Origin of the sequence: Pseudomonas putida (assembly GCF_028682175.1) — a bacterium.
GTDB lineage: Bacteria > Pseudomonadota > Gammaproteobacteria > Pseudomonadales > Pseudomonadaceae > Aquipseudomonas > Aquipseudomonas putida_AD.
On sequence record NZ_JANHKS010000003.1, the window covers coordinates 1 to 56572 of the forward strand.

Sequence of the window (56572 nt, forward strand, 5' to 3'; positions counted from 1 at the left end):
GATCTTGAGACCGCCCCCGCCGGCAAGCCCGGCTGCTACGGGTCCTGTGTGAACGCCAATTTCACGCCAACCTCGATCCCCCGTAGGAGCGCGCTTGCCCGCGACAGCGTCAGGTCAGACACCACGATGCCGAATGACCCACCGCGGTCGCGGGCAAGCGCGCTCCTACGGCCTTTGGCCAGAATCACACCGCAAACCCCGTAGCGGCCTGGCTTGCCGGAGATGGGGTCTAGAAGTAATACCCCACGTTCACGTACACCTGGTTTTCCCACTGGTTGCTGCCGCCGGCGCCCAGGCTCTGGGCGTAGTCGCTGCCGCCGATGTAGGGATCGTTCTTGCCGATCAGCCATTCGGTGGCAACCCACAGTTTGCTCACCGAGAACGAGCTGCCGAGGATGACCCGCTGGGAATCCTCGAAACCTGAAGCGGACTTCTGATAGGCGCTGTAGTTGGCGTACAGCTTGACCCCACTGATCTGGTCGAACAGGTACTTGCCACTCACGTCATAGCTCAGGTCGGCGACGTACAGGTTGGCGCGGCTGGCGACGTTGTAGGTGCCGTCGTAGCCGCCAAACGTCACCACCTGGTCAGTGCCGGGGTTGCGCGGCGACATCTGCTGGCGCGCCGCCTGCAATTGCACGCCCCACGGGCCGTTCTTGCCGATGTAGTGCACGGCCACCGCGTTGCGTCGGCCGTCGCGGTCGGTGTCGTTGTTTTCCAGTGTCGAGGTCAGGCCCGACACGCCGACTTCAGAGGTCCAGGGCCCGACATCCAGCGCCTTGGCCACCCGCAGCACGACGGTATTGCGTTCCTGGTTGTCGCTGCCATCCGCCACATAACTGTCGGCCTGGGAAACGACGCTGGAGTAAGTGCGGCCATGGCTGGTGCCCTTGCCTTGCCACGCGGGACGTACGTAGTAGCCGGCCTGAATGTTCCAGTCGCCGTGCTGCTGGATGTACTTGGCCCCCATTTCCTCGACGTCTTCCAGGCCCACCACGTTGCCGAGGGTCTCGAAAAACGTGCTGCCAAAATACGGCTGCAAGCCGAACGGTACCTGATTGAGCCCCACCTGAATCTGCTGCTCGGGGTTGAACTTGTAGCCTACCCAGGCGTATTCCGGGAACGACACATCGCCCACGTGCTTGGTGTATTTGTACGGATAGGAGTGACCATAGAAACGGTACTTGGCCGCACCGATCCAGCTGTCGGAGGTGTACTTGGCGGTGAGGAAGACCGTGTCGAAGTTGAACTTCTGGATGTCGCGGTCCGGGTCGTAATCCCAGCGCGCACGGATGGCGCCGCCAAGGTCCAGATGGTCGGTGACCTGCACGGCCATCGCCGGCGAACAGCAGACACACAGAAGGGTGAAGCACGAAGCAGACAGCCGCAGGGAAGTGCAGGAAGGCATGGAACGCTCTCGCTTGTTTTTATTAGATGGCGCGCAGTCTTGTGATCCTGCCTGCAATCGACAAACGATAAATTGTCCGGGCAAACCTTCATCAAATGCATGTTACTGGGCGGAAAGTGGCGCAGGGCTCTGGCGGAGCCGGGTGGCGCCGTGGGATATTCGCCGCGTTTTCTGCCCGACCGAGAGCGACACATGAAGCGCAAAATGCCCGGCCTCAACGCCCTGAAGGCTTTTGAAGTGGCCGGCAGCACCGGCAGTTTTACCCGCGCCGCCGAGCTGTTGAACGTGACCCAGAGCGCGGTCAGCCGGCAGGTTCGCCAACTGGAAGAGCAGTTGGGCGAAACCCTGCTGGAGCGCCGACACCATCATCTGGACCTGACCAGCGCCGGTCGGGTGCTGTTGCGTGCCTTGCACCAGTCCTTCGACAAGATCGAGATGACCGTGCGCAGCCTGCAACAGAAATCCCACTCCAATCGCCTGCGCATCAACGCGCCGCCCACCTTCACCAGCCGCTGGCTGATGCCGCGCCTGGGCCGCTTGCGCGAGCAGCACCCGGAGCTGGAACTGAGCATCAGCACCCGCTTGCAGGACAGCCTGGCGGAAACCAGCGTGCTCGACTGCGCGATCCGTTTCGGCAATGGCGAGTGGGACGGGCTGGACAGCTCGCTGCTGTTTCAGGAGCGGCATGTGGCGGTCTGCGCGCCGTCATTACTCGCTCGTGAATCCAGCGAGGAGGGTGTGGATTTCAACCGCATGACCTTGCTCCACGTACTGGCCAGCGAGGACCAGCGCTACCTGACCTGGAAACACTGGCTCGATGCCGCGCGCATCCACGGCGTCGATACCCAGGGCGGCTACGAGTTCGACCTGCTGGACCTGGCGATCCGCGCGGCCACCGAGGGACTGGGCATTACTATCGCCGACTGGCACATGGTGGTGCCGGAACTGGCCGCCGGCGAGTTGACCCAGGTGCTCAACGTGCATGTCGAGGGGCATCAGTCGTACTGGCTGGTGACCCGCCCCGAGCAGGATCTGCCGCAATTGCAGGCGTTCGGGCAGTGGCTGCAGGAAGAAATCTGGCTCAGCCAGCGCCAGCTCGAACCGTCTACGGCGGCCCTTACATCGATTCCGTGACCGAACGGGGAGGGTGTCGGGCAGTAACCTGCGTTTTATGAATGTTTGCCGGTGTAATAAATCGTTTGTGGCCGCCGTTGCGGATGACAAGACTGATCGTCATTCGGATAAAAACAACGGTGGACGCCCCACATGCGACTCGAACGAAATTTCATCAACGGCCAGTTTGTCGAGCCTGCCGACAGCGCGCAGATCGCCGTGTACAACCCGGCCACCGAAGCGCTGGTCGGTCACGTCCCGGCGGCCACCTCCGGGCAGGCACTGGCTGCGGTGGATGCCGCTGCCGCTGCGCAGAAAACCTGGGGCGGCCTGACCAGCATCGAGCGCGGTGAACACCTGCGTGCCCTGGCCGATGCCCTGGATGCCTGCGCAGAAAACATTGGTGCAGCGCTGGCCGCCGAATCCGGCAAGAGCGTCGCCGACGCCAGTAACGAAGCGCGCTATGCCGCGCAGATCACCCGCTACCACGCCGAATGGGCACGCCGCATCGAAGGCGAGATCATTCCCAGCGACACCCCCAACGAGAACCTGCTCCTGCAACGCCAGCCCATTGGCGTGGTGGCGGCGCTGATTCCGTTCAACTACCCGGTCTACACCCTGCTGCGCAAGATCGCCCCGGCGCTGATCGCAGGCAACACCGTGGTGGTGCGCCCGAGCAACAACACGCCGATTTCGGCCTTTGAAATCGCCAGGGCCGTCGAGCAATCGGGCATCCCGGCTGGCGTCATCAACATCCTGACCATGGACCACGCCACTGCGGCCAGCCTTTGCACACACAAGGCCGTGGGCATGATTACCCTGACCGGCAGCGTCAAGGCCGGGCGCATCGTGCTCGACTACTGCAAGGAAAACATCGCCAAGCCGTCGCTGGAACTGGGCGGCAAGACCCCGGCGATCATCGAGCCGGACGCTGATCTGGAAAAGGCCGCCAGCGACATCATCGCCTCCAAGACCACCCACTGCGGCCAGTTGTGCACAGCGGTGGAGCGTGTCTACGTTCATGAAAGCGTGCACGACCAATTCCTCGCCCTGCTCAAGGCCAAAATCTCTGCCGTCGCCTACGGTGACCGCGCCGAGGATGCCTCGCGCATGGGCCCGCTGGTCAGTGCCAGCGCGCAACAGAACATTCACGCCATGGTCGAGCGTGCCATCGGCGAAGGCGCGGTGCTGGAGGCGGGCGGCGTGCTACCGGTCGGCAAGGGCCATTTCTATCCGCCGACGCTGCTGAGCAACTGCCGCCAGGACATGGAAATCGTCCAGGAAGAAATCTTTGGCCCGGTGCTGCCGGTGCTCAAGTACCGCGACATCGACCAGGCGCTGGCGTTTGCCAACGATCATCAGTTCGGCCTGTCGTCGGTGCTCTATACCGAGAATTACCGCACGGCGATGAAAGTCGGCAATGCCATCGAAGCCGGCGAGCTGTACGTCAATCGCACGCCGGCCGATCCGTACCAGGGCTTTCACGCCGGCTGGAAACGCTCGGGTCTGGGTGGCGATGACGGCAAGCACGGCATGCTCGAATTCACCCAGACCCGCCTGGTGGTCATGAAGTACTAGACGCGAGCCGCAAGCCTCAAGCTTCAAGCTGCAAGAAAAAGCGCATCGCGTTTAAGCAGCGGTAAGTGACAACCTGCAAAGTACAAGGCAAAAGCACACCACAGACTGCTTTAACTTGTAGCTTGCCGCTTGAAGCTTGCCGCAGCACCCCATAACAAAAACTAAAATTGCCCCTCGTACGCCGAGGGGTGCTGAGGTTCTTCAAATGTCCAAGCCTGCTTCTGTCGCGGCCGCTGTTCAGAATCCTGCCGCCTCTGTCGCCAAGAGCGACAAAGCCACCCGTTACCTGCAACTGATGCTGCTGGTGCTGGCCGCCGGAGCGATCTATCCGATCCTCTACCTGCGCCAGGTCTACCAGACCACCATGCTCGAAGTGTTCCAGATCAACCACAGCGAGCTGGGTTACCTGTACTCGATGCTGGGCACGATTTTCCTCATCAGCTACCTGCCAAGCGGTTGGCTGGCTGACCGCATCGCGCCACGTTTCCTGATTTTCTTCTCGCTGGTGGCCACCGGCGCCCTGGGCCTGTGGTACTCCACCGTGCCGTCGATGACGGGCCTGATGATTATCTTCGGCTGCTGGGGCCTGACCACCGGCCTGACCTTCTGGGCCTCGGTGCTCAAGCGGGTGAAGATGATCGCGCAGCATTCCGAGCAGGGTCGTTTCTTTGGCATTCTCGATGGCGGTCGCGGTCTGGTGGAAGCCTTGCTGGCGACCGTCGCGCTGGGCCTCTTCGCCTACGCCATCGGCACCGGCGGTCAGACGGCAGCCGAAGGTTTCCGCCATGTCGTGTACCTGTATTCGTTCATCTGCATCGGCCTGGGTTGCCTGCTGGTGCTGGTCAAGGACCCGAAATCAGTCGCCGCCGAAGCCTCGGCCACCGATGAAAAGCACAACCTGTTCAAGGATCTCGCCACTCTGGTGAAGATCCCTGAATTGTGGCTGGTCACGGCCATCGTGTTCTGCGGTTACCACATCTTCTGGGCCACCTACAGCTTCTCAGACTACCTGCAAGGCAGCGGCATGACCGCAGTCATGGCCGGCACCATCACCACCATCAAATTGTGGATGCGCCCGGTGGGCGGCATCGGCGGCGGCTGGCTGGGCGACAAGTATTCGAATATCTCGGTGCTGATCGTCGCGCTGGCCCTGGCCACCCTGGCGATGGCGGGCCTTGTGCTGTTCCCGGCCTTCAACAACCTGGGCCTTTTGGTGGTGACGGTGATTTTCATCGGCCTTATGACCTACGCCATCCGCGGCCTGTACTGGGCGATTCTCGACACCTGCAACATTCCGCTGCGTATCACGGGCCTGGCCATCGGCATCGTCTCGGTGGTCGGTTACCTGCCTGACACCTTCATTCCGCTGATCAACGGCTACCTCACCGAGCACTACCCGGGAGCCGCCGGTTACCAGCTGTATTTCAGCTACATCGCTTTCGTCGGCCTGATCGGCACCCTGGCAGCGCTGACGCTGCGGGCGCGGATCCGTCGCTCTTCCCTATCCAAGCTTTCCAACGTCTAAGGTGCCCGAGATGAAAGTCATCGCCCTGGAAACCCATATCGTCGCCGTTCCACCCCCGCACATCGGTGGCATGTACTGGATCTTCGTCAAACTCAAGACCGACTGCGGCATTGAAGGCGTCGGTGAGATCTACGCCGCCACCTTCGGCCCCAAGGCCATGCTGCCGATCATCGAGGACGTGTTCGAGCGCCACCTGCTCAACCACGACCCGCATCACATCGAGCGCTTCTTCCGCCAGGCCTATTCGAGCGGCTTCACCCAGCGCCCGGACCTGACCATGATGGGCGTGGTCAGCGGCCTGGAAATGGCCTGCTGGGACATTATCGGCAAGGCGGCGAACAAGCCGGTCTATGAACTGCTGGGCGGCAAGGTGCATGAGCGCCTGCGTTCGTATACCTACCTGTACCCGGTCAACAGCCAGGGCGAGTACGACTACGACGACCCGGACCTGGCTGCCGAGTGCGCCATCGAAAACATGAACAAGGGCTTCACCGCGGTGAAGTTCGACCCGGCAGGCCCGTACACCGCGTACTCCGGCCATCAGATCTCGCTGGAAGTGCTGGAACGTTGCGAAACCTTCTGCCGCAAGATCCGCGAAGCGGTCGGCAACAAGTGCGACCTGCTGTTCGGCACTCACGGGCAGATGGTGCCGTCTTCGGCGATTCGCCTGGCCAAGCGTCTGGAGAAATACGACCCGCTGTGGTTTGAAGAGCCGGTGCCGCCTGGGCAGGAAGAAGCCATGGCGCAAGTGGCGGGCAAGACCAGCATCCCGATTGCAACCGGCGAGCGCCTGACCACCAAGTACGAGTTCCACAAGTTGCTGCAGGCCGGCGGCGCGTCGATCCTGCAAATGAACGTGGCCCGCTGTGGCGGCCTGCTCGAAGGCAAAAAGATCGCCAGCATGGCCGAGGCGCACTACGCGCAGATCGCTCCGCACCTGTACAACGGCCCGATTGGCGCTGCGGCCAGTTTCCAGCTGGCAGCCTGCACGCCCAACTTCCTGATCCAGGAAAGCATCGAGACCTGGGGTGGTTTCCACGCCGAGGTCCTGACCAAACCGCTGCAGTGGGAAGACGGCTACATCATCCCGTCCAGCGAGCCTGGCCTGGGTGTCGAGCTGAACATGGAGGTGGTGCGCGCGCACACGCCGTATACCGGGTCGCGCTTGCATTTGCAGATGGCTGCGACCCCGGCAGATGTGAAGGATTTTTCACCGGCCAAGGGCTAACCCCGAACCTGTAGGAGTGAGCTTGCTCGCGATAAGGGTCTTGCACACAACATCAAAGTTGAATGACACGACGCAATCGCGAGCAAGCTCACTCCTACAGGGGCGGTGTCAAGCCAACCCGGCAGTGGCGGGTGGTGGGCAAAGAGCTTTTTATGAATAACGACTTACGCGGTAACCGTGCATGACATACGACTACATCATCGCTGGCGCTGGCGCCGCAGGTTGCGTTCTGGCCAACCGGCTCTCGGCATCGGGCCAATACACCGTGCTGCTGCTCGAAGCGGGCGGCAAGGACAGCTCGCTGTGGTTCAAGATCCCGGTGGGCTTCGCCAAAATGTATTACAACCCCACCTTCAACTGGATGTACTACAGCCAGCCACAGAAGCAGCTGGGCAATCGCGCCATCTACGCCCCGCGCGGCAAGGTGCAGGGTGGTTCCGGCTCGATCAACGCGATGATCTACGTGCGCGGCCAGGCCCATGACTTCGACGACTGGGCCGCCAACGGCAACGACGGTTGGGGCTTCAAGGACGTACTGCCGTACTTCCGCAAGCTGGAAAACCACCCGCTCGGCGACACCGAGTACCACGGCGCCAGCGGGCCGATCAGCATCACCCCGATGAAGGGCCAGACGCACCCGATCTGCGACGTGTTCCTCGAAGGTTGCGAGCAACTGGGCTACTCGCGCAGCGATGACTTCAACGGCCCGAAATTCGAAGGCGCCGGGCTGTATGACGTCAACACCCGCAATGGCGAGCGCTGCTCCAGCAGCTTCGCTCACCTGCACCCGGCGCTGGGGCGCAAGAACCTGACGCTCGAGCATTACGCGCTGGTGGACAAGGTGTTGTTCGATGACCAGGGCAAGCGGGCAGTGGGTGTCGAGATCAGCCAGAACGGGGTCAAGCGCACCTTTGCCGCGCGCAAGGAAGTGATTCTCTGCGCAGGCGCCGTCGACACGCCAAAGATTCTGCAACTGTCCGGCGTCGCGGATAAAGCGCTGCTGGCCAAGCATGGCATCAAGCCGGTCAAGCACCTGCCAGCGGTGGGGCAGAACCTGCAGGATCACCTGTGCGTCAGCTACTACTACAAGGCCAATATCCCGACCCTGAACGATCAGCTCAGCTCGCTGTTCGGCCAGGCGCTGCTGGGCCTCAAGTACCTGTTCACCCGCAAGGGCGCGCTGGCGATGAGCGTCAATCAGGCCGGTGGTTTCTTCCGGGGCAACGACGAGCAGAGCCACCCGAACCTGCAGCTGTATTTCAACCCGCTGTCCTACCAGATTCCGAAGAACAACAAGGCCAGCCTCAAGCCCGAGCCGTATTCCGGTTTCCTGCTGTGCTTCAACCCGTGCCGTCCCACCAGTCGCGGGCACATCGAAATCGCTTCGAGCAACCCCCGTGATGCGGCGTTGATCGACCCCAATTACCTGAGCACCCAGAAGGACATCGACGAGGTGATCCAGGGCAGTCGCCTGATGCGCAAGATCATGTCGGCGCCTGCGCTCAAGGACATTACGGTGGACGAAGTGCTGCCTGGGCCGGTGGTCGAGACCGACGAGCAGATGCTGGAATACTTCCGCCACAACTCAGGTTCGATTTATCACCTGTGCGGCTCATGCGCCATGGGTGCCGACGAGCAGACCTCGGTGGTGGACAAGCGCTTGAAAGTGCATGGCATCGATGGGCTGCGCATCGTCGATGCGTCGATCTTCCCCAACGTGACCTCGGGTAACACCCACGCGGCGGTGCTGATGGTGGCGGAGAAGGGCGCGGATCTGATTCTGCAGGACGCCGTGGCTGTGTCGGCAAGCGCCGTGCAGGCCTCGCCTCACGCAGCCTAACGCCGCAGGTAGGCTGCGAAATCGATATCCCCGGCGCTGAGGATCGCCTGCACCCGATTGTGCACGTTGAGCTTGCGCAGGATCGCCGAGACATGGGCCTTGACCGTGGTTTCGGCGATCGCCAGGCTGAAGGCGATCTGCTTGTTGGAGTCGCCCTTGGTCATGCGTTCCAGCACCAGCAGTTGTTTGCGCGTCAAGGCCTGCAGCAATTCAGGCGGGAAGTGCGGCGCTTCGCTGGCGCTGCGGCGGGAAGCGGGTTTCTGGCTGCGGATGATGTCCGATGGCAGGTAGACGTTGCCGTCGAGGATCTGCTCGATGGCATCGGTCATCTGCTTGCGCGGCGAGGATTTGGTGATGAAGCCCACCGCGCCGTAGGTAATCGCTTGCAGCACCACCTGTTTGTCCTGCTCGGCGGACACGATCACCACCGGAATCGTCGGCGCCTCGTTGCGCAGGTTGATCAGGCCATTGAGCCCGTGCATGCCCGGCATGTTCAGGTCCAGCAGGATCAGGTCCAGGTCGTCGTGGTCGCGGGTCAGGGCCAGGGCGCTGTCCAGGTCCTGGGTTTCCATCACTTCGCTGCCGGGAAAGCCGTCGCTGATGACGTTGGCAATGGCCTCGCGAAACAGCGGGTGGTCATCGGCGATCAGGATCTTGTACATGGTTTTCCACCTTTATTATTGTCGCAACGCTTCAGCGCAAGGGTTCGGGTTGAGCCGGTTCGACCGCAAGCCCGGCGGCCAGCCAGGCGTCCAGGCCATCGCGGTACCAATACAGATGACTGTAGCCCAGACCGCTTGCCCGTTTGATAGCGTTCCAGCTCAGCCAGCAGTCTGAGCGGCAGTAGAACACAAGCGGCCGGTCCTGCCGACCGTCGCTCAACCGGCGCAGGTTGAGGGTGAAGTACTCCATCCACACCGGCGATAACTCGCCATCCCCGGGATTGGCCAGCCAGTGGCTGCCCGGCAGGTTGGCGTGGGGTTCGTCTTCGATGAACCGACCTTGCAGCCATTGGCGGCGGTAGACGTCGATCAGCAGCGGTTTGTCGGATTGCTTGAGCAGGGTTTGCAATTGCCCGGTGTCGATGACCTGCGCGCCAGGGATCTGGTCCGGGGTGGGGCTGCGGTAGAGGGAAATGCGATAGCCGTGGGCGTTGAACAGCGCCGCGTCCTGGGCCTGGCACAAGGCGTTCGTACCCAGAAGGATCAGCAGACAGGCAGACAACAGCGCACGGGGCATGGCAGGTTTTTCCTTTTTCTTGTGCCTGCATTACAAGCCAGTCCCGGTGCTTTGTGAATGCGACCAATAGCGTGGAAAACCAGTACTAAAGTCGTAATCTTGCGCTCACGATCACTCAATTCTGTGGGAGCGGGCTTGCCCGCGAAAGCGGTGTTGCTGACCCTGGATGTGTGGCGTCTGGTCCGTCGTCTTCGTGGGCAAGCCCACTCCCACAGGTTGTAAGGCGCGAGTGAAACCGGGGAAACGTCATGACGCTTTGCGCACCGCTGCATGCTGGGGGTTGAAGGTCAGTACCGCGAGGCTGGCGAAGACTGCCGTGAGAGTCGCACAGACGGCGAGGGCCAGGGGGTTGAAGCGTTCATGCAAGGCAAATCGCACCAACTCCACCGCATGGCTGAACGGGTTGAACGCGCACAGCCAGTACAGCCACTCGCTGGCCTCGCGCATTTTCCACAGCGGGTACAGCGCCGACGACATGAAGAACAACGGGAAGATCACGAAATTCATCACCCCGGCGAAGTTTTCCAGTTGGCGAATGGCGTTGGACAGCAGCAACCCCAGGGCACTCAACATCAGCGCCACCAGCAGCAGTGCAGGCAGGGCCAGGAGCAGGCCCCCGGCGGGCGGTTGCACGCCATACACCCAGGCCACGCCGAGAAAGGCATACACCTGCAACAGCGAAATCAGCGAGGTTGCCAGCAGCTTGCACAGCAAGAGGAAGGTGCGCGGCAAGGGGCTGGTGAGCAGCACGCGCATGCTGCCCATCTCGCGGTCATAGACCATCGACAGCGAGCCCTGCATGCCGTTGAACAGCAGGATCATGCACGCCAGCCCCGGAATGATGTACACCTCGTAGGGGATGTAGGTGTCATAGGGCTGGATGATCGCAATGCCCAGCGCCGCACGAAATCCCGCTGCGAACACCAGCAGCCACAGCAGCGGGCGGACCAAGGCGCTGAGAAACCGCGTGCGCTGCATCACGAACCGCAGCCACTCGCGCAACACGATGCCGCTCAGGCACTGCCAGTAGGCGTTCATCGCGATACTCCGCTGGTGGTGAGCTGCCTGAAGGCGGCGTCCAGCCCTCCGCCGTGTTCGGCGCTGACATCGCCTGCCTGACCGCTGGCTACAAGACGGCCCTGATGCAGGATCAGCAGATCGTCGTCGGGATGCACTTCGTCGAGCAGGTGAGTGGTCCACAGCACGCTGATCCCCTGGTCGTGGCACAGGCTGCGCACATGGGCGTTGAGCGCCAGGCGGCTGGCAGGGTCGAGGCCGACGCTGGCCTCGTCCAGCAACAACAGGCGCGGCTGGTGCAGCAGGGCGCGGGCGATTTCCACCCGCCGCCGATGGCCCCCGTTGAGGGCGCGCACCCGCTCGCGGCGGCGCTCGGTGAGCCCTTGGCGATCCAGTTCCAGCGCGACCCGTTCGCTCACGTCACGCCGCGCCAGCCCGTGCAACGCCGCGTGATAACGCAGGTTCTGCTCCACGCTCAGGTCAAGGTCCAGGGTGCTCTGCTGGAACACCACACCCATCTGGCGCAGGGCAGGTCGGGGCGACTGGCGCAACGAATGCTCACCCATGCGCACCTCGCCTTTCTGCAGATCGTAGAGCCGGGTGAGCAGCGCGATCAGCGTGGATTTACCCGCGCCGTTGGGGCCCAGCAGCGCGGCAAAGCGCCCCGGCGCGAGGTTGAATGACACCCCGCGCAGTGCCTCGCGTTCGCCGTAGGCAAAGCTCAGCTCGCTGACCTGCAGCGCGCTCATGGCGCCACCGCCACGCCCCACGGGTAGCGCCCGACCTTGACCGACTTGAGCACCTTGCGGCTGGCAACGTCGATCACCGAGACATCGCCACTCACCCCGTTGGTGGCCAGCAGGCGGGTCTGGTCCGGGGTGAACGCCAGTTGCCAGACGCGCCGGCCCACCAGCAGGTAGTCGATCACTTCCAGGGTCTTCACGTCGATCACCGCCACGTGGTTGGCCGGTCCCAGGGCAACGAAGCCGTATTTGCCGTCATCGGTGATGCGGATGCCCACCGGTTGCACCTTGTCGGGGTGTACGCCCTTGATCTCGAATTTCAGGGTCTTGAGAATCTTGCGGCTGGCCACGTCTAGTACGGTCAGGGTTCCGCCGATTTCAGCCGAGGCCCACAGCTGGCTGCCGTCCTTGCTGAACTCGACGAAACGCGGGCGCTGATCCACCAGGGTGTTGTCCACCAGCTTCTGGGTCGAGGTGTCGATCCAGTGCAGCATGTTGGTGGTTTCACTGGTGTTGATCGCCCACTTGCCGTCGGGGCTGACCGCCATGCCCTCGGGCTCCACGCCGACGTCGACCTGGGCCAGCACCTTGGAGGTCTGGGTGTCGATCACCGTGACCAGCGAATCGTCCTCGTTGGAGACGTACAGCCAGCGGTCGTTGGGGTGAAGGGCGAATTGTTCGGGGTCTTTGCCGGAGGGCAGTTCCTTGATGATCTTCAGAGTCGCCACGTCCATCACCTGCACCCGATCCGAGTCGCTGGCGCAGATGTACAGCAGCTTGCTGTCGTGGGACAGCAGCAGGCCGCGCGGACGCATGCCCACCGGCAGGGTCTTGGTCACTTGCAGCGTGTCCATGTCGATCAGGCTCAGGCTGTTGTCCTTCTCGTTGGAGACGAACGCGGTGGCGGCAAACGCAGGCGCGGCGGCAAGCAGCAGGGCAGCGCAGAGAAGTGTATGGCGCATGTTGGAGTCCTTGTTATGGGTATTGTCGGGGGCGTGCGCGGGTCAATAGGTGCAACTGACCTCCGGCTTGTCGTAGCCCAGGCTGTCGAGTTCGGTGCCGGGGTGCAGAAAGCCTTCCTGGGGTGAAGTGGTGACCAGAGCCTGGGGTTGAACCACTGGAATGGGCTGGCGCAGCTCGCCGTTCCAGGGCCGGTAGCTGAGCTTGCTGCCCTTGAAACCGTCCAGCGGCAGGGTTTCGCTCAGCTCCAGCTCACGAATCTGCATGGGGTCGGTGCCGCGCAGCCGGGTGACGGCGCTGGCGACGCTGCGCACGGCCATCCAGGCGGCGAAGTCGCGGTCGTTCATCCAGCGCCCGGCGAGCGCCTCGAAGCGCTTTTGCAATTGCGCGGCGCCGTAGGTTTCAACGGTGCGGTGCCAGCCGGTGGGCGTCAGGCCCTGGGTGCCGGCCACCGGGCGCGGGTACCAGGTCTGATAGGGCACGTATTCGCCAAAGTCGCCGCGCTCGTCGGCCACCAGCACCACGTCGTATTCGGCGGTCTGGGTGAACAGCGGCATATCGGCCTGGGCGCTGCGGCGCTGGTCGTTGTCGAAACTCCAGGCTTTCTCGGCGACGATCTTGTGCCCGAAGCGCTTGGCGGCGCGGCGCAGGGCGGCGGCGTAGGCCTGGTCATCGGGTGTCTGGCCGACGATCAACAACCAGCGCTGCCAGCGCCGTACGGTGAGGAACTGCGCCAGCGCGTCGGCCAGCATCGCCCGGCTCGGCAAGGTGTGCAGCACGTTGTGCAGGCAACTGGTGCTGCGCAAGCTGTCGTCGGCGCTGCCGGCGTTGAACAGCAGGCTGTCCGGCAGCGCGGCGCTGAGCTGGCGCAGGGTTTCGGCCGGGGCGTTGACCACGAACAGGCGCAGGCCCTGATCGTGTTGCGCGCGGGCCTGCTCAAGCAGCGCCTCGGGGCTCTCGGCGCTGGCGCTGCTCAGGCTGTAGCTGTGCTTGAGAAAACGCCCGGTGCTGTTGCTGTCGACAATCGCCAGCTCAGCCCCGCGCAGCCCGGCATCCTTGGGTTCAGGGGTGACGTTGGAGAGGATCGGGCCGGTGTCGGGAATGTACGAAAGGTAGCCGATGCGCACGGCAAGCGGCTGGTCATCGGCCATGGCCGAGAACGACAGGGCGGCAAGCGCCAGGCACAGCAGGCGAGGGTACGGCAGCCATAGGGATAGAGACAGGCGCATAGGGCACTCCATACAGGTGGTGCCAGCATAGGAACGCGCGCCTCGGCGGCAAATATGCAGATGGTACGAGTCTGCCAGTACCAAGGTAGTAGGGCGCGGCCACCAAAGCAGCATTCGGTGCGGTGGCAGCGGTTCTTAAGATGGACGCATGGCTTTTGCGTGCACCTTGAGGACATAACAATGACAACAATTTCCGTGAACCTGCCTGATGTCGCTTCCCGTTCCAGCAAACGCAGGTTGCTGTTGGGGGCCGTGGTCATTGGCGGGCTGCTGCTGAGTAATCTCGTCCAGGCCCACGGCGACGTCGTCCCCCACGCCGTGGCCACCGACGGCCTGGAACAACTGGGGCAGGACTGGCGGGCAGAGAACCCCTACCGCGACTCGAAAGACCACGACAAGGCGCTGGAAATCGGCAAGTCCGCCTACACCCAGAACTGCGCGGCGTGTCATGGCCTGGATGCGATTTCCGGCGGCATCGCCCCGGACCTGCGGCATCTGGACGTCGGCGCCAGCGGTGACGAGTGGTTCGTCGAGCGGGTGCGCAACGGCGCCGTGCGGGACGGCCGGGTGTACATGCCGAAAATGGCCGATTACCTGAGTCAGGAAGCCTTGTGGGCGGTGCGGACCTACCTGGACAGCGTGCACACCGAGGACTGATCGCCATGGGTGCGTTCACAAGGTGGTTGGCTGTGCTGTGCTGCCTGCTGGGCCTGATGTTTCAGCCTGCCAGCGCCCAGGTTCGCAACTACGACAGCATCATGGCCGCCGGGGTCATCAAGGTGGCGGTGTACCAGAACTTCGCCCCCTACAGCTTTCAGGTGGACGGCCAGGACCGGGGCGTGGACGTAGAGCTGGCCCAGGCGTTGGCCAAGGCGCTGGGAGTGCGGCTGGAGCTGATGTGGGCGCCGCCGGGCGAGAACCTCGACGGCGACCTGCGCGACCTGATCTGGCGCGGCAGCCAGCTGCGCGGCCAGCAACTGGCGGACATGATGATGCGCGTGCCTTATGACAAGGATTACACCCAGAAGCGCAATGACGTCGGCGAGCTGGAGAATGATCATGTGGTGATGTTCGCGCCCTATCAGACCGAGCGTTGGCAGGTGGCGTTCGACACCCAGCGGCTTGAGTCCGTGCCCAGTGTCGCGGTGTTCAACGAGCACCCGGTAGGGGTGGAAACCGACAGCGTGCCGTCGTTCTACCTGACGACGATTTTCAACGGCCAGTTCACCCACAGCACCCATCACTTTCCCTCCGTGCAGGACGCATTCGCGGCCATGCACGAGGGCAAGGTCGATGCGGTGATGGCCATGCGCGGAGAGGTCGACTGGCAACTGCACCAGGCCGCCGATGCCCATTGGCAACTGGCGGAAAATGCCTACCCGAACATGGGCCGTCAGACCTGGGACATCGGCATGGCGGTGCATGAGAGCAACCGCCAGTTGGCCTATGCGGTGGAGGAGGCGCTGGAGACGCTGATTCGTGAGGGCAGCGTGCAGCGTATCTATGCCGCCTATGGCATGCGCTATGAAGTGCCGGAGATGTACCAGTGAAGCGCTGCAGGATCACGGCCTGGCTGGTGCTTCTGGTGTGCTTCGATGCCTGCGCCATTGACCCCGGCAAGGATCCAGTGCCGTCGGTGATGTGGAGTTTCTTCCAGCAGAAATTTCTCGACGGTCAGCCCTACGTGTTTGACGACAAGGTCCTGGTGCGGGCGCCGCCGTTTGCCGAGGACGCTCGCCAGGTGCCCATCGAGATCGACGCTCGGGCTTATCAAGGCCAGGTGGTGCGAATCCTGGCGTGGGCGGAGCTTAATCCGTTGCCGCAGATTGTCGATTTCGAGCCGCTGGATCGGGTGCTGCCGTGGCTGTCGATCCGCATTCGCATCGAACAGGCGACACCCTTGCGTGCCGCTGCGCTGACCCGCGACGGCATCTGGCACATCGGCTCGACCACCATCGAAGCCGCAGGCGGCGGTTGCACGGCGCCCAGCGTGGTACGCACCCAGCCGGGTTGGGAAGAGCACCTGGGCGAAGTGCTCGGGGCGCGGTTTCCCCGAGGCGATTACAGCCGTCTACGGGTGCAGGTGTCGCACCCGATGGACAACGGCATGGTCAGCGGCATTCCCGAGTTCTATCTGGATCAGGCGCAACTGACCGACGCCAGCGGCACGCTGCTCGCCAGGCTGCAATTGTTCCCGGCGGTCAGCGAGAACCCGACCCTGAGCCTGGATATTCAAGGGGCGGGCGAGACGCGGCTGTCCCTGCGTGACATCAGCGGCAATCCGTTCAGTGCGGTGATCCCTTGAGGCGTCCAACGCTTGCGGGGCTGTTGATGCTCTGGCTCCTGCTGCTGGCGGTGACGGCCTTCGCCGACATGGACTATCGGCTGCAACCCCGGCAGATCGCCGAGGGCACCTACCTGCTGGAGGGCAGCACCGAGAATTTCGCCCGAAGCAACGGCGGCAAGATCGTCAATACCGGGTTCATCATCACCGACAGCGGTGTGGTGGTGATCGACACCGGACCTTCCCACCGTTACGGCGAAGCGCTGCGCAAGGCTATTGCGACGGTCACCGACAAGCCGGTGATCCAGGTGCTGCTGACCCATCATCATCCCGACCATGTGCTGGGCAACCAGGCGTTTGCCGACGTGCCCATCGGCGCCCTGGCCGGGACCACCGCGCAGATGCGCGCCCACGGCGATGCGCTTGCTGAGAATCTGTACCGCATGGTCGGCGACTGGATGCGCGGGACCGAAACCGTCTTGCCAACCCAGGTGCTGCAAAGCGGCGTACTGGAGATTGGCGGGCATCCGCTGCGGTTGTTGGCACTGGCCGGGCATACCGGTTCCGACCTGGCGATTCTCGATGAGCGGACCGGCGTGCTGTTCGCCGGTGACCTGCTGTTCTATCAGCGTGCGCTCACTACGCCGGACAGCCCGGGATTGCAGGTGTGGTTGGGCGATCTTGAGCGGCTGCAGGCCTTGCCCTGGAAACTCTTGGTGCCGGGGCACGGTCCGCTTGCCAGTGATGCGAGCCCCTTCGAACAGACCCGCGACTACCTGACCTGGCTGGACGCTCTGCTGCGTGAAGGCGCCGTACAAGGGCAGGACATGACCGAGCTGATCGCCAGCCCGATCCCCGACCGTTTTGGCAGCATCAGCCTGACCCGTTACGAGTTGATCCGCAGCGTCAGCCACCTGTACCCGGCGTATGAGCGGGTGCGCATGGCGCGGGTGGACGGGCGATAAGGCCCGCATATCGCCATTGCCCCTACCAAAGAACTAGAAACCTCCACACTGCGGGCAATTGTTGGGCTGTACCCGCGGGCGAACAATCCACCTGATCGGGAAACATTCCCGAAGGGAAGACCAGAACAATAATCCGCAGAGGCAGCCGTCATGATCCAACCCGCACGTCGCCATTCCTTCGCTCTTGGCCTGTTGGTCAGCGCCATCCTGTCGTCTGGCAGCGTCATGGCTGCCGTGACCGATGAAGAGATTCTCCAGGATCCCAAGAATCCCGAGCAGATCGTCACCAACGGCCTGGGCGTCCAGGGCCAGCGCTTCAGCCCGCTAGACATCATCAACACGCAGAACGTCAAGGAACTGCGGCCGGTCTGGGCGTTCTCCTTCGGCGGGGAAAAACAGCGCGGCCAGCAGGCGCAGCCGCTGGTCAAGGACGGGGTGATGTACCTCACCGGCTCCTACTCGCGGGTGTTCGCCGTGGATGCGCGCACCGGCAAGAAACTCTGGCAGTACGATGCGCGGCTGCCCGACGACATCCGTCCCTGCTGTGACGTGATCAACCGTGGCGTGGCGCTGTACGGCGACCTCGTGTATTTCGGCACCCTGGACGCCAAGCTCGTGGCGCTGAACAAGGACACCGGCAAGGTGGTCTGGAGCAAGCAGGTGGCCGATCACAAGGCCGGCTATTCGATCAGTGCGGCGCCGATGATCGTCAACGGCAAGCTGATTACCGGCGTGGCCGGTGGCGAGTTCGGCGTGGTGGGCAAGGTCGAGGCCTACGATCCGAAAAACGGCACGCTGCTGTGGTCTAGGCCGACGGTCGAGGGCAACATGGGCTACGTCTACAAGGACGGTCAGGCCGTGGAAAACGGCATCTCGGGCGGCGAGGCGAACAAGACCTGGCCGGGCGATCTGTGGAAGACCGGCGGCGCCGCGCCGTGGCTGGGTGGTTACTACGACCCCAGCAACAACCAGATCCTGATCGGCACCGGCAACCCTTCGCCGTGGAACTCGCACATGCGCCCGGGGGACAACCTGTATTCCTCCTCAAGGCTGTCGCTCAATCCCGATGACGGCACCATCAAGTGGCACTTCCAGAGCACGCCCCACGATGGCTGGGACTTCGACGGCGTCAACGAGCTGATCTCCTTCGACTATCAGGAAAACGGCAAGACCGTGCAGGCCGCCGCCACCGCCGACCGCAACGGCTTCTTCTATGTGCTCAACCGCAAGGACGGCAAGTTTATCCGGGGCTTCCCGTTCGCCGACAAGATCACTTGGGCCAAGGGCCTGGACAAGGACGGCCGGCCGATCTACATCGACGAAAGCCGTCCGGGTGCGCCGGACGGTGAAGCCAAGGGCACGGCGGCATTCGTGGCGCCAGCGTTCCTGGGGGCGAAGAACTGGATGCCGATGGCCTACAGCCCCGACACCGGGCTGTTCTACGTGCCGGGCAACGAGTGGGGCATGGACATCTGGAACGAAGGCATCGCCTACAAGAAAGGCGCGGCGTTCCTGGGGGCAGGCTTCACCATCAAGCCGCTGAACGAGGACTACATCGGCGTGCTGCGCGCCATCGATCCGAAGACCGGCAAGGAAGTCTGGCGCCACAAGAACTATGCGCCGCTGTGGGGCGGGGTGCTCGCGACCAAGGGCAACCTGGTGTTCACCGGTACACCGGAGGGCTTCCTGCAGGCGTTCAACGCCAAGACCGGGGAGAAAGTCTGGGAATTCCAGACCGGCTCCGGCGTGCTGGGCTCACCCGTGACCTGGGAGATGGACGGCGAGCAATACGTCTCGGTGCTCTCCGGCTGGGGCGGCGCGGTGCCGCTGTGGGGCGGCGAGGTGGCCAAGCGGGTCAAGGACTTCAACCAGGGCGGCATGCTCTGGACGTTCAAGTTGCCCAAGGAATTGGTGACCAAACGCTAACGCTAATAAAGCCCCGTAGCAGCACGGCTTGCCGGCGGGATCGTTCTCGAGGACGCCCCCGCCGGCAAGCCGTGCTGCTACGGTACGCGGTTGACCCCCCATCTCGGTAACACCCACCCCCCGTAGCAGCCGGGCTTGCCCGCGGGGCGATTCTGAAGACGCCGACGCCGGCAAGCCGTGCTGCTACGGTACGCGGTTGATCCCCCATCTCGGTAACACCCACGCCCCGTAGCAGCCGGGCTTGCCCGCGGGGCGATTCTGAAGACGCCGACGCCGGCAAGCCGGACTGCTACGGTTTCGGGGGTGAGCTTCGGGACACCCGGATCCCTTGTAGGAGCGCGCTTGCCTGCGACTGCGATCTATCAGTTGCAAAAGAGTCGCTGAGCTGGCGCGGTCGCGGGCAAGCGCGCTCCTACAGGTTTGGCGGTGGAGGCTTCCCGCTACCAATCCCCACCCCAATCAGTGCCAAAGTACTATTCGCCCAAATGCGCACCCATGCGCTAATGAACCTGCCGGATCAACCCGGTCCAACAAGAGGAAAGGCCCATGTGGAAAAAACCTGCGTTCACCGATTTGCGCATTGGTTTTGAAGTGACCATGTACTTCGCCAGCCGCTGATCGGCATTCCCGGTCAATCGCCGTGTTGGCCGGGTTTTCCCCTCGCCCCAGGACCTCTGCCATGAGCCGACACCGTCAGTCATTGGTCCTATTGCATTACCCCGCAGATGCTCTAGGCTGGCGCTCATTCGCTGATAACAACAAGAATGCGCCTGATATGAGCCAGAGCCTCAACCAGCTTCGCAAATTCGTGTCCCCGGAAATCATCTTTGGTGCGGGCAGCCGGCACAGCGTCGGCAACTACGCCAAGACTTTCGGTGCGCGCAAGGTCCTTCTGGTCAGCGACCCCGGCGTGATCGCCGCCGGCTGGGTCGCTGATGTCGAAGCCAGCCTGCAGGCCCAGGGCATCGACTACGTGATCTACAGCGGCGTATCGCCCAACCCCCGGGTTGAGGAGGTCATGCTCGGCGCCGAGCTGTACCGCGAGCACCATTGCGACGTGATTGTCGCCGTGGGCGGTGGCAGCCCCATGGATTGCGGCAAGGGCATCGGCATCGCCGTGGCCCACGGTCGCAACATCCTGGAGTTCGAAGGCGTGGACACCATTCGTGTGCCCAGCCCGCCGCTGATCCTGATCCCGACCACCGCAGGCACCTCCGCGGACGTTTCGCAGTTCGTGATCATTTCCGATCAGCAGGAGCGCATGAAGTTTTCCATCGTCAGCAAGGCGGTGGTGCCCGATGTGTCGCTGATCGATCCTGAAACCACCCTGAGCATGGACCCGTTTCTGTCGGCCTGTACCGGCATCGATGCGCTGGTGCATGCCATCGAGGCCTTCGTGTCCACCGGCCACGGCCCGCTGACCGACCCCCACGCGCTGGAAGCCATGCGCCTGATCAACGGCAACCTGGTGCAGATGATCGCCACCCCGGCGGATATCGCCTTGCGCGAGAAGGTCATGCTGGGCAGCATGCAGGCGGGGCTTGCGTTCTCCAACGCGATCCTCGGCGCGGTGCACGCCATGTCCCACAGCCTGGGCGGCTTTCTCGACCTGCCCCATGGCTTGTGCAATGCGGTGCTGGTCGAGCACGTGGTGGCGTTCAACTACAACTCGGCGCCGGATCGCTTCAAGGTGATCGCCGAAACCCTGGGCATCGACTGTCGGGGACTGAGCCACGCCGCCATCAGCAAGCGCCTGGTGGAACATCTGATTACGCTGAAGCACCAGGTCGGATTCCATGAAACCCTGGGCCTGCAAGGCGTGCGTACCAGTGACATTCCGTTTCTGTCGCGCCATGCCATGGACGATCCGTGCATCCTGACCAACCCCCGCGTTTCCAGCCTGCGGGACGTCGAAGTGGTGTATGGCGAAGCTCTCTGACGGCCAGGGTGCGCTCAATGCGTTGCTCGGGCTGGGCAACCATTCGACGCGCAAAAGCCATTACCCCGAGCTGACCCTGCGCCTCGGTGAGCTTGAAACCGAGCGCAACCGTTATAAGTGGTTGTTCGACCATGCCGTGCACGGCATCTTCCAGGCCAGCCTGCACGAAGGCTTGCGCGCGGCCAACCCGGCACTGGCGCGCATGCTCGGCTACCGCGACGAGCAGGAAATGCTGCTGTTCCTGCATGACTTGGCTGGCACGCTGTTCATCGGGGCCCAGGTCGAGCTGAACGCAATCGCCCATGTCCTGCAACGCGAGCGTAGCCTGCAAGGTTACGAAACGCGCCTGCGGCGCAAGGACGGCACTTACGTCGAGGTGCTGATGAACCTGCTGCTCAAGCCTGACGAAGACGGCCTGTTCGAAGGCTTCGTCGCCGACATCACCGAGCGCAAGCAGGCCCAGCAGCGCTTGCAGGAACTCAACGACCAGCTGGAATTGCGCGTCGCAGCGCGCACCGATGAGCTGCTGGAAACCAACCGCAAGCTGCAGAAACAGATCGCCCGGCGCGAGCGCATCGAACGCGACCTGCGCGAGGCTCGGGATGCCGCCGAAGCAGCCAACCGCAGCAAGGACAAATACCTCGCGGCGGCCAGCCATGACCTGTTGCAGCCGTTGAATGCCGCGCGGCTGCTGATCGCCACACTGCGCGAGCGGACCCTGCCCGGCGCCGAGCACCTGCTGGTGGAGCGTACGCATCAGGCACTGGAGGGCGCGGAGGATCTGCTCACCGACCTGCTGGACATCTCCAAGCTGGACCGCGCTGCGGTACAGCCTGATATCGACCTGTACCGGCTGGACGAGGTGCTGGCGCCGCTGGTGTCGGAATTCGAATCGGTGGCCTCGGCGGCCGGGTTGACGTTGCGCGCTCGCATCGGCCAGTTCGCCGTGCGCACCGACCTGCGCCTGCTGACGCGCATCTTGCGCAACTTTCTCAGCAACGCCTGTCGCTACACTGACCATGGCAGCATCCTGCTGGCGGCGCGCAAGCGCGGGGACCGGTTGCGGATCGAGGTGTGGGATACCGGCAGGGGGATTGCCGCCGACCGGCTGGGGTCGATCTTTCTGGAGTTCAACCAGCTGGACGTCGGGCGTGCGGCCGATCGCAAGGGCGTCGGGTTGGGGCTGGCAATCGTCGAACGCATCGGGCGGATTCTTGGCAGTCCGATTCTGGTTCGCTCGCAACCTGGCGTGGGCTCGGTGTTCGCCATCGACGTGCCACTTTCCGAAGAGATGCCAGCGCCGATCAGCGTCGCGGTGCAGCAGTTGCCAGGCGCAGGCAACCCCTTGCCGGGGCGGCGCTTGCTGGTGCTCGACAATGAAACCAGCATCCTGGAAAGCATGGCGGCGTTACTGGGGCAGTGGGGCTGCGAGGTCCTGACCGCCACGGACAAGGCATCGTGCTACAGCGTCCTGCAGGGCCGTGCACCGGAGCTGATCCTGTTCGACTTTCATCTGGACCACGGGGTGTTGGGCTGCGACGTGGTGGCCCATATCCGCAAGCATTTTGCCTGCGAAATTCCCTGCGTGATGATCACCGCCGACCGCACCGACCTGTGCCGCCGCTCATTGCAGAAACTCAACGCGCCGCTGCTCAACAAACCGGTGAAACCTGGCAAGTTGCGGGCGGTGGTGAGTCAGTTGTTGGGGTGATACCAGGATCAACAAACCGTAGCAGCACGGCCGGGCGGCGCTCCGCTTGCCGGCGTCGGCGATTTCGAAGACGCCCCCGCCGGCAAGCCGTGCTGCTACGGTACGCGGTTGACCACCCATCTCGGTAACATCCACGCCCCCGTAGCAGCCGGGCTTGCCCGCGGGAGCGATTTTGAAGCGGGTGGAGGCTGCGGGATTCAGCCGCCGGTCATGTTCATGAACCGCACCACCTGCACATCGTCGTTGATCTCGAAATTGTGCTTGTACGGTTTCAGCTTCATGGCCTGGATGATTGCGTTTTCAAGCTTCTGCGGTTGGCCGGGGTTGGCGCGCAGGACGGCTTTGAGGTCGGCGGAGTGCTCGTTCCCCAGGCACAGCAGCAGCCGTCCTTCCACGGTGACGCGGACGCGGTTGCAGGTGGCGCAGAAGTTATGGCTGTGGGGCGAGATGAAGCCGATGCGGATGTCCGGGGCTTCGGCCAGGCGCCAGTAGCGCGACGGGCCCTGGGTCGATTCGGTCGAATTGATGAGCGTGTAGCGTTCGGCGATGCGCTCGCGCACCTGATCGCTGGAGAAAAACGACTCGGCGCGGCTGTGTTCGCTGATGACACCCAGCGGCATTTCTTCGATGAAGGTGATGTCCAGGCCGCGATCGATGGCGAAGGCCACCAGGTCGTTGATCTCGTGGTCGTTACGGCCCTGCATCACCACGCAGTTGAGCTTGGTGTGGGTGAACCCGGCAGCATTGGCCGCATCGATACCGGCAATGACCTTGCTCAGGTCACCGGTGCGGGTCAATTCCTTGAAACGCACGGGATCAAGGCTGTCCAGGCTGATGTTCAGGCGCTTGAGACCGGCCTCGAACAGGGGCGCCGCAAGTTTTTCCAGCTGCGAGCCGTTGGTGGTCATGCACAGCTCGCGCAGGCCGGGCAGGGCGGCGATGTTCTTGCACAGGCCGACGATCCCCGCGCGCACCAGGGGCTCGCCGCCGGTCAGGCGAATCTTCTTGGTGCCCAGTGCCACGAAGCGCTCGGCGATCTGCTGGATCTCTTCCAGCGACAGCACCTGCTGGCGGGGCAGGAAGGTCATGTCCTCGGCCATGCAGTACACGCAGCGAAAATCGCAGCGATCAGTCACCGAGAGGCGAACGTAATCGACTTTGCGTGAATAGCCGTCTATGAGGACTCGATCCGACATGGTGTGCTCGAGAGTGCTGCGTGGCTTGGGCTAGGCTCTGTACGAAAAGTCTTGATACTCGGTCATGCTGCGTTGAAAACAGCCTCGGAATGCTCATTTACAACCCGTAAAGTCGGGCGCGACCCCGGCCGTTCCTCGGCTGTTTTCGCCTTGCCTTACCTTCGTCTCAAAACTTTTCGTACAGAGCCTTGTGACGATCATCGCAGCATTTGCAGCTTGTGCAAATCGCTAGTTCTGATGGGCTGATCGACGCTGTCTATCGCCTGCCCGGCAGGCGTCTAGCGCGGGGCTTTGGTCATGCTGCGCTCATAGCGCTCCAGCAGCGGCTGGATGCTGATGCCATGCAAAAGGATGCTCAATGCCACTACCGATAACGTCAGGCTGACGGTGGTTTTGACGCTTTCCTCCGGCAAGCCGTGTGCCAACGCGTAACACAGGTAGAACAGAGTGCCGATGCCGCGGATGCCGAACCAGCCCACCAGCGCCTTTTGCGGCCGTGTCAGCAGGCTGCCCCGGATGATCAGCCAGACGCTCAGTGGGCGGATCACACAGAACAGCGCGAGCCCCAACCCCACCGCATGCCAGTCCCAATAGGACGCCACCACCGCGCCTAGCAGGGTGATCAGCAACACTTCCATGGCCCGTTCCACCAGGCTGCCGAACGCCAGCATGTCGCCCATCATCACCCCGGCGGCCAGTTGCGACTGGCTCAGTTCGTCGTGGCGGGTGACCGTGCCGGCCTGGGGTTCGCTGTCCATGTGACCCAGCACGGGCCGGGCCACCTGTTCGGCGGGAACGTCGGAGCCGGTGGTTCGCACCTCGGCATGGCGCAGCCCCAGGCCCGCAGCGAACACCGAGAGAAAACCGAAGGCCCCCAGACCCTGGGCGACGACATAGGCCATGGCAATCAGCGCAAGGGCCAGAAAATCGTTGGGCGAGGTGGTGCTGTCGGCATTGCGGATGCGCAGGTAGATCATCAGGTGCCCCACGCCACGGCCCAGGCCATAGCCGATCAACAGCCCGACCGGCACGCCCCAGAGGATGTTCTTCAGCAGCCAGCCCTGCACCCAGGAAAAATCCCCGGCGCCGTGGCTGACGCAGAGCAGCGCAAAGATCACGAACGGAAAGGCCGTCCCGTCGTTGAGCCCGGCCTCACCCGACAGGCCAAAACGCACGCGGTCGAAGTCCTGAGCATGGTTGACCTGCACCATGCCGGCCAGCACCGGATCGGTGGGCGACAGCATCGCCCCCAGCAGCAGCGCAATGGCCCACGGCACATCGAGCAGGTAATGGGCGACCAGGGCCACCCCGACAATACTGGCGAGCATGACCGGCACCGCCAGCAGATACGCCGAGTGCCAGGCCTTGCGATTGAGCGGCAGGCGCAGTTTGATCCCGGTATTGAACAGCGAAAACAGCACCGCCACTTCGGTGAGGCGTTCCAGCCAGTGCCGGGCGTCGTGGATGTCCAGTTCGACCAGCGCCAGCCCCCAGGGGCCTATCCCTGCGCCAAAGGCCAGGCACACCGCAGAGGTGGTGACCGGCAGCCAGCGCAAGTACGAAGATGTCAGTGCCAGCAGCATCAGCAGGACACCGAGTACCGTCATGCAAAGAATGAAACTCATTCGGCCTCGGTGTGCGAAAGTTGATGAACGATACCCAATGCTAAACCTTCAACCGGGCGGTGCATGCACCTACCGCCCGGTTGCACCTCACTTGTTGCGCGTCACGCGCCAGACGGTGTTGGAAAGGTCGTCCGCGATGATGAGGGCGCCCTTGGGGTCGACCGTGACGCCCACCGGGCGGCCTCGAGTCTTGCCGTCGGTGCCGCGAAAGCCGGTCGCGAAGTCCACCGGCTCACCACTGGCGTGGCCGTTGCTGAAGGGTACGAATACCACTTTGTAGCCCACCGGGTTGTCGCGGTTCCAACTGCCGTGCTCGCCGACGAACACCCCGTCCGCGAACTTCTCGCCCATGGCCGGGATCGAGAAATCCAGGCCAAGCGCCGCGACGTGTGAGCCCAGGCTGTAATCGGGCTTGATCGCCGAGGCGACCTTGGCCGGATCCTGCGGCTGGGCACGGGTGTCGACATGCTGGCCCCAGTAGCTGTAGGGCCAGCCGTAGAAACCGCCTTCACGCACCGAGGTCAGGTAATCGGGCACCAGATCCGGCCCCAGTTCATCCCGCTCGTTGGCCACGGCCCACAGGGTGCCGGTCCCGGGCTGTATCTTCAGCGCCGTAGGGTTGCGAACACCGGTGGCGTAGGGTTTGTGGGCGCCGCTTCTTGCATCGATCTGCCAGATCTGCGCGCGGTCCAGTTCGACCTCCATGCCGCGTTCGGTGACGTTGCTGTTGGAGCCGATGCCCACATACAGCTGGCTGCCGTCGGGGCTTACCGCCAGGGACTTGGTCCAGTGGTGGTTGATCTTCGAGGGCAGCTCGGTGAGGGTGGTCGGCGCGCCGCTGGCCTTGGTCTGGCCGTCGGCGTAATCGAAGCTCACCAGCGCATCCTGGTTGGCCACGTAGATCTTGCCGTTGGCGAACGCCAATCCGTACGGTGCGTTGAGGTTTTCGGCGAACACGGTCTTGAGTTCGTATTTGCCGTCCCCGTCGGCATCGCGCAGCAGGGTCAGGCGGTTACCACCCTTGACCTTGGTATTGCCCTGGGCCTTGATCACGCTGGCGATCACATCCTTGGGCTTGAGCTTGGGCGCCTCGGTGCCGCCTTTGCCTTCGGCGACCAGAATATCGCCATTGGGCAGGACCAGCGTTTGCCGCGGCACCAGCAGATCGCTCGCAATGGCCGAAATGCTGTAGCCCTCGGGCACGCTCGGTTTCTGGTCGCCCCAGGCAACCGGTTCGGCGATCTTCATGCTGGGCAGCAGCCCGCGTTCGGCCTGGGGCATCTGCGGGTCGGGGCCGTGGGTCTGAGGCGTATCCTTCTCGCCTCCGCAAGCGCTCAACAGCAGCGCCATGGCCAGCGCGCTCAGTGCGTAGGTCGGTCTCATCGGGCGTCTCCTGCACGAAGGTTGGTGAAGCCGGTCCAGGCCGATACACAGGCCAGCAGGGTCACGACGACAGACAGGATCAGCCCGTTGGGCATCACCGCCCAGGCGTCCTTGGCGTGTTCGAATGCGTTGATCCAGCCCAGCGCCCAGGTGACCAGCAGCAGCAGGAAATACACCGTCGGCCGGCCGGACCTTGGCCTGGCGCGGATCAGGTTGACCAGGGCAAACAGCAACGTCAGCCCGCACAACAGCATGCCGCCGGCAATCAGCCAGGAGGCGAAGTTGCTCCACTGGATCAGGAAGGTCTTGAAGTAGGCGATGTCACTGAGCAAGGCGCCCAGGAACAACGCCACGGTGCCGCCCAGCAGCATGCCATGCAGCGGCCCGGGCGTGCTGCGGTACAGAGGGTAGGGGGTATCGGTCACGTCGGCTCCTTATCGTTCGTCGCTCAGGGGCTGGCAGGCAGCCCTGGATGCACGGTTCCATCGGGTTCGCGTCAACGGTGCGCGTTAACAGGGATCGCTCTGGGACGCGCTTAGTTCAAAGCAATTGGCGGGTGTTTGTGCTGAACGACGGCCTGGCTCTGGGTGTCTATCCCGTCGAGGTGTCATAAGACCGACACTTTTGGGGCGCATGGTGATGCGAGCGTCGTCAGGACTCTGCGCGTTTCCTCACGATGTAATGTCACGGCCAGATGGGACGAACAATGGGTGCCATGGAAGCGAGTACAGCGAAATACAAAGGTTTGAAACAGCGGGCCACGGTGATTTATCGCCGCGACGGGGAGATCCTCTTCGTGCGCAAGCGGCGCTCGAAATGGAATCTGCCAGGCGGGCGGGTGGAACGTGGTGAAACGCCGCTGCAGGCGGCCAAGCGGGAAATGGCCGAGGAGACGGGTTTGCACTTCAGCAGGCTGGTTTATGTCTCCGAGTACAAGCAGGACAACGTGGTGCACTACCTGTTCGAGGCGCAACGCACCCACCCCAAGAAACCGCGTCCACTTAATGAAATCGACGATTGCCGGTGGTTGAGCACCAAGAAATTGAACAAGCGCAGCGTGCGCGAGCCGATCCGCGATCTGCTCAAACGCTGCGTGTCTGATATGCGCGGCAAGGCCAAAGCGGCCTGATCCGACCCGTAGCTGTCCGGTTTGGCGACGTCGGCGCACTTGAGTAAGTCCCCGCCGGCAAGCCGTGCTGCTACGGATTTGTAGTCGGGCCTGAATCCCGGGAACACCCAATGCCCTCGTAGCAGCACGGCTTGCCGGCGGGGGGCGATCCCGAGGGCGCCTACGCCGGCGAGCCGGACTGCTACGGATGGGGTTGCGCCGGGACTAGCGCTCGATGCTGCGGCTCCAGCGCGCATTCCACTCCGGCCGGATCTGGTTCACCTGGTCCCAGTCGATGGTCACCGCCGTCTCCAGGTATTTGTTCATCGCCTCGACCTGGCCCCGGGTGCGGTCGCTGGTCGGGGTTTTCGGGTTGGACGGGATCTGGTCACCCAACTCCAGGGCTGGCGCCTGGGCTTGCGGGGTCAGCAGGAATTCGGCCAGTTTCTGCGCTAGTTCAGGCTGATCGTTATTGGCGATGGTGCACTCGGCCACGTTCAACACCACGGCGCCTTCCTTGGGCGGCGCGTACTCCACCGGCACGCCCTTGAGCTTGAGCGCGGTGACCTGGGTCGGCGTGAGCGGGAACAGCGCCGCTTCGCCGGTCTGCACCATCTCGGAAATCTTCGCCGAGCTTGCAATGTACTCCAGTACGTTAGGCCCCACGGTTTTTGGCCAGGCCTTGAACCCCGGCTCGACATTGGTTTCGTCCCCGCCCTGCAGGCGGTTGAACATCAGGAACCCGTGCAGGCCGAACGTGGAGGAGGCCAGCGACTGAAACACCAGTTTGTCCTTGTAGCGCTTGTCCGCCATGTCAGCCCAGGAGGTCGGCGCGCTCCAGCCGTTTTCCTGGAACATTTTGGTGTTGTACGCAAGACCGGTCACGCCCAGGCTCACGGCCACCGCCTCATCCTTGATCTTGCCCTTGGCCGGGATGTCGTCCAGGGTCGCGCTCGGTTGCAGCTTGCCGCACAGGCCCATGGAGATCGCCCGGTACATGATGCCGTCGTCGAGGAACATGACGTGCATCTGCGGGTTGTCCTTGCTGGCCTGGACCTTGGCCAGGATGTCAGACGAGGTGCCCGGCACGATCACCACCTTGACGTTGTTGGCCTTCTCGAAGGCCGGCAGCACCTGATCGGCATACAGGCGTTCCATGGTGCCGCCGTTCATCCCCAGGTAGAGGGTCGGCTCGGCGTGGGCGGGCAGCGTGACTAGTGCCGCGGGCAGGCAGGACGCGCAGGCCAGGGCGAAACGTTTCACAGTGTGCAGGGTGTTCATGACGACGACCTTCCTCTGAGCAATGGGATGACGTTGCTCGTGTCCACGGCAGACACGGCGGTGACGGGTGGTGCAGCAGGTACGAAACGCTTGATGGAAAACGCTGCCAGGTCGATGTCCGGCGCGCCCTTGCAGACGATCTGCGCCAGAGCTTCCCCGGCAGCGGGGCCGATCTGAAAGCCGGAACCTGCGAAGCCGAAACCGTGAAGCAGGCCCGTTTGGGTTGTGCTGGCGCCTAGCACCGGCTCGCGGTCGGGCAGGTAACCTTCGGTGCCGCTCCAGGTGCGAATGGCCTGGGCGCCGGCCAGTGGCGGATAGAGTTCGACGGCATTGCGCAGGATTTCCAGAATCGCTGCCTGACCCGGACGGGCCTTGGTCGGGTCCAGCGGAAAGCCCTGACCGCCACCCAGCACGCAGTTGCCCCGGGCGACCTGGCGGGCATAGATGCCACCGCCCTCGACCCCGGTGCTGACGTCCATGAACATCGGCAGCGGCTCGGTCACCAGCATCGCCGGATGGCCTGCGCGCATCGGCACCGGCTCGCCGAACTGTTCAGCCAGTGCCGCCGCCCAGGCGCCTGCGCAGTTGAGCAGCCATGGCGCACGAAACGCCTGGCCGTCGGCGGTCCTCACGTTAAAGGCGTTGCCGTCATGGCTGACGTCGATGACCTTGGCCTGTTCGAACACTTGAGCCCCGGCGCGCCGCGCTGCGTGAGCGAAGGCCGGGGAGACGATGCGCGGGTTGGCATGACCGTCGTCGGCGCACAGCGAGGCACCCACCGCCACGTCACCGGCCCAGGCAAAGCGCGCTCGCAGCTGGCTGCGATCAAGCAACTGCAAATCCAGCCCGAAGCCTCGAGAGGCCTGCTCGTAACTCACCAGTGCGGCCATGTCCTTGTCGCTGCGGGCCAGCTTCAGGTGGCCGGAGCGCAGGTATTCGCCGTCGATGCCGATCAGCGCCTGCAGATTGGCCCAGATCCCGTGGGCCCGCTGGGAAAGCGGTAACTGGGACAATGGCCGCCCCTGACGACGCACGCCGCCATAGTTGACGCCACTGGAGTGCGAGCCGAAGAAATCCCGTTCCAGCAACGCGACGCGCTGGCCGGCCCGGGCGAGAAACAACGCCGCCGAGCTGCCGACGATGCCGCCGCCGATGACCACCGCATCCACCTCGATCGGCAGGCTCATTGCTCCACCTCCACGCCGAAGGGCAGTGGCTTGATCGGCGCCTGTCCACGCAGACGTCCGACGCTGGCAATGTCCCGGCCCGAGGCCTGGGCGACGATCTCGGTCGCGGCCAATCCGCACATGCGCCCCTGACAGCGGCCCATGCCGACCCTGCACATGGCCTTGACCCGGTTGATCTCCCAGTGACCCTGCTCGACGGTGTGGCGGATGTCGCCGGCGCTGACTTCCTCGCAGCGACACACGGTCAGCTCATCAGGGGCTTTTGTTGCCCAGTCTTCGGGGAACGGGAAGGCAGTTTCCAGCCCGTGACGGAAACGCTCGATGGCTCCAAGTTTGCGTTGCAACCCGGCGCTGCGGGCCTGATCGATCTGATGCCCGCTGTCGGCCAGAAGCGTCAGCGCCGCCAGTTCGCCAGCCATCTCGGCGGCATCGGCGCCCATGATGCCCGCGCCGTCACCGGCCAGATAAACCCCCTCGACGCTGCTGCGCCCGCTGGCATCGCGTTGGGGTAGCCATGCGCGGTTGAGCCCGCTCCAGACGAATTCGCAGCCCAGCAGGTCAGCCAGTTGAGTTTCGCTGCGCAGTGCATGGGCAAAGCCTACGGCGTCGCAATCGAGTTCAACGATGTCCGCGCCGCGCTGCCACTTCACGCCGCTGACGCGCTGCTCGCCTTCGATACTCTGTAGCTGCACGCCCTGATGCACCGGGATGCCGCGCGTGGTGAGCCAGGTGCGGTAGTAGACGCCCTTGGCCAGTGTCAGGGGTTGGCCGAGCAGCGCGGGCAGGGCGTGGGCCTGGGCCAACAGCGGCGAGCTGTCGAGCACAGCCACGATCTTGGCGCCGGCCTTGGCGTATTGATAGGCCACCAGATACAGCAGCGGCCCGCTCCCGGCAAAGACCACCCGCTCGCCAATCGCACAGCCCTGGAATTTGAGGGCGATCTGCGCCGCCCCCAGGCTGTAGACACCGGGCAGCGTCCAGCCTGGCACCGGCAATATGCGGTCGGTGGCGCCGGTGGCGACGATCAGTTGTTTGTACGGGACCTGAGCCGAAACGCCGTTGGGACCGTCATTGAAGGTCAGGGTGTCGAGTGTGCGGTCCTCGGCATTCCACACCAGGGTTTGCGGGCGATAGTCGATATCCGCCTGCAGGCGGTCGAGGGTTGAATGCACCGCCTGCGCCTTGGCCGCTTCGAAGCCATACAAGGCTTTGGCGGGGCGTTTGAAGTTCGCCGGCTGGCGGCGATAGATCTGCCCGCCACCGCGCAGCCCCTCATCGATCAGGCAAGGTTGCAGGCCATAGGCGACCAGCGTCTGCGCTGCCCGGATGCCGGCAGGCCCGGCGCCCACGATCACGATATCGCTGGTTTTCATAGGCTGCGCCCCGGCTCGCGAATAACGCAGTGGTCTGCCTCAAGCAGGGTCGAACAGGCGCGCACCCGGCGACCGTCGCCAAGCCGGACCCAGCAGTCCTGGCAGGCGCCCATCAGGCAGAACCCGGCCCGTGGGCTGGCGCTGAAATCGCTGCCGCGCAGATGCTCGCCGGCCGTCAGTACGGCGGTCAGCAGCGTGTCGCCCAGAAGACCGGTGGCCGGCTGGCCGTCGAGGGTAAACGGCAGGACATCGCGGTCGGTTTCTGCCAGTCGTTTCAGCAATGCCATGGCGCTCTCTCTGTCAGGCAAAAACGCAATACGAGGGTGTTCATCAGTGTTTGCCCACCAGCACGCGGTCCAGGCCGTAGACCCGGTCAAGAACGATCATGGTGGCGGCGGTGAGGGCGATGACCAGCGCAGACACCGCCGCCATCATCGGGTCGATGGATTCGGTGGCGTAGACGTACATGCGCACCGGCAGGGTCTGGGTCGAGGGCGAGGTGACGAAGATCGACAGGGTCACTTCGTCGAAGCTGTTGATGAACGCCAGCAGCCAGCCCCCGGCCACGCCGGGCAGAATCATCGGCAGGGTGATTTGCCGGAACAGGGTGAAGCGGTTCGCACCCAGAGATTCGGCGGCTTGCTCGGCACTGCGGTCGACACCGATGGCGGCGGCGATCACCAGGCGCAGCACGTAGGGCGTGATGACCACCACGTGGGCGAACATCAGCCAGACGAAACTGCCGTTGACCCCCATCAGCGCGAACAGGCGCAGCATCGCCACCCCCAGCACCAGGTGCGGGATGATGATCGGCGATAGAAACAGGCCGTTGAGAAAGTCGCGGCCGGGAAACTGGTAACGGGTGATCGCCAACGCCGCAGGCACCGCAATCAGGGTCGCCAGGGTTGCCGCCACCACCGCCAGGATCAGGCTGTTATAGAAGGCCTGAATGAAGTCGGCGCGCTCGAACACCGCTTCGAACCAGCGCAGGGAAAAACCGTCCCACGGCAGGCTCAGTGTGTTTTCCGGGGTGAAGGCCACCAGGCAGACCACCACCAGCGGCGCCAGCATGAAGACCACCACCAGGGCGTGAAAGGACAGGGCCAGAGGGCCGTTCTTGGACATCGGTCATTCCCCCAGGGATTTTTTGTAGCGGCTTTCCACCAGCCGGTTCCACGACAGCATCACCAACAGGTTGACCAGCAGCAGGGCCACCGCGATGGTCGCGCCCATGGGCCAGTTCAGCTCCGACAGGTACTGGTCGTAGACCACCGTGGCGACCATCTTCAAGCGCCGGCCGCCCAGCAGGCCCGGAATGGCGAAGGAGCTGGCCGACAGGCCGAACACGATCAGCGTGCCGGAGAGCACGCCGGGCATCACTTGCGGCAGCACCACCAGGCGCATCACCTTGGCCTGGGTCGCGCCCAGGGACAGCGCCGCCTGTTCGGCCGACCTGTCGAGCTTCTGCAGCGAGGTCCATACCGGGATGATCATGAACGGCAGCATCACGTGAACCAGCGCCAGGATCACCGCGAACGGGGTGTACAGCAGTTTCACCGGCCGCCCGCCGAGCGCCTGGATCGCCTGGTTGACCAGGCCGTCGGCGCCCAGCAACAGACTCCAGCCAAAGGCCCGCACCACTACCGAAATGAGCAGCGGGGTGAGGATCAGGATCAGGAAGATCGACCGCCAGGGCGCGCCCATGCGGCTGAGGATGTACGCCTCGGGCACGCCGATCACCACGCACAGCAGGGTGACCAGCGCGCTGATCCAGAAGGTGCGGAAAAAGATCTCGTAGAAGTAGGAATCGGTGACCAGGTTCAGGTATTGCGCCAGGGTCCAGGCGTCGCCCTTGACCCCGACCTCGTAGTCGAACACGTTGAACGACAGCACCAGGGTCAGCAGCAACGGCAGCACCAGCAGGCCGACGAACAGGGCGAGCGCCGGAGTGGACAACAGATAACCGCGACCCGTGTCGCGCAACACGCCTGCGCCACTCATGCCGGCACCTCGTCGGAGGTCAGCACCCGCAGCAGCTCGGCGGACCAGTCCAGCCCCACCACCATGCCTTCGTTGAACGGCGCGTCACCGTTGTTGCGGCGTACCACGGTCAGCTCGCCAATCGAGGTCTCGACGCGATACAGCCACTGGCTGCCGAGGAAATAGCGGGTGACGATCCGGCCTTGCAGGCGGCCTTTGTCGGCGTCCACCAGATCGATCTTCTCCGGGCGCAGGCTCAGGGTCAGTTCACCGTCGCCATGGGCTTCGCGTACCTGCGCCGCGCCGCTGTGATCGCGGTCGCCGCGCAGCAGGTTGGCCTTGCCGACGAAGCCGGAAATGAAGCGGGTGCGCGGATGTTCGTAGAGTTTGTACGGCTCGTCGATCTGGGTGATGCGCCCGGCCTGCATCACCACCACGCGGTCGCTGATCGACAGCGCTTCGGCCTGGTCGTGGGTAACCATCAGCGTGGTGATACCGACTTCACGCTGGATGCGGCGAATCTCGAACTGCATCTCTTCGCGCAGGTTGGCGTCCAGGTTCGACAGCGGCTCGTCGAGCAGCAGCACCGGAGGCTCGATCACCAGCGCCCGGGCCAGGGCCACGCGCTGACGCTGGCCGCCGGACAGTTCGCGAGGGTAGCGCTCGGCGTGCTTGTCCAGGCGCACCAGTTCCAGCACCCGCGACACCCGGCGCTGGATATCGGCGCCCGCAACCTTGCGCATCTTCAGGCCAAAGGCGACGTTGTCGCGAACCGTCATGTGGGGGAACAGCGCGTAGGACTGGAACACCACGCCCAGGCCACGGCTGGCGGGTTTGGCGTGGGTGATGTCACGTCCATCGAGCAGGATGCGCCCGGCGCTGACATCGACGAAGCCGGCGATCATTTGCAGGGTGGTGGTCTTGCCGCAGCCGGAGGGGCCGAGCAGGGAAACGAACTCGCCTTTGGCCACCGACAGATCAGTGGCGACCACCGCATCGACCGCGCCATAGCGCTTGCACAGTGCCTGGAGTTGTAGAAAAGCCATGACTGCTTCCACCTTTTTTGTCGTGCACACCCGGGGCGTGCGTTTTGTGTGGGCAGATGCGAAAAGAAAAACGTGCGTGCTGTTGCATGGACGCTGGCGCTCGATCGGGGTCGGCTGCCGCTGTTATTCAAATCGCCCTGTGGACTGATCCTATGCCTGGGAATAGGATGGGCTCAACGATGAATTTCATTGAGCGAGTAGTATTTTCAGGTTTATGCGTTCAGTGGATTGATAAAGGTAAAAGAGCAATATGGATTCCATTGAGCGGAATAATGCCGAAAAAGAAACGGGCGTCGGTGCGGTGTCTCGGCTCTTCGCGGTTTTACGTTGCCTGGGCGAGTGTCCGGAAGGTGGCGAGCGGGTCACGCAACTGGCGCAGCAGGTTGGCCTGTCGCAACCCACGACCCATCGCCTGCTGCGCAGCCTGGTGGACGAGGGCATGGTCGAGCAGGACGCCCGCAGCAAGCGTTATCGCTTGAGCCTTGAATTCTTCGCCCTGGCGGCCAAGGCCGGGCAGACCGGCAACCTGCGGGACGTGGTGCGACCCAGCCTGTTGCGGCTGTCGGCGTCACTGGGGGATTCGCTGTTCCTGCTGGCGCGCAGCGGTTTCGATGCGGTGTGCCTCGACCGCAGCGAAGGCCCGTATCCGATCCGCACCTTCACCGGTGACATCGGGGGCCGCGTGGCCTTGGGCGTAGGGCAGGGCAGCCTGGCGATTCTGGCGTTCCTGCCCGAGGAAGAGCGCGAAACGGTCATTCGTTACAACCTGCCGCGGCTGCGGGACTTTCACCTCTATGACGAGGTGATGCTGCGCTCGGAGATCGATAACGTGCGCCGCCTGGGTTACGCCGCGCGCAACACCGGCGTGCTGGAGGGCATGGCGGGTCTTGCGGTGCCGATCCTCGACCGCGAAGGTCGGGCCGTGGCCGCACTCAGCGTGGCGACCATCAGCGACCGCCTCAACGCCGAACGCATGCCCACCGTAGTGGACATGCTCAAGCGCGAAGCCAGCGGCATCAGCCCGAAGATCAATCCCTTCGACCCCGTGCTGCGCCGGCCTTCGCAGGTGTTCGGGCAAAGGGAGTAGCGGTGATGCCCGTGGGCACGATCATCTATATTCTGACCAATTGATACCTGGTGTAACTAATCGTGAAACGCCACTTCGATGATATTCAACTGGGCAGCATCGAGCTGTTCTGCCTGGCCGCGGAGGCGGGGAGCTTCACTGCGGCCGCCCTGGCTGCTGGCGTCACGCCTGCGGCCGTCAGCCGCTCGATCTCCCGGCTGGAAGAGCGCCTGGGTGTCCGGATGTTCGTGCGCACCACCCGCAGCATTCGCCTGACCGACAGTGGCCGGCTGTATTTCGAACAGTGCACCCAGGCGCTCGCGCAGCTGATCGAGGCCGAGCGTCAGGTCTCGGGTCAGCAACTCAAGCCCTCCGGGACCCTGCGCATGAGCATTCCCACCACCTACGGCCATCACCGCATCCTGCCGCTGCTGCCTGAATTTCGGCGCCGTTACCCCGAGGTGACGGTCGATATCAACCTGAGCAATCGCAACATCGACTTCGTGGCCGAGGGTTACGACATGGCGATCCGCGTGCGTACCCAGCCGGACTCGACCCTGATCGCTCGTAAACTGGAAGATGGCGCGCTGGTGCTGGTGGCCACGCCCGACTACCTGAAACGCGCAGGCACCCCGCAGACGCTGGACGATCTGGCCAGCCATGACTGCATCCAGTACGAACTGCCGAGCAATGGCCGACGCATCCCCTGGCTGTTTCAGGAGAACGGCCAACTGCGGGACATCCTGGCCGAAGGCGGTTATTGCTGTTCCGACGACGTGCTGGGAGGCGTGACCCTCGCCAAAAGCGGGGCAGGCTTGTTTCAGGCCTATCGGTTCGTGGTGGAGAAAGAGTTGCGCGACGGCACGCTGGTTGAAGTGCTCAAGGCCAATGCCGGGCGCTCACGGCCGTTCACCTTGCTCTATCCCAGCAACCGGCACGTGCCGCTGCGCTTGCGGGCGTTCATCGATTATCTGAAAGAGTGTCAGGTGGCGTGGAGCGAATAGAGCTGTCGATGAGGACCTGTAGGAGTGAGCTTGCTCGCGATTGCAGTTCGTCAGTTCGCATTGATGTAGCCGACATGACGGGATCGCGAGCAAGCTCACTCCTACAGGGTTGCGACCACCTGTCGGATCTGTTCGATACACACTCAAGAACCCCGTCCCAGAGCCGATGCTTGTGCGTAAGCCCTGTGGTTTGACGTGATGTCAGACCCAGGCACAGGGAAGTGACACGCATGCAAACCTTCGGGCCATTCCCGAGGCTGTCCTCCCTGACGAGATTCTCCGTATGTCCAAATCCCTCAAATTGCAGATTCTGGCGCTGCTCAGCGGCAGCCTGGTGCTGGTGCTGCTGATCGCGCTGGCGTGCTTCCAGTTCCTGTCCAGCAACGTCCAGGCTTATCGCGGGTTGCTGGAAGGTCCGCTGCGTGCGTCGCAACTGGTCGATCAGGCCAACCTTCAATTCAAGATTCAGGTCCAGGAGTGGAAGAACGTCTTGCTGCGCGGCAAGCAGGCGGCTGACCGCGACAAGTTCTGGGGCCAGTTCGAGGATCAGGAGCGTCTGGTGCAGGATGCGCTGGGCAGCCTGAGCGCCATGAAAGGCCTGGATTCGGCGACCAGATCCCAGGTAGACAAACTGCGCGACGAACACCGCGCGTTGGGCGTGGCCTACCGAAAAGGCCGCGATGCGTTCGTCGCTGCCAGCGGCGATCCGGTGGCAGGGGATCAGGCGGTCAAGGGTGTAGACCGCGCCGCCAGCGAGCAAATGAGCGAGCTGGTGACCAGCCTGCGCAAGCAGAGCGATCAGCAGTCTGCGGTTATCAGCAGCACCGCCGACCAGACCATTCTCATCGGCACGCTGGTGATGTTGGCTTCAGCGTTGCTGGTGGGCTGGCTGACCCTGTGGATGGTCAACCGCAATATCGTCGGCCCCATCAGCATGCTGATCGAATACGTCGCGCAATTGAGCCAGGGCCGCTTCAGTGATCGGGTCAACGTCACGCGTCAGGATGAACTGGGGCGTCTGGCGGTCGCCGCCAACGTGTTGCGTGATTTCCTCGCCGACACCTTCACGCGTCTCAAGCGCAGCACCACTGATCTGGACAGCGCCGGCGGCGAGCTCAAGGCCATTGCAGCGTTGATGGCCCAGGGCACCCACGAGCAGTTCGAGCGTACCGACCAGGTGGCCACCGCCATGACCGAGATGTCGGCCACCGCCCAGGAAGTCGCCCGCCATGCAGCCCAGGCGGCCAATGCCGCCGATGAAGCGGACCGCAGCTCCCAGGACGGCGGCAAGGTAATGAGCGCGACCATCACCTCGATCACCCGCATGCGCACTGAAATCAGCAACACTGCTGAGGTCATTCGCCGTCTGGAAAGTGACAGCGGCCGTATCGGCAAAGTGCTGGAAGTGATTCACGGGATTGCCGAGCAGACCAACCTGCTGGCCCTCAACGCGGCCATCGAAGCGGCCCGTGCCGGTGATGCCGGGCGTGGCTTTGCTGTCGTGGCCGACGAAGTACGCACCCTGGCCCAGCGCACCGCGGCGTCCACGGCGGAGATCAACCAGATCATCAACTCGGTGCAGACCGGCGCCATCGATGCTGCCCAGGCCATCGAAAACGGCCAGGCACGCAGCCAGGAAAGCGTGGAGCAGGTGACCCTGGCGGGCTCGTCCCTGCAACGCATCACCACGGCGGTCGAAGCCATCCGTGACATGAACCGCCAGATCGCCACCGCAGCCGAGGAACAGACCTCGGTGGCCGAAGACATCTCGCGCAACCTGACGGAAATCACCGCGATCGCCACCACCAACCAGAACAACGTGCAGCGCACGCAGACCGCGAGCAAAGACCTGCATGAATTGTCAGTGGGGTTGAACGACGTGATCTCGCGGCTCAGCGCCTGAGTTTACAGAGGCGATCATAACGTAGCAGCACGGCTTGCCGGCGGGATCGATCCTGAGGCCGCCCCCGCCGGCAAGCCGTGCTGCTACGGTCCGCATCGACCCTATATGAGCGCGCTTGCCCGCGACAGCGTCAGGTCAGACAACCTCGATGCCCTCGGTGCCAGGTCTGGCGCGGTCGCGGGCAAGCGCGCTCCTACAGGTCTGGTGCCTGGCGGAAAACCAGGGCCTTGAGGCCGCCGCCGGGTTCGGCATCGGCAAACTCAGGAGGGTTCTCCAGGCGTTGTTCAAAGCGCAGACCCGGCGCCTCACGCCCCATGCTTTCAACCAGAAAATCGGCACCCAATGCCGGATCGTTCATGCAGGCGAGCACGCAACCGTCTGCGGTCAGCAACTCCGGCAGCTTTCTCAGTACACGCTGGTAATCCTTGGTCAGCAAAAAACTGCCTTTCTGAAACGACGGCGGGTCGATGATCACCAGATCGTAAGGCCCGCCGCTCTTGACCTTGCCCCATGACTTGAACAGCTCATGGCCGAGAAAGCTCACCTTGCCCAGGTCATGGCCGTTCAGGCGGTGGTTGTCCCGACCGCGACTCAAGGCCGCGCGGGACATGTCCAGGTTGACCACGAAATCCGCGCCGCCTTCGACCGCCGCCACGGAGAAACCGCAGGTATAGGCGAACAGGTTGAGGATGCGCTTGCCGGAGGCATTGGCTCGCACCCAGTCGCGGCCATAGCGCATGTCCAGAAACAGCCCGGTGTTCTGCTTGCGGCCGAAATCCACCCAGTACCGCAGGCCGCCTTCGGTCAGCGCCCATTCGTCCGGCATCTCGCCCCGCAGCGCTTCGGTGAGGCTGTCGGGCAGGTAGCGATGTTGCAGCAACAAGGTATGGGCCTGGCTGCCGATCCACTGCGGCGACTGGCACAGCTCATCGAGCAACCGCTTCAAGGCCGCCAGCTCATCGGCTGCCGGTTCCTTGAACAGCGACACCAGCACCACGCCCTGCATCCAGTCTACGGTCAGTTGTTCCAGCCCCGGCCAGCGGCGGCCACGGCCGTGAAACAGGCGACGGGTTTCAGCGGGGGCGGCGGCGAGGGCAGTCAGCAGGTGCTGATTGAGGGTGTTCAGGGCGTCGGCATTCATCGGGTGGCGGCAGGTCGGCTGTGAAGAAGGGGCGGCATTCTAAACCCAATCAGCCCTTTAGCGTCTGCAAGGCTTCGAGAACCTGACGCAGTGCCTTGCCCAGCGGCTTGTCCTGGCGCAACACGATTCCCAGCGTGCGCCGCAGCGGCGGCTGCAGCGGCATGACACGCAGCCCCCGGCGATGATGTTCCCCGGCCACCGACATGCGCGGCACGATGCTGTAGCCCAGGCCTGCGCCGACCATTTCCTTGATGGCCTCGATGCTGCCCAGCTCCATCACCGGTTTGATCCGTAAACCGGCGTGCAGATACCACTCATCGATCAGCAGCCGCGTGCTGCTGCCAGCCTCGAATACCACCAGCGGCAGTTCGATCAGCGCTTGAGGCGTGATGACGTCAGGCACCGCGTGGTGTTCGGCGCTGAATATGGCGACGAACTCGTCATCCAGCAGCGGCGAGATCGACAGGCTGCGGCCCGATGCGGGGAGGGTGACCAGCGCCAGGTCCAGGCGGTTTTCCTCCACCGCACGCAGGATGCCATCGGTATTGCCGGTGCTGACGCGCACGTCGAGCGCCGGAAACTGGCGCCGCAGTTGCTGCAGGATCGGTGGCAGCAGATGGATGCAGGCCGTGGCACCGGTGCCGATGGCGACCTGACCGGCGACACCCTGAGCATGGCTGGACAGGTCAAGCAACGCGTCTTCGACCACCGCATCGATGCGGCCAATGTGCGTCAGCAATGTGCTGCCGGCAGAGGTGGGCTTGATGCGTTTGGCCACGCGCTCGATCAGGCGCAGGTTCAGACGCTCCTCCAACTGGCGGATGTGCAGGCTGACGGCGGGTTGGGTCAGGTTCAGGCGCTCGGCGGCGGCGGAAAAGCTGCCGTGGCGGATAACCATGGCGAAGCTGTGCAGATGGGTAAGGTTGAGCCGTTGCATGGCAAAGATTTACTTATGCTGACGATGACGAATCATAGCTTTGTTTTGAGTAGGGCGCGCCTCATCATTGCTTCACAACCTGTTTCTTGTACTGGAAGACCTCTCCATGCCCCACGACCTCATCCTGCGCGACGCCCGTGAAGACGACATGCCCACGGTACGTGAGATCTACGCCCATCACGTGATCCACGGCACCGCCAGCTTCGAACTGGAGCCGCCCACCCTCGCGCAGATGCTGCAACGCCGGGGGGATGTGGTCGGCCAGGGCCTGCCTTACGTGGTCGCCGAACGCGAAGGTGAAGTCGTCGGTTACGGCTACGCGACATTGTATCGGCCGCGTCCTGCATATCGTTTCACGGTCGAGGATTCGGTCTACGTGCGCGACGGCATGGCGGGGCTGGGTATCGGCCAGGCGCTGCTGAAGTTGATCGTCCAGCGTTGCATCGACGACGGCCGGCGGCAAATGGTGGCGGTGATCGGCAACAGCGAAAACACCGCATCGATCCGCCTTCACCAGCGCCTGGGCTTTCGGGTGGTCGGGGTATTCGAGTCGGTCGGTTTCAAGCATGGCCGCTGGCTGGACACGGTGCTGATGCAGCGCACCCTGGGCGAAGGCGACAGCTGTGTGCCCCGCGGATAAACCCGCGCTCAGGGCGTGGGTGGTCTGGCGGCTGGGCATCGCGCAACTCATCAACTGGGGCACTTCGTTTTATCTGCTTGGCGCATTCGGCGAGGCAATGGCGAGGGACCTGGGGTTCAGCGGCCAGCAGGTGTCTGCCGGCCTGTCGGTAGCGATGGTGGTGATGGGGTTGGTCTCGCCCTTGAGCGGCGGGCTGATCGAGCGGTTTGGCGGGCGGCGGGTACTGCGTGCCGGCACGCTGATCAACGCCTCAAGCTGTGCCGCATTGGCTTGTGCGCCCCTGTCGCTGGCGGGTTTCTATGGGCTTTGGGCATTGCTGGGCGTCGGGATGCGGCTGTCGTTGTACGACGCATTGTTCGCCGCCATGGCGGGCCTGGACGGCGAACGTGCGCGCCCGGCCATGGTGCGGATCACGCTGCTGGGCGGCCTCGCCTCGGCGGTGTTCTGGCCTCTGGGGCATGAGTTGCAGGAACGCTGGGGCTGGCAGGGCGGATTGTGGGTGTACGTCGGGTTCATGCTGGTCAGCCTGGCGCTGGTCGGCGCGCTGCCCACCCGTCCGCATGCGGTAGCGATCAGGCCCCAAGGGCAGGTCGAGGAGGGCGAGATATCCACACCATGGTCACGGCAATGCTTGTACGGTTTGGGCGTGACGCTCACAGGCGTGTTGTCTGCCGGACTGGCGGCGCAGTTACCCGCATTGCTCGGCGGCATGGGTGTGCCCGTCGGTCTGGTGGCGTTGTGGGGCATCGGCCAGACCTGCGCCCGCCTGACCCAAAGCCTGTTCGGCCGCAGGACGCCAGCGCTGTCGCTCAATCTGTGGGTGGGCATCGGGCTGCCGCTGTGCTTTGCGCTGGGCCTCGTGGCTCAGGGTCGAACAGCGCTGGCCTGCCTGTTCGTGTTCGGTTACGGCGCGCTGAATGGCCTGGCCACCTTACTGCGCGCCAGCTTGCCGTTCGAATTGTTCGACCACCGCCAGTACGCGCGACTGCAAGGGCGGCTGGTCGCGCCGGGGTTCATTCTGGCCGCCTTCGCGCCCTGGTGTTTTGCCGCCGTGCGTGACCACTCAGGGGATCGGGCCGTGCTCGGGCTGGCCTTGTCCATCGGTGTCGTCAGCCTGCTCACGGCGCTGCTGCTCGGGCACATTGTCCGCACTCAGGGTCTCGGGCACGGCCAGCCACAGCAGCAGGAAAGCCGCCGCAGCAATGGCGGCCAGGGTCAGGAAGGCGGCGCTGTAACCAGCGGCTTCGACCACCCAGCCTGCGAGCCCGTTACTCAGCGCAGCGCCCAGCCCGAAGACCGTTGAAATCGCCCCTAGGCTGACATTGAAACGGCCGGTGCCCTGGGTCAGGTCCTTGACCACCAGCGGCAACAGCGCGCCAAAGGCGCCGGCGCCGATGCCGTCGAGCAACTGCACCCCCACCAGCCAGTACGGGTTGTCCGACAGCACGTACAACACCCCGCGCAGCGGCAGGATGATGAAGCCTGCCAGCAGCAGCGGCTTTCGCCCCCAGTCGTCGGCTTTGGCGCCCACCAGCCATGCCACCGGCACCATCACCAGTTGCGCGGCGACGATGCAGGCGGAGGTAAGCGGGGTCGCCAGGTGCACGTCGATCTGCGACAGCTTCTGGCTGACCAGTGGCAGCATGGCGGCGTTGGCCAGATGGAACAGACCGCAGCAGATGGCGAAGGTCAGCAGCGGTCGATGGCTGAGCAGCAGGACCAGCCCGGAAGGCTGCTCGTGGGACTGTTCATGGTCCGGGTTGAAGCCCCGGGCCACGTCGTGATCGATGGCGCTGGCGTCCACCAGGGCCACGGCAACGATGCTCGCCAGCGCCATGAAGGCCATCAGGTAAAACACCGCAATCGGCCCGAACAGCCAGGAAAATCCCCCAGCCAGCAATGCTGCGCAGGCGTTGCCGGCATGGTTCCACGTCTCGTTGCGCCCGGTGCGGCGGGTGAATGCCTTGGGACCGGTGATCCCCAGGGAAATCGCCGCGATGGCCGGGGCGAAAACAGACCCTGCGATGGCGCTCAATGCCTGGGTAACCAGCACCCAGGTGAAACTGTGGATGAACGGCAGGACCAGGCAACCGGCCGTCACCAGCAGCGCGGCGACGATCACCACCAGGCGCTTGCTGCGGGTGCGGTCAATCAGCGCACCCGCTGGCGTCTGGGTGACCAGAGCGGCTATACCTGCCAGGGTCATGACCAGGCCAATGCTGGCAGGGTCCCATTTGTGAACGGCCAGCAGGTAGATCGCAAGGTAGGGCCCGAGCCCGTCGCGAACATCGGCCAGGAAGAAGTTCAGACCGTCCAGTGAACGGTTGTTGCGCACGTCGGACGGGCTGTTCAAGGTCGGTCTCTGCCAGTGGGGCGCGTTGCCGGATCGGCTGCCGCTCTTGGCTAATGACCCGGCGGCGCATGCTTCGTTCGCTGGCGTTGCAAGAGTTTGTCTGATGCACTGTTGCAGCTTTGGTAAGGGACTTTATTCACCTGCCATTTGAATCGGCGCCGGGGCAGGCATAAGCTTCGCGCCATTGAACCTGCGCACCTTCAGGTGCTGCGGTCGTTTTCGTACACTTTTTTCAGGAACTGCCATGTCCAGTCTGTTTCCCGCCGCTCGTCCACGTCGCCTGCGCAGCAATGCCAACTTCCGCGCGTTGTTCCAGGAAACCGAATTCACCCTGAACGATCTGGTGCTGCCGATCTTCGTCGAAGAAGAAATCGATGACTTCGTGCCAATCACCAGCATGCCTGGCGTGCGCCGCATCCCGGAGAAGAAACTGGCCGAGGAAATCGAGCGCTATGCCCGCGCCGGGATCAAGTCGGTGATGACCTTCGGTGTGTCGCACCATCTGGACGCCAGCGGCAGCGACACCTGGCAGGAGAACGGCCTGGTCTCGCGCATGTCGCGGACCATCAAGGACGCGGTGCCGGAGATGATCGTGATGTCGGACACCTGCTTCTGCGAATACACCGACCACGGCCACTGCGGTGTGATGCACGGTGCCCACGTCGATAACGACGCCACCATCGAGAACCTCGGCAAGCAGGCCGTCATTGCGGCCCGTGCCGGTGCCGACGTGATCGCGCCCTCGGCGGCGATGGACGGCCAGGTTCGCGCCATTCGTGCGGCGCTGGACGCGGCGGGCTTTCATCAGACGCCGATCATGGCTTATTCGACCAAATTCGCGTCCTCGCTGTACGGGCCGTTTCGTGAAGCCGGTGGTTCGGCGCTCAAGGGCGACCGCAAAAGCTATCAGATGAACCCGATGAACCGCCGCGAAGCCCTGCGCGAGTCGCTGCTGGACGAGGCCGAAGGCGCCGACGCGCTGATGGTCAAGCCGGCAGGGGCGTACCTGGACATCATCCGAGACATCCGTGAAGCCTCGAACCTGCCGCTGGCGGCATACCAGGTCAGCGGCGAATACGCGATGATCAAATTCGGTGCCCAGGCCGGTGCCATCGACGAAGGCCGCGTGGTCCGCGAGAGCCTGGGCGCGATCAAACGCGCAGGCGCGGACCTGATCTTCACCTACTTCGCGATGGACCTGGCGCTGGAAGGGATCTGATCCCGTAGCAGTCCGGCTTGCCGGCGTAGGCGGTCTCAAGGTCGTATCGCGGTTTCTACAACTGCCAGCCCTTGCTCGCCTCGCCGAGCATTTCCTGGATCAGCACGCTGAACCGCTGGCTCAGCAAGCTTTGCGGCCTGTCTTCGGGCAGCATCAGATAGGTCGAGAAGCGGATCTGCGGCAGGAATGGACGGGTCTCGATCCCCATGTGCAGGTATTCCCGCGCCACCATGGGGCTGACGATACTCACCCCCAGCCCCAGCGCCACCAGCGAGCAAACGGTCGCGGCGTAGGGCGTTTCGACATTCAGTTTGCGGTATTCCCGATCTTCGGCGAACACCCGGTCGACCCGTGTACGCGAACCGTCGTTGAGCGACAGGGAAATGAACTCCTCGCCGTGTAGATCCTCCGGCTTGATCGACGACAGTTCGCTCAGCCGATGCCCCTTGGGAAACACGCATACCCCCGGTACATCGCAGATCTTCTGGGTGCTCACCCCCGGCATGTCCTCGCCCACATAGGACGCCAGCCCCACATGGCAGAACTGCGAAGCTGCCCAGTGAGCGACCATCGGCGAGTCGCTGGTGTGGATCGAAATCGCGGCTTCGGGATTTTCCTGGCGAAAGCGCTGGATGACCCTGGGCAAGACCGTCAGTGACAGCGACGGCACTGCAGCGATGCGCAGTTGGCCCGTCCCGCCACGGCGAATGTTCTGCGCCGACCGTTCCAGGCTCTGCAAACCGATGAACGCACGCTCAACGTCGGCGAACAGCGCCGCACCTTCATCCGTAGGCAACAGCCGCCCACCCACGCGCTCGAACAATTTGAAGCCGCTGCCGCGTTCAAGCTGAGCGATCAACCGGCTGACGTTGGGTTGCGAGGTGTGCAGCGACTCGGCTGCTGCGGTCATCGAGCCGCTCAACATCACGGCGCGGAAAGCTTCGACTTGTTTGAAGTTCATGGCAGGCCATATCAATTCGGTATGGGTGACCAATGTATTGTCATTTGTTGGCATGAGCCAGAGGCTTTATAACTGTTTTCGACATCGATAGTTCGCGCAGACGAACACGGTGGCCCGGCATCTGTGTCTACCCGGCATGGCGTGGCAAACCCCGCTGAGCTCTTCCTTGAAGTCTGCCCTTGAAATCTTTGCGTGGCGCCGCGTTGCGGGGCACCTCGCTGATCGTCTACCAGGAGGCATTATGTCGTTTTCGTTAAGTTTCCTCGTTCGTGCTCTGGCTTTCTCATCTGTTTCCCTGGCAGGGATGGCGCAGGTTCATGCGGCCGATCTGCCGCCGGTACCCGACGAAATCAAGGAGGCCGGGCAATTGCGCGCCGGTGTGCGCTGCGACCAGCCTCCCTATGGCTTCCAGGACAGCAGCGGCGACTACGCGGGCGTCGAAGTCGAAATGTCCAAACAGATCGCGCTGTGGGCGCTGGGCTCCAGGGACAAGGTAAGCTTCACCTGCGTCACCGCCGAAAACCGCGTGCCACAGCTGATCGGACGCAAGGTCGACTTTCTCATCGCGACCCTGGGCGTGACCCCTGAACGGCAGCGGGTGATCGACTTCACCACGCCTTATCGCTGGGGGGCGAGCGACGTGGTAGTGAAGAAGGACAGCCCGATCAGGTCCATCAAGGACCTCAACGGCAAGACCCTGGCCACCCTCAAAGGCTCGGTGCAGGCCAAGTGGTTCGAAGATCACATGCCCGAGGTCAAGACACTGCGCATGAACAGCGCCGCCGATGCCCTGCAGACCTTTCGCCAGGGTCGGGCCGACGCCTACACCCACGATGCTGCAACCCTTGTGGTAGTGGCTGCCAACGACGGCGACGCCCGCCTTATCAACGAGCCGTTCCAGATTTCCGACGCCGCCATCGGGGTGCGCAAGAACGATGAACCATTGCGCGACTACCTGAGCGCTGCGGTGGCGAAGATGCACGAAGAGAAGCTGTTCGGCGGTTGGGTGCGTCAGTACGTGCCGCAGAACATCCAGAGCTACTACCTGAGCGTATTCGAGCAGGCCAAGCCTGCTGAAAAACTCTGATCGGGCGCCGTCATGGATTTTGATTTCAATTATCTGTTGGCCCAGTGGCCAGCCTTGCTCGACGGCGTGCTGATGACGCTACGAGTGTCGCTGCTGGCCATCGGTTGCTCGCTGCTGATCGGCGTTTTCGGTGGCGCGGTGCGGGCCTTCCGGATTCCGTTTCTGGCCCAGGCCGTGATGCTGTACGTGGAGCTGATCCGCAACACGCCGATCCTGGTGCAACTGTTCTTCATTTTCTATGGCCTCCCGGCCGTCGGCCTCGAGTTATCGCTGTTCTGGTCCGGTGTGCTGTGTCTGTCGCTGTGGGCCGGCGCCTATCAGGTGGAGAACATGCGCGGTGGTCTGGCGACGGTGGAGAACAAGATGCGCGAAGCGAGCATGGCGTTGAGCCTCAAGCCGCACCAGTACTTCTATCTGGTGGCCTTGCCGATTGCCTTTCGCACCAGCTTGCCAGCGGTGCTCAACACGGCGATCTCGCTGCTGAAAAACTCGTCCTACCTGCAAGCCATTGGTCTTGCGGAGTTGACGTTCGTGGCGGTCGACCGGATCGCCACCGACTTTCGGGCCATCGAGATGTTCAGCGCGATCTGCGTGATGTACCTGATTCTGGTGGCGATCCTGTCGCTTGCGACCGGACGCCTGTCGGCCCACCTGCAACGTCCTTTCAGGCACTGAGGCCAGTATGAATTTTCTGATCGAAAACTGGGGTTTCGTGCTCAAGGGACTGTGGATGACCGTACGCCTGGCGCTGGTGATCCTGCTGTTCACCACGATCATCTCGACGGTGTTCGGCGTGCTGGCGACCCTTAGGAATCGCCTGCTGTGGTGGACGATTCATGGCTACGTGGAGCTGTTTCGTTCGATTCCGCTGATCGTCAACGTGTTCTTCATCTTCTTCGGCGCGCCGATGTTCGGCCTTGATCTGAGCCCCTTTGCCGCGGTGGTCACAGGGCTCACGTTGTGGGGAAGCGCCAACGGCATCGAGATCGTGCGCGGTGGGCTTGAGTCGGTGAACCGCCACCAGTGGAAAAGCGCATGGACCCTGGGCCTGCGCCCCTGGCAGATCTATCTGCACGTGATTGCCCCGCAATCGATGAAGGCGATCCTGCCGGCCTACACGGGCTTGCTGACCATGCTGGTGCAGGCCACCTCGCTGGGAGCGCTGGTTGGAGTGGGCGAGTTTCTCAAAGTTGGCCAGATCATCGTCGAGCGCTCCACCGTGATGACGGGGGTGAGCCCCGCGTTCGCGGTCTATGGCCTGGTGCTGGTGGTGTATTTCGTTATCTGTTCGCTGCTGAGCTGGCTCAGCCGTTATCTCGAGCGTCGCCTGGGTCGTCCGGCGATGCGCGTTACTCGTGAAGGGGTTTGAACATGCAAGAATCCAAAGTCAGTCGTCGTTTGAAAGAAACCACCGCCCCCGAGGTCAACGAGTTCATCTACCGGCCTCGTCTGGAAGGTTTCGCCGATGGTTTTCTCAACCTGGGCAACGTCAACAAGGCGCACATCGTGATGCTCGCCGAGCAAGGCCTGATTCGCGGAGAACATGCCACTGCCCTGGCCAAAGGGGTGCTGGACATGGAAGCGGCGGGGCCGGCGGTGGTCACGCTGGACCCGTCCCGGGAGGACGCTTATTTCAACTATGAAGCGCACCTGATCGAGCAGATCGGCACCGATGTCGGCGGCCGCCTGCACACCGGGCGCAGCCGTAATGACATCCTCGCCACCCTGGACCGCATGCGCTGCCGTGAAGTGCTCATGGCCCTGATCGATGCGCTGATCCAGGCCCGCCAGACTGCGCTGAACAACGCCGAGGTGTTCGCCGAGGTGGTGATGCCCGGTTACACCCACCTGCAACCGGCGCAGCCGATCACCTACGGTTATTACCTGTCGGCGGTGGAACAGGCGCTTGAGCGTGACTGTAAACGCCTGAGCCAGACCCTCGAATCGATGAACCAGAGCCCGCTGGGGGCTGCTGCCTTCGCCGGTACGCCGTTCGACATCGACCGGGCACGCACCGCAGAACTGCTGGGCTTCGACGGTTTTCTCGACAACGCACTGGATGCCGTGGGCTCCCGTGATTTCATTCTGGAAAGTCTGTCGCACTTGAGCCTGCTGTCGGTGTTCTGGAGCCGGGTGGCGCAGGACTACTTTGTCTGGAGCACCCACGAATTCAGCCTGATCGACTTCCCGGACAGTGTCGCGGCGACGTCGAGCATCATGCCGCAGAAGAAAAACCCGACGGTGCTCGAGTATCTCAAGGGTCGCACCGGGCATATCGTGGGCCTGTTGATGGCCGCGAGCGTGACGGTCAAGGGCAGCAACTTCTCCCACACCGGGGACGCCAATCGCGAGGGCACGCGGGGGTTCTGGGAGGCCGCCGAAGAAAGCCTGCGTTGCCTGAAACTGCTGGAGTTGGTGCTGCGTACCGCAACTCCGAATGCCGAACTGGCAAGCCGCCGGGCAGGGGAAGATTTCTCCACGGCCACAGGTCTTGCCGACCTGATCGTGCGAGAAGCCGATCTGTCATTCCGCGAAGCGCATCATATCGTCGGCGCTGCAGTACGCATGGCGATGGACGCAGGCTTGCCAGCCCATCGCATCGATACCGCAATGGTTGACCTGTGTGCCCGCGAGCAGCTGGGCCACGCCCTGAATCTGCCTGCCGACAAGGTGCGCGAGTGCCTGGACCCGACCGCCAACGTGCAGTCGCGCAACTCGGCTGGCGGGCCGGCGTTGTCCTCGTTGCTGCCCAGCCTGGCTCGTGCCAATGCGCGTCTGCACCAGGAGCGCCAGGCCAATCAGGCCCGTCGTGATCGGCTGCTGGCGGCCCAGGACAAGCTTCAGGCGGCTACCCGCGCGCAGGCCGGCCTATGAAACCGATGCTGACAGTGCGCGGGCTGCACAAGCATTTCGGCTCGGTGGAGGTGGTCAAGGGTGTCGACCTGGACGTGGCGCAGGGCGAGGTGGTGGTGATCATCGGGCCCAGTGGTTCGGGCAAGTCGACCTTCATTCGCTGCCTCAATAGCCTGGAAGAGCCGTCGGCAGGCAGCGCGGTGGTCGATGGTGGCGACTCGGTTCGCGCCGACGACCGCAAGGCCATGGCGCGACTGCGTGAAGACATCGGCATGGTGTTTCAGGATTACACGCTGTTTCCGCACATGACGGTGATGGCCAACATGATCCTGGCGCCGGTCAAGGTCAAGGGCGTGAGCAAGACCGACGCCCGGGCCAGCGCGCTGGCTTTGCTTGATCGCGTGGGTTTGAAGCACAAGGCCGATGGCTATCCGGGCGAGTTGTCCGGCGGGCAGCAACAGCGGGTGGCGATTGTTCGTGCGCTGGCGATGAAACCGCGCCTGCTGCTGTTCGATGAGCCAACCTCTGCCCTGGACCCGGAGACAGTGGGTGAGGTACTCAGCGTGATGAAGGGCCTGGCCGCAGAGGGTATGACCATGATCGTGGTGACCCATGAAATGGGGTTTGCCCGGGAGGTGGCGGATCGCGTGGTGTTTTTCGATGGTGGCAAGATCGTCGAAATGGGCCCGCCAGCGCAGGTGTTCTCGGCACCAGAACATCCACGCACGCGGCAGTTCTTGCAGAGCGTGCTGCATTGATACTCACCCCACAAATCCTGTAGGAGTGAGCTTGCTCGCGATAGCGGTGTGTCTGCGACAAATCCGTTTCTGAAATGCCCCCATCGCGAGCAAGCTCACTCCTACAGGTCGGTGTTCAGACCGAGAGGTCGGCGTCGGCCCTGAAGCCCTCGGCCAAATAATCCACGAACGCCCGTACCCGCGCCGACTGCCTGCGGTTGGCCGGGAGCAGGGCGTGAATGGGCAGGGCTGACGGTATGAGGTCCGGCAGCACTTGCACCACCCGGCCTTGGGCAATGTCCCGGCGATACAGCCAGGTCGGCGACAACGAAATCCCCAACCCGCTGAGCACCATCTGCCGGATTGCCTCGCTGTTGTTGCTGCGCACATTGCCTTTTACCTGCACGTGATACTGCCCCGCATCGAACACCCAGGTGTCGAAATCGGCCAGCAGGTTGAACAGGATGCAGTTGTGCAGGCTTAGCTCCTCAGCCGTCTGTGGCGTTCCATGACGCTCAAGATAATCGGGCGCCGCGACCAGTAACCGCCGGGTCAGGCCGATCTGCCGAGCGATCAGGCTGCTGTCCTTCAACTCGCCAATGCGGATCGCCACGTCCATGCCTTCGCTCACCAGATCGACGTTCTGGTCGCTGAGCAGCAAGTCCACCGTGACCTCGGGATAGCGCTCAAGAAACCCCTGCAACCTGGGGGCGATCTGCAAGCGGCCAAAGCTCACCGAGGAGGCGATGCGCAACGGCCCCGCCACGGCCTCCCGACCCGTCTGGAAACTGTGCTCTGCGCTGTCCACCGCCGCGAGGATGTCGCGACATTGCTTGTAATAGCGGGTGCCTTCATCGGTGAGCGACAACTGACGGGTGCTGCGGGCAATCAGGCGGCCGCCCAAGCGTTTTTCCAGTGCGTTGATCTGTTTGCTGACGGTCGGCTGAGTCGTGCCCAGCTCTCTTGCGACGGCCGAAAAACTGCCGCGTTCGACCACCCGCACGAATATGGCCATGGCTTCGAGAGTGTCCATCGCGGGCTCATTCAGTCTGATTATGGAATAAATACTATAGGCATTTATGGTCTTATCGGCATCAAGCGTGGGCTGCACACTCTGTTCATCGCCTCACATCGAGGCCGCCGAATCAGGAAAACCGCCATGAGCACCATGCAAGCCGTCGTCGCCGTCGAACACAATGCCCCATTTGAACTGCACACTCTGGACATGCCCGAGCCCGGTCCTGGCCAGGTGCTGGTGCAAGTCATGGCCAGCGCAGTCAACCCGCTGGACACCAAGATTCACGCAGGCAAGGGCGGCCATGCCCGGCAACCCTTGCCCGCCGTGCTGGGCATGGACCTGGCCGGCGTGGTGGCAAAGCTCGGTGCAGGTGTCAGCGCTTTTGCGGTCGGCGACGAGGTGTACGGCATGGGCGGCGGCATTGGTGGCAATCAGGGCGCGCTGGCGCAGTACATCGCCGTGGACGCCGACCTGCTGGCCCGCAAGCCGCGCAACCTGAGCATGCGTGAAGCGGCTGCCTTGCCGCTGGTGTTCATCACGGCGTGGGAAGGGCTGGTGGACCGCGCCAATGTGCGCAGCGGTCAGACGGTGCTGGTGCATGGCGGCGCCGGTGGGGTCGGGCATGTGGCGGTGCAGATCGCCAGAGCGCTCGGAGCCGAAGTCTTCGCCACCGGTTCCGCCCACAGCCTGGCGACCATCGAAAGCTTTGGCGCCACGGCCATCGACTACCGCGCCAGCAGCGTCGAGCAATACATGGCCCGGCACACCGCCGGCGAAGGCTTCGACGTCATTTACGACACAGTCGGCGGCGCGACCCTGGACGATTCCTTCGCCGCTGCTCGTACCTACACCGGCCATGTGGTCAGTTGCCTGGGCTGGGGCGAGCACAAACTGGCGCCGCTGTCGTTCCGGGCCGCCACTTATTCAGGCGTGTTCACGCTGCTGCCGCTGCTCACCGGCAAGGGTCGCAAGCACCACGGCGAGATCATGGCCCAGGCCACCCGGATGGCAGAAGCAGGCCAGCTTCGGGTACTGCTGGACGATCAGCGCTTCACGCTGGTCCAGGCCCATGAAGCCTACGAGCACGTGAGCAGTGCACGTGCCAAGGGCAAGGTGGTGATCGATATCGCGTGAGCGGCTCAGGCCGTCGCAGTCTGCCCTGGTGCGTCATGGTCAGGCTGCGCGTCACGCCAGGCATCGAGCCCGCCGACCAGCGCCTTGCCCCGCGTCAGCCCGTGGGCGCTCAGCTTTTGCGCCAGCAATGCCGCCGACAGCTCGTTGGGGCAGGCGCAGTAGAACACCATGTCGACGTCGCCCAGTTGCTCGACCCAGGGCTGCAGCGGTTCTTCGAGGCTGATCGACACCGCGCCAGGAATGCCCTCGACGATTGCACTGTGGAATTTTGGCCGCACATCGATGACCACCGGCGCATGGTCGCTGTCTTGCAGGGCCAGCAACTGCGGCACGGTGATGCGCGGCACCTGGGAGGTGCGGGCCAGCAAGCGGCGGCGCTTCCAGTATTTCCAGGCGATGAACAGCAGCAACGCGACCGCAGCACCGCCGATGGCCAGCGGCAGGTAGCCACTGAGCCAGTCCAGCATCGGGATCAGCGCGTCGGTAAACAGCATCCCCAGCAACAGCGCAGAGCCCGCCCAGATGAACGAGCCTGCCAGCGAATAACGCATGAACACCCCAAACGGTGTGGCGTTCATGCCGGCCACCGTGGTCACCAGCGCACCGGCACCGGGCAGGAACTTGGACAGCAGCATCGCCCGCGGCCCGACCCGGTCATACACAGTCAGGCCCTGGCGAATGCAGGTGTCCTGGGAGAGGGAAATCTTGCAGATGGTTTTCAGCAGGACGCCGCCATAGCGTTTGCCCGCCCAGTACCAGAGGGTATCGGCGATCAGGCAGGCGAGCATCGCCACCAGCACGCCGGCGCCCAGCAACGGTTTGCTCTGCATCGCCAGGGCGCCGGTGACGATCAGCGTCGGGTAGGCCGGCACCGGCAGCCCGATCTGCTCCAGTAGCACATTGACGAACACCAGCAGCAGGCCGTGGGTTTCGTTCAGTTGCTGGAGTTCGTTCATGGCAGGCACCGGGCGTTGATCGCGGGCAGGAAAAAGGGGTGTCAGTACCGTGGCCTGAACACCCCTTCGTGTCAACGCTGTTTATCGCTCAGCGAAGAGGCCGTTCAGCGCAAGCGCTCGATGGCCGCCGCGACACCGGCGCCATAGGCCGGGTCGGCCCTGTTGCAGTTGTCGATGTGGCGCTGCTGGACCGCTGCCGAAGCACCGCTGATCGCCCGCGCGGTGTTGTCGAACAGCACCTGTTGCTGCTCGGCCGTCATCAGACGGAACAGCGCGCGTGGCTGGGAATAGTAGTCATCGTCGTCCTTGCGGAAGTCCCAGTTCGCGGCGGCGCCGTACAGCTCAAGCGGCGGTTCGGAGAAGTCCGGCTGCTCGACCCACGCGCCCTTGGTGTTGGGCTCGTAGCCGATGGTGCCGCCAGCGTTGCTGTTGACACGCATCTGGCCGTCGCGGTGGTAGCTGTTGACCGGGCATTTGGGCGTGTTGACCGGAATCTGGTGGTGGTTGACCCCCAGGCGATAGCGCTGGGCGTCGCCGTAGGAGAACAGCCGGCCTTGCAGCATCTTGTCCGGCGAGAAGCTGATGCCGGGCACCACGTTGGCCGGGTTGAACGCGGCCTGCTCGACGTCGTGGAAGTAGTTGTCCGGATTGCGGTTCAACTCCAGGGTGCCGACTTCGATCAGCGGGTAGTCGGCGTGCGGCCAGACCTTGGTCAGGTCGAAGGGGTGGACATTGTAGCTGTTGGCTTCCTGTTCGGGCATCACTTGCACGAACAGTTTCCACTGCGGGAAGTCACCGTTCTCGATGGCGTCGAACAGGTCGCGCTGGTGGGTTTCACGGTCGCCGGCCACGGCGGCAGCGGCTTCGGCGTCGGTCAGGTTCTTGATGCCTTGCTGGGTCTTGAGGGTGAACTTGACCCAGAAGCGCTCGTTCTGCGGGCTGATGAAGCTGAAGGTGTGGCTGCCGAAACCGTGCATGTGACGGTACGACGCCGGGATGCCACGGTCGCTCATGACCACGGTCACCTGATGCAGGGCTTCGGGCAGCGAGGTCCAGAAATCCCAGTTGTTTTCGGCGCTGCGCAGGTTGGTGCGCGGGTCGCGTTTGACCGCATGGTTCAGGTCAGGGAATTTCAGCGGGTCGCGCAGGAAGAACACCGGGGTGTTGTTGCCCACCAGGTCCCAGTTGCCTTGTTCGGTGTAGAACTTCACGGCAAAACCGCGGATGTCACGCTCGGCATCGGCGGCGCCGCGCTCACCGGCCACGGTCGAGAAACGGATGAAGATGTCGGTCTGCTTGCCGATCTGCGAGAACAACCGTGCCTTGGTGTAGCGGCTGATATCGTGGGTCACGGTAAAGGTGCCGAAGGCGCCGGAACCCTTGGCGTGCATGCGACGCTCCGGGATCACTTCGCGGTCGAAGTGCGCCAGTTTCTCCAGCAGCCAGACGTCTTGCAGCATCAGCGGGCCGCGTGGGCCGGCCGATTGCGAGTTCTGGTTGTCAACGACGGGTGCACCCGCCACGGTGGTGAGTTTATTCATTGTCAGGCTCCGGTTTGGGACGGCTAGTCTTGCTCGATCAACTGTCTTTTTATTGGACGCGTGTGCGTCTTTTTCCTTGTTTCAGATGGCGCATTCGTGTCCGAACCCGCCAGCTGGAGGGCTTCGAAACTCAGGCAGCGTAGTCGTTCATAAAAAAAGCGCCCTGTCCGGGCGCTAAAGGAGGAGAGAACAGCACGCGATTTGAATCAGAAGCGGTAACTCTGGGCCGTGGTAAACGCCGCAATGCCCGGGCTGTGGGCCCACACCTCCATGGTCGAGAACCAGGTGTTGGGGCGTGGCGGCTGGCGACACTCGCTGGTGAACGAGGCGCCGGAAGGGATGTCCAGCTTGATCTTGCACACCAGTTGATTGGTGCGGTACAGCAGCTCGCTGACCAGGTTGGCGGTGGCGTAATCCCCTGCATCCACGGCCCGGTCCATGAAGCCCTGGGCCTTTGCGGTGAGGGTGGTCAGGTGTTGCGCCAACTGATGAATCTCCTTGAAGCACTCACGAAAGCCGGGGGCCTGTTCGGCGTCGGCCAGCGGCGCGGCGGTCAACCGGGCCTGGGTCACTGTGCCGTTGAGCATCTGCATGCGGCTTTCGAGGAAAGTCACGAATTCCCGGGTCGACTGATCCAGATCCTTGAACAGCTCCTTGATCGCCTGATAGTTCAGGCTGCGCAGACGCCAGCGCACTTCCCGGGCAAAGCCACCGGCCTGTTCGGCGGTTTCGCGATGGGCGTCCAGCAACTGGAGAAACAGCTTACGCTCCTGGCCGTGCAGGGTGGTGTACAGCCCGTGGGCATCGGCGGCGAACTCGGCGTTGAGTCCTGGCTTTGGATCGACATCGGCAAACATGGCGAATCTCCTCGACGTGTGCTTCGACGGCCTGTCCGGTACGGTGTGCATCCCACGGCTTTGAGAGAGGTCTGGCCTGCATGACAGGAATGGCTCCAAGGTATTACTGCCGGCGCAGCGCGTCACTTGTACCTTGGTACCGGGAGGCGATACACAGGTGTTGGCAGGGCATACTTTGGTTTGTGGTGGCTCTGCGTTGACGAGCACATGACCTGTAGGAGTGAGCTTGCTCGCGATGGCAGAGTGTCAGGCAGCATCGTCATGGCTGGCCCACCGCTATC

The 56572-nt window shown here is 63.4% G+C and carries 51 protein-coding genes and 1 pseudogene; 26 read left to right on the forward strand and 26 right to left on the reverse strand.

What is annotated here, in order from left to right; genetic code table 11:
• Positions 1-229 precede the first annotated feature (229 nt).
• Positions 230-1336 (reverse strand): hypothetical protein, encoded by a 1107-nt coding sequence (locus NPS29_RS02965; RefSeq protein ID WP_274130882.1) that lies wholly within the window; start codon positions 1334-1336, stop codon positions 230-232.
• A 264-nt stretch (positions 1337-1600) separates the two neighbouring features.
• Here NPS29_RS02965 and NPS29_RS02970 point away from each other — a divergent pair, with 264 nt between their 5' ends.
• The 5 genes from NPS29_RS02970 to NPS29_RS02990 all read left to right on the forward strand — a co-directional run bounded on the left by NPS29_RS02970 (position 1601) and on the right by NPS29_RS02990 (position 8692).
• On the forward strand, positions 1601-2542 hold the full coding sequence (locus NPS29_RS02970) for a LysR substrate-binding domain-containing protein (RefSeq protein ID WP_274130614.1): 942 nt from the start codon (positions 1601-1603) through the stop codon (positions 2540-2542).
• A 132-nt stretch (positions 2543-2674) separates the two neighbouring features.
• Positions 2675-4099 carry an aldehyde dehydrogenase gene (gene aldA, locus NPS29_RS02975; RefSeq protein ID WP_274130616.1) on the forward strand — a complete coding sequence of 475 codons (1425 nt, stop codon included), beginning with the start codon at positions 2675-2677 and terminating at the stop codon, positions 4097-4099.
• Between the two features lie 205 nt (positions 4100-4304).
• Positions 4305-5624, forward strand: a complete 1320-nt coding sequence (locus NPS29_RS02980) for an MFS transporter (RefSeq protein WP_274130618.1) — start codon at positions 4305-4307, stop codon at positions 5622-5624.
• Between the two features lie 10 nt (positions 5625-5634).
• Entirely contained in the window at positions 5635-6852 is a 1218-nt protein-coding gene (locus NPS29_RS02985) for a mandelate racemase/muconate lactonizing enzyme family protein (protein ID WP_274130619.1), read from the forward strand.
• Between the two features lie 181 nt (positions 6853-7033).
• The gene (locus NPS29_RS02990; protein WP_274130620.1) at positions 7034-8692 is read left to right on the forward strand and encodes a GMC family oxidoreductase; all 1659 of its coding nucleotides are present in this window, start codon (positions 7034-7036) and stop codon (positions 8690-8692) included.
• On the opposite strand, the gene NPS29_RS02995 is transcribed toward NPS29_RS02990, so the two are convergent.
• The 6 genes from NPS29_RS02995 to NPS29_RS03020 form a co-directional block, all read right to left on the reverse strand.
• Positions 8689-9354 carry a response regulator transcription factor gene (locus NPS29_RS02995; RefSeq protein ID WP_274130621.1) on the reverse strand — a complete coding sequence of 222 codons (666 nt, stop codon included), beginning with the start codon at positions 9352-9354 and terminating at the stop codon, positions 8689-8691. The two genes, NPS29_RS02990 and NPS29_RS02995, sit on opposite strands and share 4 nt — an antisense overlap.
• A gap of 31 nt (positions 9355-9385) precedes the next feature.
• Positions 9386-9931, reverse strand: a complete 546-nt coding sequence (locus NPS29_RS03000) for a PQQ-dependent catabolism-associated CXXCW motif protein (protein ID WP_274130622.1) — start codon at positions 9929-9931, stop codon at positions 9386-9388.
• A 246-nt stretch (positions 9932-10177) separates the two neighbouring features.
• Positions 10178-10969: an ABC transporter permease gene (locus NPS29_RS03005; protein ID WP_274130623.1), complete on the reverse strand. Its 792-nt coding sequence runs from the start codon at positions 10967-10969 to the stop codon at positions 10178-10180.
• Positions 10966-11697, reverse strand: coding sequence for an ABC transporter ATP-binding protein (locus NPS29_RS03010; protein WP_274130625.1), 732 nt, complete (start codon positions 11695-11697; stop codon positions 10966-10968). Before NPS29_RS03010 ends, NPS29_RS03005 begins: the two co-directional genes overlap by 4 nt.
• Positions 11694-12653, reverse strand: a complete 960-nt coding sequence (locus NPS29_RS03015; protein WP_274130626.1) for a YVTN family beta-propeller repeat protein — start codon at positions 12651-12653, stop codon at positions 11694-11696. The genes NPS29_RS03010 and NPS29_RS03015 overlap by 4 nt, the downstream gene beginning before the upstream one ends.
• Before the next feature lie 42 nt (positions 12654-12695).
• Complete coding sequence (locus NPS29_RS03020; RefSeq protein WP_425312428.1) at positions 12696-13892, reverse strand: ABC transporter substrate-binding protein; 1197 nt, start codon at positions 13890-13892, stop codon at positions 12696-12698.
• Between the two features lie 168 nt (positions 13893-14060).
• On the opposite strand from NPS29_RS03020, the gene pedF reads away from it, so the two are divergent.
• The 8 genes from pedF to NPS29_RS03060 all read left to right on the forward strand — a co-directional run bounded on the left by pedF (position 14061) and on the right by NPS29_RS03060 (position 22705).
• Complete coding sequence (pedF, locus tag NPS29_RS03025; protein WP_274130628.1) at positions 14061-14537, forward strand: cytochrome c-550 PedF; 477 nt, start codon at positions 14061-14063, stop codon at positions 14535-14537.
• A 5-nt stretch (positions 14538-14542) separates the two neighbouring features.
• Positions 14543-15430, forward strand: coding sequence for a substrate-binding periplasmic protein (locus NPS29_RS03030; RefSeq protein ID WP_425312429.1), 888 nt, complete (start codon positions 14543-14545; stop codon positions 15428-15430).
• Positions 15427-16185, forward strand: coding sequence for a quinoprotein dehydrogenase-associated SoxYZ-like carrier (locus NPS29_RS03035; protein ID WP_274130630.1), 759 nt, complete (start codon positions 15427-15429; stop codon positions 16183-16185). The genes NPS29_RS03030 and NPS29_RS03035 overlap by 4 nt, the downstream gene beginning before the upstream one ends.
• Positions 16186-16211: 26 nt before the next feature.
• The gene (locus NPS29_RS03040; RefSeq protein WP_274130632.1) at positions 16212-17129 is read left to right on the forward strand and encodes a quinoprotein relay system zinc metallohydrolase 1; all 918 of its coding nucleotides are present in this window, start codon (positions 16212-16214) and stop codon (positions 17127-17129) included.
• 150 nt (positions 17130-17279) lie between these two features.
• On the forward strand, positions 17280-19055 hold the full coding sequence (locus NPS29_RS03045) for a PQQ-dependent methanol/ethanol family dehydrogenase (protein ID WP_274130633.1): 1776 nt from the start codon (positions 17280-17282) through the stop codon (positions 19053-19055).
• 546 nt (positions 19056-19601) lie between these two features.
• Positions 19602-19673 carry a pyrroloquinoline quinone precursor peptide PqqA gene (gene pqqA / locus NPS29_RS03050; protein WP_020289857.1) on the forward strand — a complete coding sequence of 24 codons (72 nt, stop codon included), beginning with the start codon at positions 19602-19604 and terminating at the stop codon, positions 19671-19673.
• A gap of 157 nt (positions 19674-19830) precedes the next feature.
• Positions 19831-20994 carry an alcohol dehydrogenase-like regulatory protein ErcA gene (gene ercA, locus NPS29_RS03055; RefSeq protein ID WP_274130634.1) on the forward strand — a complete coding sequence of 388 codons (1164 nt, stop codon included), beginning with the start codon at positions 19831-19833 and terminating at the stop codon, positions 20992-20994.
• Complete coding sequence (locus NPS29_RS03060) at positions 20978-22705, forward strand: PAS domain-containing hybrid sensor histidine kinase/response regulator (protein WP_274130636.1); 1728 nt, start codon at positions 20978-20980, stop codon at positions 22703-22705. The genes ercA and NPS29_RS03060 overlap by 17 nt, the downstream gene beginning before the upstream one ends.
• 197 nt (positions 22706-22902) lie before the next feature.
• On the opposite strand, the gene moaA is transcribed toward NPS29_RS03060, so the two are convergent.
• The 4 genes from moaA to NPS29_RS03080 all read right to left on the reverse strand — a co-directional run bounded on the left by moaA (position 22903) and on the right by NPS29_RS03080 (position 27334).
• Positions 22903-23901, reverse strand: coding sequence for a GTP 3',8-cyclase MoaA (moaA, locus tag NPS29_RS03065; protein WP_274130638.1), 999 nt, complete (start codon positions 23899-23901; stop codon positions 22903-22905).
• A 278-nt stretch (positions 23902-24179) separates the two neighbouring features.
• Complete coding sequence (locus NPS29_RS03070) at positions 24180-25526, reverse strand: cation:proton antiporter (RefSeq protein WP_274130640.1); 1347 nt, start codon at positions 25524-25526, stop codon at positions 24180-24182.
• A gap of 87 nt (positions 25527-25613) precedes the next feature.
• Positions 25614-26909, reverse strand: a complete 1296-nt coding sequence (locus NPS29_RS03075; RefSeq protein ID WP_274130642.1) for a PQQ-dependent sugar dehydrogenase — start codon at positions 26907-26909, stop codon at positions 25614-25616.
• Positions 26906-27334 (reverse strand): DUF2231 domain-containing protein, encoded by a 429-nt coding sequence (locus tag NPS29_RS03080; RefSeq protein ID WP_274130644.1) that lies wholly within the window; start codon positions 27332-27334, stop codon positions 26906-26908. The genes NPS29_RS03075 and NPS29_RS03080 overlap by 4 nt, the downstream gene beginning before the upstream one ends.
• Before the next feature lie 281 nt (positions 27335-27615).
• Here NPS29_RS03080 and NPS29_RS03085 point away from each other — a divergent pair, with 281 nt between their 5' ends.
• A complete protein-coding gene (locus tag NPS29_RS03085; protein ID WP_274130646.1) occupies positions 27616-28038 on the forward strand; it encodes an NUDIX hydrolase in 423 nt (140 codons plus the stop codon).
• A 204-nt stretch (positions 28039-28242) separates the two neighbouring features.
• On the opposite strand, the gene NPS29_RS03090 is transcribed toward NPS29_RS03085, so the two are convergent.
• Genes NPS29_RS03090 through NPS29_RS03120 form a run of 7 tightly spaced genes read right to left on the reverse strand, consistent with a single transcriptional unit; the run spans position 28243 to position 34884 of the window.
• Positions 28243-29298 (reverse strand): ABC transporter substrate-binding protein, encoded by a 1056-nt coding sequence (locus NPS29_RS03090; protein ID WP_425312430.1) that lies wholly within the window; start codon positions 29296-29298, stop codon positions 28243-28245.
• Positions 29295-30485: an NAD(P)/FAD-dependent oxidoreductase gene (locus NPS29_RS03095; RefSeq protein WP_274130648.1), complete on the reverse strand. Its 1191-nt coding sequence runs from the start codon at positions 30483-30485 to the stop codon at positions 29295-29297. Before NPS29_RS03095 ends, NPS29_RS03090 begins: the two co-directional genes overlap by 4 nt.
• A complete protein-coding gene (locus tag NPS29_RS03100) occupies positions 30482-31858 on the reverse strand; it encodes an NAD(P)/FAD-dependent oxidoreductase (protein ID WP_274130650.1) in 1377 nt (458 codons plus the stop codon). Before NPS29_RS03100 ends, NPS29_RS03095 begins: the two co-directional genes overlap by 4 nt.
• A complete protein-coding gene (locus tag NPS29_RS03105) occupies positions 31855-32145 on the reverse strand; it encodes a (2Fe-2S)-binding protein (protein ID WP_274130651.1) in 291 nt (96 codons plus the stop codon). The genes NPS29_RS03100 and NPS29_RS03105 overlap by 4 nt, the downstream gene beginning before the upstream one ends.
• Before the next feature lie 43 nt (positions 32146-32188).
• Positions 32189-32983, reverse strand: coding sequence for an ABC transporter permease (locus NPS29_RS03110; RefSeq protein WP_274130652.1), 795 nt, complete (start codon positions 32981-32983; stop codon positions 32189-32191).
• 3 nt (positions 32984-32986) lie between these two features.
• Entirely contained in the window at positions 32987-33859 is an 873-nt protein-coding gene (locus NPS29_RS03115) for an ABC transporter permease (protein ID WP_274130653.1), read from the reverse strand.
• A complete protein-coding gene (locus NPS29_RS03120; protein ID WP_274130655.1) occupies positions 33856-34884 on the reverse strand; it encodes an ABC transporter ATP-binding protein in 1029 nt (342 codons plus the stop codon). Before NPS29_RS03120 ends, NPS29_RS03115 begins: the two co-directional genes overlap by 4 nt.
• A gap of 250 nt (positions 34885-35134) precedes the next feature.
• On the opposite strand from NPS29_RS03120, the gene NPS29_RS03125 reads away from it, so the two are divergent.
• From NPS29_RS03125 to NPS29_RS03135, 3 genes are all read left to right on the forward strand, one after another.
• Positions 35135-35971, forward strand: a complete 837-nt coding sequence (locus NPS29_RS03125) for an IclR family transcriptional regulator (RefSeq protein WP_274130656.1) — start codon at positions 35135-35137, stop codon at positions 35969-35971.
• A gap of 62 nt (positions 35972-36033) precedes the next feature.
• Positions 36034-36954 carry a LysR family transcriptional regulator gene (locus NPS29_RS03130; protein WP_274130657.1) on the forward strand — a complete coding sequence of 307 codons (921 nt, stop codon included), beginning with the start codon at positions 36034-36036 and terminating at the stop codon, positions 36952-36954.
• A gap of 283 nt (positions 36955-37237) precedes the next feature.
• Positions 37238-38857, forward strand: coding sequence for a methyl-accepting chemotaxis protein (locus NPS29_RS03135; RefSeq protein ID WP_274130658.1), 1620 nt, complete (start codon positions 37238-37240; stop codon positions 38855-38857).
• 193 nt (positions 38858-39050) lie between these two features.
• Here NPS29_RS03135 and NPS29_RS03140 read toward each other — a convergent pair whose 3' ends face one another.
• Both NPS29_RS03140 and NPS29_RS03145 read right to left on the reverse strand, forming a co-directional pair.
• A complete protein-coding gene (locus NPS29_RS03140) occupies positions 39051-39998 on the reverse strand; it encodes a class I SAM-dependent methyltransferase (protein WP_274130659.1) in 948 nt (315 codons plus the stop codon).
• Positions 39999-40047: 49 nt separating this feature from the next.
• Positions 40048-40935 carry a LysR family transcriptional regulator gene (locus tag NPS29_RS03145; RefSeq protein WP_274130660.1) on the reverse strand — a complete coding sequence of 296 codons (888 nt, stop codon included), beginning with the start codon at positions 40933-40935 and terminating at the stop codon, positions 40048-40050.
• A gap of 106 nt (positions 40936-41041) precedes the next feature.
• Here NPS29_RS03145 and NPS29_RS03150 point away from each other — a divergent pair, with 106 nt between their 5' ends.
• Both NPS29_RS03150 and NPS29_RS03155 read left to right on the forward strand, forming a co-directional pair.
• Entirely contained in the window at positions 41042-41575 is a 534-nt protein-coding gene (locus NPS29_RS03150) for a GNAT family N-acetyltransferase (RefSeq protein ID WP_274130661.1), read from the forward strand.
• Positions 41559-42710: pseudogene (locus NPS29_RS03155) on the forward strand (MFS transporter); the annotation flags it as partial. The gene NPS29_RS03150 and the pseudogene NPS29_RS03155, both read left to right, overlap by 17 nt.
• Here the strand turns inward: NPS29_RS03155 and NPS29_RS03160 are convergent.
• Entirely contained in the window at positions 42639-43928 is a 1290-nt protein-coding gene (locus tag NPS29_RS03160; RefSeq protein ID WP_274130662.1) for an MFS transporter, read from the reverse strand. The pseudogene NPS29_RS03155 and the gene NPS29_RS03160 sit on opposite strands and share 72 nt — an antisense overlap.
• 244 nt (positions 43929-44172) lie before the next feature.
• Here NPS29_RS03160 and hemB point away from each other — a divergent pair, with 244 nt between their 5' ends.
• Positions 44173-45147 (forward strand): porphobilinogen synthase, encoded by a 975-nt coding sequence (gene hemB, locus NPS29_RS03165; protein WP_274130663.1) that lies wholly within the window; start codon positions 44173-44175, stop codon positions 45145-45147.
• A gap of 55 nt (positions 45148-45202) precedes the next feature.
• Here hemB and NPS29_RS03170 read toward each other — a convergent pair whose 3' ends face one another.
• Positions 45203-46108 carry a LysR substrate-binding domain-containing protein gene (locus tag NPS29_RS03170; RefSeq protein ID WP_274130664.1) on the reverse strand — a complete coding sequence of 302 codons (906 nt, stop codon included), beginning with the start codon at positions 46106-46108 and terminating at the stop codon, positions 45203-45205.
• Between the two features lie 241 nt (positions 46109-46349).
• Here NPS29_RS03170 and NPS29_RS03175 point away from each other — a divergent pair, with 241 nt between their 5' ends.
• The 5 genes from NPS29_RS03175 to NPS29_RS03195 are packed head-to-tail and all read left to right on the forward strand — an operon-like array spanning position 46350 to position 50806.
• A complete protein-coding gene (locus NPS29_RS03175; RefSeq protein ID WP_274130665.1) occupies positions 46350-47195 on the forward strand; it encodes a transporter substrate-binding domain-containing protein in 846 nt (281 codons plus the stop codon).
• 12 nt (positions 47196-47207) lie between these two features.
• Positions 47208-47870, forward strand: coding sequence for an amino acid ABC transporter permease (locus tag NPS29_RS03180; RefSeq protein WP_274130666.1), 663 nt, complete (start codon positions 47208-47210; stop codon positions 47868-47870).
• A gap of 7 nt (positions 47871-47877) precedes the next feature.
• Positions 47878-48564, forward strand: a complete 687-nt coding sequence (locus tag NPS29_RS03185; RefSeq protein WP_274130667.1) for an amino acid ABC transporter permease — start codon at positions 47878-47880, stop codon at positions 48562-48564.
• A gap of 2 nt (positions 48565-48566) precedes the next feature.
• Positions 48567-50069 (forward strand): argininosuccinate lyase, encoded by a 1503-nt coding sequence (gene argH, locus NPS29_RS03190; RefSeq protein WP_274130668.1) that lies wholly within the window; start codon positions 48567-48569, stop codon positions 50067-50069.
• Entirely contained in the window at positions 50066-50806 is a 741-nt protein-coding gene (locus NPS29_RS03195; protein ID WP_274130669.1) for an amino acid ABC transporter ATP-binding protein, read from the forward strand. The genes argH and NPS29_RS03195 overlap by 4 nt, the downstream gene beginning before the upstream one ends.
• Positions 50807-50921: 115 nt before the next feature.
• Here the strand turns inward: NPS29_RS03195 and NPS29_RS03200 are convergent, their stop codons facing one another.
• Positions 50922-51818, reverse strand: coding sequence for a LysR family transcriptional regulator (locus tag NPS29_RS03200; RefSeq protein WP_274130670.1), 897 nt, complete (start codon positions 51816-51818; stop codon positions 50922-50924).
• Positions 51819-51953: 135 nt separating this feature from the next.
• On the opposite strand from NPS29_RS03200, the gene NPS29_RS03205 reads away from it, so the two are divergent.
• Complete coding sequence (locus NPS29_RS03205; RefSeq protein WP_274130885.1) at positions 51954-52937, forward strand: zinc-dependent alcohol dehydrogenase family protein; 984 nt, start codon at positions 51954-51956, stop codon at positions 52935-52937.
• A 5-nt stretch (positions 52938-52942) separates the two neighbouring features.
• On the opposite strand, the gene NPS29_RS03210 is transcribed toward NPS29_RS03205, so the two are convergent.
• The 3 genes from NPS29_RS03210 to NPS29_RS03220 all read right to left on the reverse strand — a co-directional run bounded on the left by NPS29_RS03210 (position 52943) and on the right by NPS29_RS03220 (position 56291).
• The gene (locus tag NPS29_RS03210; RefSeq protein ID WP_274130671.1) at positions 52943-53893 is read right to left on the reverse strand and encodes a VTT domain-containing protein; all 951 of its coding nucleotides are present in this window, start codon (positions 53891-53893) and stop codon (positions 52943-52945) included.
• Positions 53894-53997: 104 nt separating this feature from the next.
• Complete coding sequence (locus tag NPS29_RS03215; RefSeq protein ID WP_274130672.1) at positions 53998-55434, reverse strand: catalase; 1437 nt, start codon at positions 55432-55434, stop codon at positions 53998-54000.
• Between the two features lie 206 nt (positions 55435-55640).
• A complete protein-coding gene (locus tag NPS29_RS03220; protein WP_274130673.1) occupies positions 55641-56291 on the reverse strand; it encodes a ferritin-like domain-containing protein in 651 nt (216 codons plus the stop codon).
• Positions 56292-56572 lie beyond the last annotated feature (281 nt).

Coding starts and splice junctions, on each gene's coding strand:
- argH (WP_274130668.1), top strand. CDS start 48,567: ATGCAAGAATCCAAAGTCAGTCGTCGTTTGAAAGAAACCACCGCCCCC.
- NPS29_RS02970 (WP_274130614.1), top strand. CDS start 1,601: ATGAAGCGCAAAATGCCCGGCCTCAACGCCCTGAAGGCTTTTGAAGTG.
- NPS29_RS03140 (WP_274130659.1), bottom strand. CDS start 39,998: ATGAATGCCGACGCCCTGAACACCCTCAATCAGCACCTGCTGACTGCC.
- NPS29_RS03040 (WP_274130632.1), top strand. CDS start 16,212: ATGCTCTGGCTCCTGCTGCTGGCGGTGACGGCCTTCGCCGACATGGAC.
- ercA (WP_274130634.1), top strand. CDS start 19,831: ATGAGCCAGAGCCTCAACCAGCTTCGCAAATTCGTGTCCCCGGAAATC.
- NPS29_RS03135 (WP_274130658.1), top strand. CDS start 37,238: ATGTCCAAATCCCTCAAATTGCAGATTCTGGCGCTGCTCAGCGGCAGC.
- NPS29_RS03115 (WP_274130653.1), bottom strand. CDS start 33,859: ATGAGTGGCGCAGGCGTGTTGCGCGACACGGGTCGCGGTTATCTGTTG.
- NPS29_RS02990 (WP_274130620.1), top strand. CDS start 7,034: ATGACATACGACTACATCATCGCTGGCGCTGGCGCCGCAGGTTGCGTT.
- NPS29_RS03000 (WP_274130622.1), bottom strand. CDS start 9,931: ATGCCCCGTGCGCTGTTGTCTGCCTGTCTGCTGATCCTTCTGGGTACG.
- NPS29_RS03125 (WP_274130656.1), top strand. CDS start 35,135: ATGGATTCCATTGAGCGGAATAATGCCGAAAAAGAAACGGGCGTCGGT.
- NPS29_RS03015 (WP_274130626.1), bottom strand. CDS start 12,653: ATGCGCCATACACTTCTCTGCGCTGCCCTGCTGCTTGCCGCCGCGCCT.
- pedF (WP_274130628.1), top strand. CDS start 14,061: ATGACAACAATTTCCGTGAACCTGCCTGATGTCGCTTCCCGTTCCAGC.
- NPS29_RS03145 (WP_274130660.1), bottom strand. CDS start 40,935: ATGCAACGGCTCAACCTTACCCATCTGCACAGCTTCGCCATGGTTATC.
- NPS29_RS03120 (WP_274130655.1), bottom strand. CDS start 34,884: ATGGCTTTTCTACAACTCCAGGCACTGTGCAAGCGCTATGGCGCGGTC.
- NPS29_RS03200 (WP_274130670.1), bottom strand. CDS start 51,818: ATGGACACTCTCGAAGCCATGGCCATATTCGTGCGGGTGGTCGAACGC.
- NPS29_RS03220 (WP_274130673.1), bottom strand. CDS start 56,291: ATGTTTGCCGATGTCGATCCAAAGCCAGGACTCAACGCCGAGTTCGCC.
- NPS29_RS03045 (WP_274130633.1), top strand. CDS start 17,280: ATGATCCAACCCGCACGTCGCCATTCCTTCGCTCTTGGCCTGTTGGTC.
- NPS29_RS03005 (WP_274130623.1), bottom strand. CDS start 10,969: ATGAACGCCTACTGGCAGTGCCTGAGCGGCATCGTGTTGCGCGAGTGG.
- NPS29_RS03195 (WP_274130669.1), top strand. CDS start 50,066: ATGAAACCGATGCTGACAGTGCGCGGGCTGCACAAGCATTTCGGCTCG.
- NPS29_RS02985 (WP_274130619.1), top strand. CDS start 5,635: ATGAAAGTCATCGCCCTGGAAACCCATATCGTCGCCGTTCCACCCCCG.
- NPS29_RS03100 (WP_274130650.1), bottom strand. CDS start 31,858: ATGAAAACCAGCGATATCGTGATCGTGGGCGCCGGGCCTGCCGGCATC.
- moaA (WP_274130638.1), bottom strand. CDS start 23,901: ATGTCGGATCGAGTCCTCATAGACGGCTATTCACGCAAAGTCGATTAC.
- NPS29_RS02995 (WP_274130621.1), bottom strand. CDS start 9,354: ATGTACAAGATCCTGATCGCCGATGACCACCCGCTGTTTCGCGAGGCC.
- NPS29_RS03185 (WP_274130667.1), top strand. CDS start 47,878: ATGAATTTTCTGATCGAAAACTGGGGTTTCGTGCTCAAGGGACTGTGG.
- NPS29_RS03070 (WP_274130640.1), bottom strand. CDS start 25,526: ATGAGTTTCATTCTTTGCATGACGGTACTCGGTGTCCTGCTGATGCTG.
- NPS29_RS03090 (WP_425312430.1), bottom strand. CDS start 29,298: ATGAACACCCTGCACACTGTGAAACGTTTCGCCCTGGCCTGCGCGTCC.
- NPS29_RS02965 (WP_274130882.1), bottom strand. CDS start 1,336: ATGGCCGTGCAGGTCACCGACCATCTGGACCTTGGCGGCGCCATCCGT.
- NPS29_RS03105 (WP_274130651.1), bottom strand. CDS start 32,145: ATGGCATTGCTGAAACGACTGGCAGAAACCGACCGCGATGTCCTGCCG.
- NPS29_RS02980 (WP_274130618.1), top strand. CDS start 4,305: ATGTCCAAGCCTGCTTCTGTCGCGGCCGCTGTTCAGAATCCTGCCGCC.
- NPS29_RS03175 (WP_274130665.1), top strand. CDS start 46,350: ATGTCGTTTTCGTTAAGTTTCCTCGTTCGTGCTCTGGCTTTCTCATCT.
- hemB (WP_274130663.1), top strand. CDS start 44,173: ATGTCCAGTCTGTTTCCCGCCGCTCGTCCACGTCGCCTGCGCAGCAAT.
- NPS29_RS03060 (WP_274130636.1), top strand. CDS start 20,978: ATGGCGAAGCTCTCTGACGGCCAGGGTGCGCTCAATGCGTTGCTCGGG.
- NPS29_RS03085 (WP_274130646.1), top strand. CDS start 27,616: ATGGGTGCCATGGAAGCGAGTACAGCGAAATACAAAGGTTTGAAACAG.
- NPS29_RS03205 (WP_274130885.1), top strand. CDS start 51,954: ATGCAAGCCGTCGTCGCCGTCGAACACAATGCCCCATTTGAACTGCAC.
- NPS29_RS03210 (WP_274130671.1), bottom strand. CDS start 53,893: ATGAACGAACTCCAGCAACTGAACGAAACCCACGGCCTGCTGCTGGTG.
- aldA (WP_274130616.1), top strand. CDS start 2,675: ATGCGACTCGAACGAAATTTCATCAACGGCCAGTTTGTCGAGCCTGCC.
- NPS29_RS03110 (WP_274130652.1), bottom strand. CDS start 32,983: ATGTCCAAGAACGGCCCTCTGGCCCTGTCCTTTCACGCCCTGGTGGTG.
- NPS29_RS03150 (WP_274130661.1), top strand. CDS start 41,042: ATGCCCCACGACCTCATCCTGCGCGACGCCCGTGAAGACGACATGCCC.
- NPS29_RS03180 (WP_274130666.1), top strand. CDS start 47,208: ATGGATTTTGATTTCAATTATCTGTTGGCCCAGTGGCCAGCCTTGCTC.
- NPS29_RS03095 (WP_274130648.1), bottom strand. CDS start 30,485: ATGAGCCTGCCGATCGAGGTGGATGCGGTGGTCATCGGCGGCGGCATC.
- NPS29_RS03215 (WP_274130672.1), bottom strand. CDS start 55,434: ATGAATAAACTCACCACCGTGGCGGGTGCACCCGTCGTTGACAACCAG.
- NPS29_RS03020 (WP_425312428.1), bottom strand. CDS start 13,892: ATGGAGTGCCCTATGCGCCTGTCTCTATCCCTATGGCTGCCGTACCCT.
- NPS29_RS03170 (WP_274130664.1), bottom strand. CDS start 46,108: ATGAACTTCAAACAAGTCGAAGCTTTCCGCGCCGTGATGTTGAGCGGC.
- NPS29_RS03030 (WP_425312429.1), top strand. CDS start 14,543: ATGGGTGCGTTCACAAGGTGGTTGGCTGTGCTGTGCTGCCTGCTGGGC.
- NPS29_RS03010 (WP_274130625.1), bottom strand. CDS start 11,697: ATGAGCGCGCTGCAGGTCAGCGAGCTGAGCTTTGCCTACGGCGAACGC.
- NPS29_RS03075 (WP_274130642.1), bottom strand. CDS start 26,909: ATGAGACCGACCTACGCACTGAGCGCGCTGGCCATGGCGCTGCTGTTG.